The sequence below is a fragment of the Variovorax sp. FW305-3-2-15-B-LB1 genome (assembly GCF_058787635.1).
In genome coordinates, this window is sequence record NZ_JBYSZY010000008.1 from 1 (window position 1) to 54,078 (window position 54,078).

Below are 54,078 nucleotides of genomic sequence, written 5' to 3' on the forward strand. Positions count from 1 at the left end.
CCCGAGCCCCCTCTGCCCCACGCCGCGCATGCGAATCCACGAACTGAAACGACGACTCCGCGAGGCCGGGGCCGGCCCCAGCCACGAGCAGCGCATTCTGCGGCTGTGGTCGCATGGGCTGCCGCGCAACAGCGGCAGGCGCCTGCCGGCCACCTTCTTCCCGTCGTCGCTGATGGAGGCCTTGCCGGCCATCGAGGCCGAGCTTGCGGGCCTGGCGCGCATCCACGCGGTTCATCCCGGTGCCGACGGCTCCGAGCGGCTGCTCGTCGCGCTGGCCGATGGCCAGACCGTCGAGAGCGTGCTGCTGCCGCGCGACGGCCTGTGCGTGTCGTCGCAGGTCGGCTGCGCCGTCGGGTGCCAGTTCTGCATGACGGGCCGCGACGGCCTGCTGCGCCAGGTCGAGAGCGCCGAGATCGTTGCGCAGGTCGCCCTCGCCCGCCTGCGCCGGCCGGTGCGCAAGGTGGTGTTCATGGGCATGGGCGAACCGGCGCACAACCTCGACAACGTGATCGAGGCGATCGAGCTGCTCGGCACGGTCGGCAACATCGGCCACAAGAACCTGGTGTTCTCCACCGTGGGCGATCCGCGCGTGTTCGAGCGACTGCTGCAGGCGCGCGTGCGGCCCGCGCTGGCGCTCTCGCTGCACACGACCAATGCCGAGCTGCGAAAGAAGCTCCTTCCGCGCGCGCCGAACCTGACACCCGAAGCCCTCATCGACGCGGGCGAGCGCTATGCCCGCGCCACCGGCTACCCCATCCAGTACCAGTGGACGCTGCTCGAAGGCGTGAACGACGGGCCCGAGGAAGTCGAGGGCATCGTGCGGCTGCTCTCGGGCAAGTACGGCGTGCTGAACATGATCCCGTTCAACACGGTGGACGGCGTGGCCTTCGGCCGCCCGTCGCGCGCGCGCTGCGAGCAGATGGCCCGCACACTGCACGAACGCGGCATCCTCACGAAGCTGCGCTACTCGGCCGGCCAGGACGTCGACGGCGGCTGCGGCCAGCTGCGGGCACGCGCGGCCGAGGTGCGGGTGACGGTGCCGATCCGCCGCGCCGACGACCGGCTCAGCTGAGCGAGGCCACCCAGTCCCACACCGCGCCAGGTGCCTCGACCATCACGTTGTGGCCGTGCGGACCCAGGTCGCGGGCGTCGGGGTCGAGGGAGCGGGTCTGTTCCATCGTTACCAGCGCATCGTGGCGGCCCTGACCGAGATGAACCGGGCAGCGCGCCAGGCCGACGAGTTCGGACAGCGGCGGCTTGCCCACGGCATTGGCGCGCGGGTCCATCGCGAGGCGCCAACCCTCGTCCTCTTGCGTCACGCCGCGCGCCACGACAGGCGCCGTCGCGTCGGCGATCGCGGCCAGGCCGGAGACCTTCAGGTAGCGGTCTTGCGCCTCTTCTTCCGTCGCGAAACGCTTGGCGGGCTGCGTCGCCAGGGTCTCCATGCGGCGGACCTCTTCATCGCTCCATGCGACCTTGATGCCCGCTGCGAACACCGCGTGCGGCGCGACGCCGAACCATCCCGTCGCGAGAGCCAGGCCGATCACCCCGCCCAGCGAATGGCCGAGCACCACGAGCCGGCCTTCGGGCTGCAGATGCGGCAGCACTGCACGCGCCACGGAGGCGGCGTGCTGGCCGATGACATAGGAAGCCTGCCGGTCCGACGCGCCGTGCCCGGGCAGGTCGAGCGCAAGCCAACGGCCGCGCCATCGCGCATCGGCCTGCGCGCACAGCGGCGACCACACCGCGCCTGTCGCGCCCATGCCGTGCAGCAGCACCAGCAGGTCCGGGCCTTCGCCGCCTTGTTCCGTGTACATGTCCGTTGTCTCCTGGCACTTTCGATGGCGCGAGAATACCCGGCGACGCCCCGGAAAGGGCCCGATCGGCACCCGCTGCCGCAAGACAGCGCGGGGCCTTGTCCGGCCCCGTTTGCGCGGAATGGCTGACGCGCCGTACCCTGTGGTCCGGGGCATGCTTGGCGTTGTTTTTCCCCGTCTCCCCGACGCTTCTCTTTTCCCTTTTCCTCCAAAGGCTTTCGCCGCCCCTCAAGAACCCATGCTTGATCGCCGATCCTTCCTCGCCGCCGGCAGTGCCGCCGCCGCACTCGCCGCCCTGGGACTGCCCGAAGAGGCGCTGGCCGCCAACGGCCTGCAACTGAGCCAGCCGGCGCCCTTCTCCTTCGATGCGCTCGTCGCACAGGCCAAGCGCCTCGCGACCCGCCCCTACACCGCCGCCGCGCCGCTGGCGCCGCAGGTGCTGGAGCGCATCGACTACGACGCGCACGGCAAGATCCGCTTCGACCCCGCCAACGCCCTCTTCCGCGACGGGCCCGGCGCGTTTCCCGTCACGTTCTTCCACCTCGGCCGCTTCTTCCAGACCCCGGTGCGCATGCACGTGCTGGAGACCGCCGGCGGCGACAGCTTTGCGCGCGAGGTGCTCTACAGCCCCACGTACTTCTCGATGCCCCCCGACAGCCCCGCGCGCGCGCTGCCCGAGGGCGCCGGGTTCGCAGGCTTCCGCCTGCAGGAAAGCCGCTTGGGCGATCAAAGCAAGCTCGACTGGCAGAAGAACGACTGGGTCGCCTTTCTTGGCGCCTCGTACTTCCGCGCCATCGGCGAGCTCTACCAATACGGCCTGTCGGCGCGCGGCATCGCGCTCGACGTCGCGGTGCCCGACAAGCCCGAGGAGTTTCCGAACTTCACGCGCTTCTATTTCGAGACACCCGCTGCGGGCAACACCACCTCGATGACCGTCTACGCGCTGCTCGAGGGGCCGAGCGTCACGGGCGTGTTCAAGTTCGTCATGCAGCGCGGCAAGGCCGTGATCATGGACATCGACGCGCGCGTGTTTCTGCGCCGCGACGTGTCGCGCCTGGGCCTGGTGCCGCTCACGTCGATGTACTGGTACTCGGAAACCATCAAGCCCACCGCCATCGACTGGCGCCCCGAGGTGCACGACTCCGACGGCCTCGCGATCTGGAACGGCGCGGGCGAGCGCATCTGGCGACCGCTCAACAACCCCACGCAGACCCGCGCCTCCGCCTTCGCCGACACCCGGCCGCGCGGCTTCGGCCTGCTGCAGCGCGACCGCAACTTCGACCACTACCAGGACGGCGTCAACTACGAGAAGCGCCCCAGCCTGTGGATCGAACCGCTGGGCGACTGGGGCGAAGGCTCGGTCCAGCTCATCGAGATCCCGACCGACGACGAGATCCACGACAACACCGTCGCCTTCTGGGTGCCCAAGGCCGATGCAAAAGCCGGCGCGAGCTACAGCCTGCAATACCGGCTGCACTGGACCGACCAGGAGCCCTTTCCGTCACCGCTCGCGCGCTGCGTCGCCACCCGCATCGGCCGCGGCGGCCAACCGGGCCAGCCGCGCCCGCAGGGCGTGCGCAAGTTCATGGTGGAGTTCATCGGGCAACCGCTCACCACGGTGCCCTTCGGCGTCAAGCCCGAACTGGTGCTCACCGCGCCGCGCGGCAAGTTCTCCTACGTCTTCGCCGAAGCCGTGCCGAATGGAGTACCGGGCCACTGGCGCGCGCAGTTCGACTTCACGCCCGAGGGCACGGAGCCAGTAGACATGCGGCTGTATCTGAAAAACGGGGACCAGACGTTGACGGAGACCTGGCTGTACCAGTACCAGCCGGGGTGAGCGAGAGCGGCTGCATCTTGCAGCCTCAGTTGATTCGTGCGTTGGTCAGTTCCATGTCTTCAAACTGACTGCCTGTGAAGTCAACCTGCTCGCCCTGCAGGTTGGTCGCACTCACCTGCGTGCCTCGGCATTCGAGCAACTTCAAACGCAACCACTGGCTCGCATCGAAATTGAGTGCGGTCCAGTTGCACCGGGTGAAGGTGCAGTCGCTGAGCGTGCTGGCTTTCAACTTTGAGGCGCTGAAAGTGCAGTCGACGAAGGTGCATCCGCTGATCGCGAGCCGTGCCATGTCGCATTGGCTGAAGGAGCAACCGCTGAACTGGCATGCGGTCCAGACGGCATCTTGAAAAGTGATCGATGTGAAGCTGCTGCCACTGAAGGCGCTGGACGAGAAGGTGATCAGGTTGAGGTCCAGGCCGGCGTAGGCCTTGCCATCGCTCTGGCCGGAAAGACCCGCCGGCGCACCGCCTGCGCCTTTTCGCCACTTGTCGTGGTCCTCGATGATTTGTTTGGCGCTCATGGTGCTCTCAACCTATCCGACCGCACATGACGAAACACACGAACGCCCAATAGAGCCCGCAAAGCACGACGAGGAGCGCAAGAACCACCCACAGGATGGTTCCAGCCACCGATCCTGGCTTTTTCTTTTCCTGCTTAGCCATGTTGGGCAACTCCCTGCGCATCGCGGCCGAGATCGGCAGCCTCGCTCGCGCCCGGGTTGAGTGCGTCGGGGCTCATGAGCAGCAGCTCGTACTCGAACAGGCGGTTGACGCCTTCGCGCCCATACAAACGAACCGGCTCGAGCGCCGGACGCCCCAGAAACACCGGAATGGCGGTGCTGTTGATGTCGAGCGTGCGCGTTGGCGCAGCACGGAGTGCGGACATGTGTTCCTCCCTGAAGCCGCTCCTGTGGATCAGGAGTCAGGCCGCGGATTGTGGGAGGCCCATGCGCACAAAAACGAGAGGAAAGAATCGGGCAACTATTGCGAAGCGAGCAGCGTGACGGACTGCACGCACCGCTCATTGCCCAGACCGGTCCTGACCGGCCCCGGCCGCTATCGCTTCGTGACCGACACCAGCTCGACTTCGAAATTCAGCGTCGCATTCGGCGGAATCAGGCCGTTGCCCGCACCGCGCGCACCGTAAGCAATCGACGCGGGGCAGGTCAGCTTGGCCTTGCCGCCCGGCTTCATCTTCTGCACGCCTTCGGTCCAGCACGGGATCACGCCGTTGAGCGGGAACTCGGTGGGTTCGCCGCGCTTGTACGAGCTGTCGAACTCCTTGCCGCTATCAGGGAAGGTGCCGCGGTAGTGCACCTTGACCACGTCGGTGGCGGCGGGCGATGCGCCGGTGCCTTCCTTGAGCGACTGGTAGATCAGGCCGCTGGGCGTGGTGACCGCCGCGGACTGCGCAAAGGCTGCGGGAATGGCAAAGACGGACACGAGCGCGGCACAGAAAAATGACTTCACGAAACACCTCGGTGGTTGAAAAGCTGCCGATTATGGACAGCCCCCGTGAAGCCGCATGTACGCCGATGTATCCGATGGAACGGCCCTTGCTTTGGGAGGGGTGCACTGTCACCATCCGCCCAGAGAGGAAGCCCCCATGCGCGCCAACGACGCTCCGCCGGCCCCGGTCGCCGGCACCGGTCATCTCAAGAAAGTCCTCGGTCCCGTCCAGTTGTGGGGCATCGCGGTCGGCCTCGTCATCTCAGGTGAGTACTTTGGTTGGAGCTACGGCTGGAACACGGCCGGCACCCTCGGCTTCCTGGTCGCCACGGTGCTGGTGGCGACGATGTACACGACCTTCATTTTCAGCTTCACCGAGCTCTCGACCGCCATCCCGCACGCGGGCGGCCCCTTCGCCTATGCGCGGCGCGCCTTCGGGCCGCGCGGCGGTTTCGTGGCGGGCTTCGCGACGCTGATCGAATTCGTCTTCGCGCCGCCGGCCATCGCGCTGGCGATCGGCGCCTACCTCAACGTGCAGTTCCCGGGCATCAATCCGAAGTGGTTCGCGGTCGGGGCCTACGTGGTCTTCATCGGGCTGAACTGGATCGGCATCGGCATCGCGGCGGCGTTCGAGCTGTTCGTCACCGTGCTCGCGATCTTCGAACTGCTGGTGTTCATGGGCGTGGTCGCACCGGGCTGGTCGATGGCGAACTTCGTGGCCCACGGATGGGCCGGCGGCAACGTGCTGAACGGCGCGGCGGTGTCGGGCATCTTCGCCTCGATCCCGTTCGCGATCTGGTTCTTCCTGGCCATCGAGGGCGCGGCCATGGCGGCCGAAGAGGCGCGCGATCCGCACCGCACGATTCCGCTGGCCTACACCACCGGCATCGTCACGCTGGTGCTGCTGGCCTTCGGCGTGATGATCTTCGCGGGCGGCGTGGGCGACTGGCGCCAGCTCGCGAACATCAACGACCCGCTGCCGCAGGCCATGAAAGCGGTGGTGGGCGCCAACAGCGGCTGGCTGCACATGCTGGTGTGGATCGGCCTGTTCGGACTCATTGCCTCGTTCCACGGCATCCTCATGGGCTACTCGCGCCAGATCTTCGCGCTTGCCCGCGCCGGCTACCTGCCGAGCTACTTCGCCGGCCTGAGCCCGCGCTTCGACACGCCGCACCGCGCATTGCTGGCCGGGGGCGTGATCGGCATCGCCGCCATCTTCAGCGACGAGTGGGTGCAGTTCGGCGGACAGACGCTCACGGCCAACATCGTCACCATGGCCGTGTTGGGCGCGATCGTGATGTACCTGATCTCGATGGCCGCGCTGTTCAAGCTGCGGCGCACCGAGCCCGACCTGCTGCGCACCTACCGCGCGCCCTTCTACCCCGTGTTCCCGGCCGTCGCACTCGGCCTGGGCCTGGTGTGCCTGGGCGCGATGGTCTGGTTCAACCCGATGCTCACGGTGCTGTTCCTGGTGCTGATGGCGGCCGCCTACGGCTACTTCCTGCTCACCTCGGCGCAGCGCGATGCCGCCGCGCCGGACGCGATGCTGTCTTCCACGCCGTGATAAAAAAGATGCGCTACCGCACCACCATTGCCGGCCAGGGCTTCGCCTTCGACGATCTGCGGCAGGTGCTCGCCTGCGCCAGCCCCGCGCGCTCGGGCGACTACCTCGCGGGCCTCGGCGCGGCGACCGCGCAGCAGCGCATGGCGGCGCGCCACGTGCTGGCCGACACGCCGCTCAAGCAGTTCCTCACCGAGGCGCTGATTCCCTACGAGCAGGACAACATCACACGGCTCATCATCGACACGCACGACGTGCAGGCCTTCGCGCCGGTCGCGCACCTCACGGTCGGAGACTTCCGCAACTGGCTGCTGTCGGAACAGGCCACCACAGAGGCACTCGCCGCACTGGCACCGGGCCTCACGCCCGAGATGGTCGCGGCCGTGTCCAAGCTCATGCGCAACCAGGACCTGGTCGCGGTCGCGAAGAAGTGCCACGTCGTCACGCGCTTTCGCGACACCATCGGCCTGCCCGGCCACCTGGCCGTGCGCCTGCAGCCCAACCACCCCACCGACGACCTGCGCGGCGTGGCCGCGTCCACGCTCGACGGCCTGCTCTACGGCGCGGGCGACGCGGTGATCGGCATCAACCCCGTGTCCGACAGCCTGCCGGTGCTCGGGCGCCTGCTGCACATGCTGAACGAGGTGATCCAGCGCTTCGAGATTCCCACGCAGAGCTGCGTGCTCACGCACGTGACCAACACGCTGAAGCTCGCCGAGGCCGGCGCACCGGTGGACCTCGTGTTCCAGTCGATCGCCGGCACCGAGAAAGCGAACCTCTCGTTCGGCGTGACACCCGCTTTGCTCGACGAGGCCCACGCCGCGGCGCAATCGCTCGCGCGCGGCACCGTCGGCAACAACCTCATGTACTTCGAGACCGGCCAGGGCAGCGCGCTCTCGGCCAACGCCCATTTCGGCGTCGACCAGCAGACCTGCGAGGTGCGCGCCTATGCGCTGGCGCGGCGCTACCAGCCGCTGCTCATCAACACCGTGGTCGGTTTCATCGGCCCCGAGTACCTGTACGACGGCAAGCAGATCATCCGCGCCGGCCTCGAAGACCATTTCAGCGGCAAGCTGATGGGCCTGCCGATCGGCTGCGACATCTGCTACACCAACCACGCCGAAGCCGACCAGGACGACATGGACACGCTGCTCGTGCTGCTGGGCACGGCGGGCATCAACTTCATCATGGGCATCCCGGGCGCGGACGACGTGATGCTCAACTACCAGAGCACCTCGTTCCACGACGCCCTCTTCCTGCGCGAGACGCTGGGCCTGAAGCGCGCGCCCGAGTTCGAGGCCTGGCTGCAGCGCATGCAGATCACCGACACCGCCGGGCGGCTCGCACCGCCCACGGCCAACCGGCTGCTGAGCGACATGGGCGGGCTGTCCGCGCTGGCGCCATGAGCGAGTCACCGGTCACCCCCAACCCCTGGGCGCAATGGCGCACCGCCACGCCCGCGCGGCTCGCACTCGGCCGCGCCGGTGCCGGCATGCCCACCGACGAAACGCTGCGCTTCGGCTGGGCCCACGCGATGGCGCGCGACGCGATCCATGCAGCGCTCGATGTCGACGCACTCGATGTCGCACTGCGCGCGGACCAGTGGGACGTGAATCGCGTGCGCAGCCGCGCGCCCGACCGCACCACCTACCTGCGCCGCCCCGACCTCGGCCGCCAGCTCGACGCGGAAGATGCCGCGCACCTGCGCGACGATCGACCCGTGGGCGGCTGCGACCTCTGCCTGGTGATCGGCGACGGCCTCTCCTCACTCGCCGTCGCCCGCCACGCCGTGCCACTGCTCGCGGCGCTGCGTCCGCAATTGCCGCCCGGCACGCGCCTGTCGCCCGTCTTCATCGCCACGCAGGCGCGCGTGGCACTCGCCGACGAACTGGGTGAAGCGGTCGGCGCGGCGCTGTCGGTCATGCTGATCGGCGAGCGCCCGGGCCTGAGCTCTCCCGACAGCCTCGGCATCTACCTGACCCATTCGCCACGCCGCGGCCGGCACGACGCTGAACGCAACTGCATCTCGAACGTGCGGCCCGAGGGGCTGTCGTACGCGCAGGCCGCCTTCAAGCTCGCGTGGCTGGTGCGCGAGTCGCTGCGCCGGGGGTTGAGCGGGGTGGAGCTCAAGGACGAGAGCGACCTGGCGGTGCTGGCTGCAAGCCCGGACGCCGTTGCCTATGATCCCGGGACCGATCCCCAGGAGACAAGCAGATGAACGCCCCCCGCTACCCCCTCGCCGAACTGAAAGACCTGCCCGACGACATCCGCACCGCGATCCTTGCGGTGCAGGAAAAGGCCGGCTTCGTACCCAACGTGTTCCTCGGCCTTGCGCGCCGCCCCGCCGAGTGGCGGGCCTTCTTCGCGTACCACGACGCGCTGATGCTCAAGGAAGAAGGCTCGCTCACCAAGGGCGACCGCGAGATGATCGTCACCGCCACCAGCGCGGTCAATCAATGCCTGTACTGCGTGGTGGCGCACGGCGCGCTGCTGCGCATCTACGAGAAGAAACCGCTGGTGGCCGACCAGGTGGCGGTGAACTACCGCAAGGCCGACATCACGCAGCGCCAGCGCGCGATGCTCGACTTTGCGATGAAGGTCTGCGAACGCTCGCACGAGATCGACGACCGCGACTTCGGGCCGCTGCACGCGCACGGCTTCGACGACGAGGACATCTGGGACATCGCGGCCATCACCGCCTTCTTCGGCCTGAGCAACCGCCTGGCCAGCTTCAGCGGCATGCAGCCGAACCCGGAGTTCTTCCTGATGGGCCGGTTGCCGCGCGAAAAGAAGTAAGAAGCCGAAGCTGCGGGCGCGCTCAGGCCTTGCCGCGGCAGGAGGCCAGCGCGTCGAGCGCGGGCTTGTAGGTGGGCGTGGTCACGTCCATGAGGCCCAGCACCGTGTGATAGAGGTTGTCGTGCGTGAGCGGCGCGTCCAGGCCCGCCTCCATGCACGAACGCGAGAGCTTGCGGCGCTCGCTCATGCCGTCGCCGAACCACGTGACCATGGGCACGTGCTTTTGCGCATCGGGCGCGAAACTGTAGGGCACGCCGTGCAGGAACAGGCCGTACTCGCCCAGCGACTCGCCGTGGTCACTCATGTACAGCAGCGCCGTGTCGTACTGCTTCGATTGGGTCTGGAGCCAGTCGATGGTCTGGCCGAGGAAGTGGTCGGTCTGCGCAATCGAGTTGTCGTAGACGTTCATCAGCTCGGCATGCGCGCACTCGGCCAGCGCGTTGGTCTTGCACTCGGGCGTGAAGCGCTTCAGCTCGGGCGCCGAGCGCTTGTAGTAGGCCGGGCCGTGGCTGCCCATCTGGTGCATGACGAGCACGACGCCCTTGGCACGCCGCTCGGCGGGCAGCGCGGCGATGCGTTCATCGAGGCCCTTGAGCATCACGTTGTCGAGGCATTCCTCGCCGTCGCACAGGGCCTTCTTGGTGGCCGCGTCGAGCCCGTCGAAGGCCGAGGCGTTGGGGATGCGCGCGCACACGCCCTTGCAGCCGGCCTGGTTATCGAGCCAGAACACGGCCAGGCCCGAGGCCTGCAGCAAGTCCATGAGGTTCTCGTACTCGTCCTTGCGCGACTCGTAGCCGCTCTTGCCCAGGGGCGAGAACATGCAGGGCACCGAGGCCAGCGTGTTGGTGCCGCACGAGCGCACCTCGCGGTAGCTCAGCACATTGCGCTTGGCGAGCTCGGGCGTGGTGTCGCGGGCGTAGCCGTTCAGGCCGAAGTGGTCGGACCGCGCGGTCTCGCCCACCACCACGACGAACAGCGGCGGCCGCTTCTGCGCCGCATAGCTCGCGCCCAGCGCCGTGCCTGCAGTGATCGGGATCAGCTTGCTGCTGCGCTTGAACATCGGCTTGAGCACCACGGCGCCAGCCGAGTACAGGCTGGCGATCGGGTTCATCATGTAGCGCAGGTGCACGTTGTTGCGCATCAGCGGCGCGAGTTGCCGGTTCATGGCCACGGCCGTGACCACCGCCACGACGGCGGCCAGCACCAGCAGCAGCGCGTTGCGCCAGACGTGCGACAGCAGCCTCATCGGCACGATGCGCACGCGCCAGATCGCCCAGGCCGCGGGCAGCACGACCACGAGCACGTTGAAGGCCATGCGCCCGCTCAGCAGGTCGCGCGCTTCGTTGGGGTCGGTCTGGAACGCGTTGGCGATCATGCTCGGGTCCATCACCACGCGGTACTGGAGCATGTAATGCTGCGCCACCGCGGCGATCACGACCACGAGCAGCCACAACGGCTTCATCCAGCGCGACCAGGCCGTGAGCGACAGCATCGCGACGGTGCCGCAGAAGGTGAGCATGCCCAGCGCGGCGATGGTCGGCATGTAGGTGCTGGGCGCGCCGCCCAGGCGGGCCAGGTCGTTCAGCAGCGGCCAGTTGGCGGTGAGGCCGAGGTACAGGCTGAGCCAGACGATCACCTGCCGCGTCGAGCGGGGCTGCGAGATCCAGCGGTCGATGCGTTGCCAGAAAGTACCGGCGGCGCCCGCATCCGACAGCGGCGCGGGGCGGGATTCAGATCGGCTGGGAGCACGCGCCAGCAGCGCGGAGTCGAGACGCGAAACAGACATGCCGCCAATGTAGGCAGCGTGCCTGAAGAGAGCCTGAACAGTTCATTCAGAGCGCATTCAGGCTCGGCCGATGCGCGCGCGGCGCAGCAGACGCAGGCGTGGGCTGCGCGACACCGCACGGCCGGCGGGGCGGCTGATGCCGCGCTCCACCACGATCGAGACCAGCGCCGCCAGGATCGCGGCGGCCGTCACGTCGGTCGGGAAATGCAGGCCCAGGTACAGCCGGCTCCAGGCCACCACCACCGCCGCCACCAGGGCCAGTCGCATCGGCGTGCGCCACGGCAGGCACCACAGCGAGAAGGCGGCGGCAAACGTGCCGGCCGCATGCAGGCTGGGGAAGCCCGGGCGCGCACCCTGCGGCACCCACTGGATGCCCAGGCCGTAGAACGCGGGCCGCGGGAACGGCAGCACCGAGCGGAACACGTTCACCACCAGCCACACGACGAGCACGCTGACCAGTGCGGTGAAGAAGGCGTGGCGCCAGCGGCGATCGAAGGCCGCGGCGGCCGCGATGGACAGCGCCAGCAGGGTCGGCAGCACGTCGGACGCGAACATCGCGAAGCGCAGGCTCCACGCCGGCGCGGAGGCCGAGGCGTTGATCCAGCTGAACAGGGCGAAATCAAGGGCTTGCATGCAGGGGCGCGGTGCGCTCGATGGGAGGGGACGTGCGGCGGCGCGTCGCCACCAGCTCGATGAGGAAGCCGACCGTCCAGCAGACCCAGGCGGTCCACAGCGTGTGGCTCATGTAGTGCGCGCCGCGCATCTGCTGCGCCACGCCGAGCACGAAGCCGGCGACCAGCGCCACGCACAGCCACACGATGGCGCCACGCGGCGCCACATGCCGCAGCACGAAATACCCGCCGAGGTAGGCAAAGGCGGCCGAGGCATGGCCGGCCGGGAAACAGCCGCCCGGCCCGCCGTCGTCCTGGCCCCAGGCCCAATGCGACACATAGCGCGCCACGCCGCCGAACTCCTTCAGGTCCCAGGGGCAGCTGGTGTCGCTCAGGTGTTTGATCAGGCTCACGGCCAGCACCGAAGCCAGCACCGTCAGCGCCAGCTGCACGCGGGCGTCCATGCCCAGGCGCCGCAGCACGCCCACGGGCCAGCGGATGGCGGCGAACAGGCCGATCACCAGCAGCCAGCTGAGGTTTCTCGCGCCCTCGTGCATCACATGCACCAGGAAGGGGTTCTCGCGCCAGGGAAAGCCCATCGGCGTGCCGGCCAGGCGGGCCAGCGGCAGGTCGCCGCCAAGGGCGTCCCAGATCATCAGCAGGGCCAGGGCAAGCAAGGTCAGGGCTCCGAGACGGAGATGCGGGGTACGACGGGTCATGAAGAAAAACAGGCCTCGGAACAGACTGGCGCGAGCCTACGCACGCGGGATGAACCCAGTCTGAAGCGACCTGAACGATTCCTGACGCGATCGCCAGAGGGGCGGCGCTAGACTTCGAGTTTTTGTAAGGGCCACCGCGTGCGAATCTTGCTGGTCGAAGATGACAGTTCGTTGGCAGACGCGGTCTGCAGCTACCTCGTCGCCAAGGCGTTCGTCGTCGACGTGGCCCCCAGCCTGGCCGAGGCGCGCGGCGCCCTGCTCTCGGTGCAGTACGCAGCGGTGCTGCTCGACCTGCACCTGGGCGACGGCGACGGCCTCTCTTTGCTGCCGCAGGTGCGTGCGCTGCGCGAGCCGCCCATCGTCATCGTGCTCACGGCGCGCGACCAGGTCACCGACCGCATCCGCGGCCTCGATGCCGGCGCCGACGACTACCTCATCAAGCCCTACGACCCGGCCGAGCTGCTCGCGCGGCTGCGCGCCGTGGAACGCCGGCGCAGCGCCAACACCTCGCCGGTGCTGCAGCTGGGCACGCTGGAGATCGACCTGGCCCACGACCGCGTGCGCAAGGACGGCGTGCCCGTCGTGCTCACGCAGAAGGAATGGGCCCTGCTGCGCGTGATGGCCACGCGGCCCGAGCGCATCCACACGCGCGACAACCTGGCCGACGCGCTGTACGGCTTCGGCGACGAGGCCGACAGCAACACACTCGAGGTGTTCATCAGCCGGCTGCGGCGCAAGCTCGGGCGCAGCCACATCCAGACGCTGCGCGGGCTGGGCTACCGGCTGTCGTTCTCGGCGGACGACGAGGAATGACCAGCGCCCTGCTGCGCGACCGCCGCGATTCGCTGGCCGGGCGCCTCACGCGCACGCTGATCCTGTGGGTCGGCGGCGTGTGGCTGCTGTGCGTGCTCGCCGTGGTCTGGTACGTGGACCGCGAGATCAACCACAACTTCGACAACGAGCTGGTGGAGGTGTCGCACCGCATGTTCGACATGGCGGTGCAGGAGCTCGAGAAGCTGCGCCTGCGCCATGAAAGCGGCAAGCAGGACACGCCGCTGATCGCGCCCAAGCAGCTGTTCTCCGAAGACGCCGTGATGTACCAGGTGGTCGACGTGCACGAGCACGTGCTGCTGCGTTCGGCCGAAGCGCCCGACGACGCCTTCGACGTGCCGCTGGCCGCCGGCTTCGCCAACAACCAGACCTGGCGCATCTACACCGTGCGCCACCCGACGCTGGGCCTGTACTTCCAGGTGGCCGACCCGCTGGACGAACGCCGCCGCGCGCTGAACCGCACGCTGTTCGGGCTGATCATTCCGCTCGGCGCGGTGCTGCCGCTGCTGGCGCTGGTGCTGCGCCGCGTGGCGCGCACCGAGCTGCGCGTGCTGCAGCAGCTGGCCGGCGAGATCGAGAAGCGCAACGGCGCGGACCTGCGCCCGATCACCCTGCCCGGCCTGCCGCAGGAGCTGCGCGCAGTGGGCGACCATGTCAACCGGCTGCTGCAGCGGCTGTCGCAGTCGCTCGACGTGGAGCGCGCGTTGGCCGCCAATGCCGCGCACGAACTGCGCACGCCGCTGGCCGCCGCGCGCCTGCGGCTGCAGACCGCGCTCGACCACGACCTGAAGCGCACCGACGTCGAAGGCGCGCTGCAGGCGCTGCAGATGCTGAGCCACCGCGCCGAAAAGCTGCTGCAGCTGTCGCGCGCCGAATCGGGCGCCTCGCTCGCGCGGGCGCGGGTCGACCTGGTGCAACTGGCGGGCACAGTGGCACAGGAGTTCTGGCAAGACCCGCAGATCAACGAGCGCCTGAAGCTCAAGGTGCCCGACAGTGCGGCACCCGTGGCCTTCGGCGACGTCGATGCATTGGCGATCGCGCTGCGCAACCTGGTGGAGAACGCCCTGCGCTACAGCGGCGACGGCCGCGTGACGATCGAGGTGGCCGCGCCCTGCGTGCTGGTGGTACGCGATGCCGGCCCGGGTGTCAGCCCCGAACAGCTGCAGTCGCTGCACCAGCGCCATGTGCGCCACGGCTCGGACCGCGCCGGCTACGGCCTGGGCATGTCGATCGTGGGCACCATCGTCGAGAAGCACAACGCGACGCTGGAGCTGGCCTCGCCGCCGCCCGGCATGGCGCGCGGCTTCGAGGCGCGCATCGTGCTGCGGCTGGCCTGAACTTTTTTCGTCAGCGCGTCTTCAGTCGCTGACGATCTCGCGCAGCCAGTCGGGCAGCGCCAGCGCCTTCTGCTTCGGAAAGTCGACCCAGATGGTGGTGGCGCCGCCGGCCGCGCAGAGCACGTCGGGTGCGTCTTCGCGGACCATCGTGGCCCAGCTCTCGAAGGTGGTGCGCCCCGGGTCGCTCACGTACATCTGGATCCGCACGTTGCCCGGGTACTCGATCTGGCGGTAGAAGTTGCAGAAGGCGTTGACGATCACCATGCCCTCGCCGCCCGGCGTGGGCTCCACGCCGAGCGAGCGGATCCAGTCGATGCGCGCCGTCTCGAGGTAGCGGAAGTAGGTGCCGTTGTTCAGGTGGCCCATGGCGTCCATGTCGCCCCAGCGGATCGGGATCGACATCTCGTACACGAGCTTCTTCTTTTCGGGGATTTCGATTCTCATCGGTGGGCCTTGATGGATGCGAGGATGCCCAGGACGAACAGCGCCGCCGCCACCCATTCGGTGGCCTGTGGCCAGCGGCCGTCCCAGAGGAAGGAATAGAGCAAGGCGAACAGCGTCTCGCTCACGATGAGCTGGCCGCACAGGCTGGCCGAGAGGCGCTGGCTCGCGACGTTCCAGAGAATGGTCGCGAGCCACGACGAGCCGAAGCCGCTCGCCAGCGCGATCCAGATGAACAGCATGCCGTCGGGCTGCGACTGCAGCGTGGCGACATCGCTGCCCGCCACCGCCCACAGCAGCAAGGCCCCGAGGCCGGTGGCGATGCCCAGCCAGTTGGCCCAGTCGGCCGCATGCACCTCGCGGTGCCGTTGGAGCCAGGCGGCGTTGAGCAGGCCGTAGACCGTCCAGCTCACCATCGAACACAGCGCCAGCGCGATGCCCCAACCGAAGCGCGCGCCGCCTCCACCACCACCCGCGCCGTGCTGCGCCGACCACGCGCCCCAGATCATCAGCGCGATGCCCGCGCCCGTGAGCAGCAGGCCGGGCAGCAAGGCCCGCATGTGCAGGCCCGCGGGCCGGCCCAGCAACATCATCCAGACGGGAATGGTGCCGATGATGAGGCTGGGCACCTCGGTGCCCGCCGCCGCGATGCCGAAGGCCAGCAGCAGGTAGTAGCCGCTGAAGCCCAGCACGCTCAGGCCGAGCGCCGCCAGCGCCTGCCGGCCCGTGGGCCAGCGCACGGCCGCGGGCCGTGCGAACACCGCCAGCGCCGACACCGCGCCGAACACCGCGAAGCGCGCCGCCGTGATGTCGACCATGCCGAAGTGGCCGACCATGCGCGGCGCCACGAACACCAGGCCCCAGAGCGCGCCCGCGCCCAGGCCGGCGGCAATGCCGATCCAGGCCCGGGGGCTCAGAGGGCGAACCCGTCGTCGGCCGCGATGACAGCGCCGTTCACGAAATGGCTCTCGCCGCTGGCCAGCAGCACGATCAGGCCGTCGAGGTCTTCGGGCTTGCCCACGCGCTTGCGCGGCAGCATGCTGACCAGCTTGGCACCACCTTCTGTGCTCCAGTGCTCCTCGTTGAGCTCGGTCGTGATGTAGCCCGGGCACAGCGCGTTCACGTTGATGCCGAAGCGGCCCCATTCGAGCGCCATGGCCTTGGTCATCTGCACCACGGTGGCCTTGCTCATGCAGTAGGTGCCGATCTGCGGCATGACCTTCAGCGCCGCTGACGACGCGATGTTGATGATGCGTCCGCCGATGTAGGTGCCCGGCGCCTTGCCCTGGGCGCGCGCCAGCATGCGCTTGCCGACCTCCTGCGCGACGAAGAAGGAGCCCTTCACGTTGGTGTCGAAGATGTAGTCGTAGTCCTCGGGCGTGACGTCCTGCAGGCGCTGCGTCGCGCTCACGCCCGAGTTGTTGACCAGGATGTCGATGGGCCCCACCTCGGTCTCAGCGCGCGCGACGGCGGCCTTGATGCTGCCGATGTCGGTCACGTCGAGCTCGACCACGTGGGCGTCATGGCCCTCGCCTTCGATGCGCGCGCGCAGCTCCTTGAGCTTCTCGACGCGGCGGCTGGCCAGCACCACGGCGGCGCCGGCACGGGCCAGTGTCTTGGCAAACTGGGCGCCCAGTCCGCTGGAGGCGCCGGTGACGAAAGCCACGCGGCCGGAGAGATCGATGCTGTAAGCCATGAGCTGAATCCTGTGGAGTCGCGCAGGTGACGCAGGGTGCCTCGCCTGCGGGCGACAAGGCCACCGCCGGACGCCGCATAAAATGCCCGGCGAACCGGGACGCCCCCGCGCCTCTAAAAATCATTATCGACCCAACCCACATGACGCACGACGAAATCCTCGCCCAGTTCGGCCCTCGCGAAGCCATGGAATACGACGTGGTCGTGGTCGGCGGCGGCCCCGCCGGCCTCTCGACCGCGATCCGCCTCAAGCAGCTCGCCGCCCAGCAGGAGAAGGAAATCTCCGTCGTGGTGCTCGAGAAGGGTTCCGAGCCCGGCGCGCACATCCTGTCGGGGGCCATCATGGACCCGCGCGCGCTCAACGAATTGCTGCCCGACTGGGAGGAACTCGGCGCCCCGCTGAACCAGCCGGTGACCGACGACGCCATGGTGTTCCTGAGCGAAAAGTCGGGCCTGCGCACGCCCAACGCCTTCCTGCCGGCCTGCTTCCAGAACCACGGCAACTACATCATCAGCCTGGGCGCCTTCACCAAGTGGCTGGCGCAGCAGGCCGAGAACCTGGGCGTGGAAATCTTCCCCGGCTTCCCGGCCGCCGAAGTGCTCTACAACGAGAACGGCTCGGTGCGCGGCGTGGCCACCGGCAACATGGGCGTGGGCAAGGACGGCGAACCCACCGAGAACTTCCAGCTCGGCATGGAACTGCTGGGCAAGTACACGGTGTTCGCCGAAGGCGCGCGCGGCCACCTGGGCCGCCAGCTCATTGCCAAGTTCAAGCTCGACGAAGGCCGCGACCCGCAGACCTACGGCCTGGGCGTCAAGGAAGTCTGGGAAATCGATCCCAAGCGCCACCAGCCCGGCTTCGTGCTGCACACGGCCGGCTGGCCGATGGACAACAACACCTACGGCGGCGCGTTCCTCTATCACATGGAGGACAACAAGGTCACGATGGGCTTCATCACGGGCCTGGACTACAGCAACCCGTACCTGAGCCCGTTCGAGGAAATGCAGCGCTGGAAGCTGCACCCCAACATCCGCTGGTACCTCGAGGGCGACGAAGCCAAGGGCATCAAGCCCGCCAAGCGCATCGGCTACGGCGCGCGCGCCATCACGGCCGGCGGCCTGATGTCGCTGCCCAAGACGGTGTTCCCGGGCGGCGCGCTGGTCGGCTGCGAGGCCGGCTACCTGAACGTGAGCCGCATCAAGGGCAGCCACGCCGCCATCAAGACCGGCATGCTGTGCGCCGAGGCCGCGTTCGACGCGGTCATGGCCGGCCGCCAGCACGACGAACTCACGGCCTACCCGGCGGCGTTCGAGAAGAGCTGGCTCTACACCGAGCTGAACAAGGCGCGCAACTTCAAGGCCTGGTTCAAGAAGGGCCTGGGCATCGCGACGGTCATGAACGGCGTCGAGCAGTGGCTGCTCAAGGGCCACATCCCATGGACGCTGCGCCGCAACAAGCCCGACCACCAGTACCTGAAGCCGGCCGCCGAGTGCAAGCCCATCGTCTATCCGAAGCCGGACGGCAAGCTCACCTTCGACCGCCTCTCCAGCGTGTTCATCAGCAACACGAACCATGAAGAGCAGCAACCCGCCCACCTGACGCTGAAGGACGCGTCGGTGCCGGTCAACGTCAACCTCGCCAAGTTCGCCGGCCCCGAAAGCCGCTACTGCCCGGCCGGCGTGTACGAGTTCGTGCCCGACGAAGCCAGCGCCGGCAAGGAACGCCTGCAGATCAACGCGCAGAACTGCGTGCACTGCAAGACCTGCGACATCAAGGACCCGACGCAGAACATCGTCTGGGTCACGCCCGAAGGCGGCGGCGGCCCGAACTACGTGGGCATGTAAGCCCCGCAGCGTCGATGCATGAAAGCCCTCTTCGGAGGGCTTTTTTCATGGCGCTTCAGGCGAGGTACGCGGCGACCTCGTCGGGCGTGAGGAAGTGCACCAGCGACACCTGCGGGTGCTGCTCGGCGTGCAGCACGTGGGTGAACCCGTTCCAGCTGCGCCCGGGCTTGTCGTCCGTCTCCAGCGCGACGAGCACCAGCCGCCCCTGCCGTCGCGCGTTCTCGCGCAGCGTGCCTTCGCCCCAGGACCACGCCATGCGGTCCACCAGCTCGCCCTGGGCGAAGGCTGTCGCCTGCAACCAGAGGAAGGCGGCGGCATCGCTGTCCTCGTCGCGGCGTGTGCGCGGCGGCTGCCGGATGCCCAGCGTCTGGGCGTGCGTTTCCATCAGGTCCTGCAGCAGCGAGAAGGCGTGGAAGTTGTTGTTGATGCCCTGGACGCGAACGACCATGCCCGCGCGCGACGTCGGCAGCAGAACCACCAGCTCGTCCTCGTACGACAGCTGGGCCGCGGCGCGCAGGAAGTGCAAGGCCTCGAAGGGCAGCGAGTCGTTGGCGTACATCGCCTCGATGTGCGCGAGCAGGCCTGCGTCCGCCACCAGCGACTGGTGGTTGCGCACATCGCGCACCACCATGGTCATGAGCGGCAGCACCAGCAGGTCGACCGCGCGCTGCAGCGCATCGATCTCGAAACGCGCCTGCGGCGACAGTGCCGCGAGCGCCGCTTCGGCGGCCTGCCAAGCGGCGAGTTCTGCCTCGTCCTGTGGTTCCTCGTCCTCCTCGTCGGGTTCGTACGGCTGCGCCGCGCAGTAAGGAGCGAGCGACGCCAGCAGGCGCCCCGCCAGCTGGCGCACGGCATCGAACATGAGCTGCGGATCGGCGCCGTTCTCGACCAGCGCGCCGCAGAACACCGCCAGCAACGCGGCCCGGTGCGGATGCACGTCGCCGAGCTGCGCGACGGCGGCCCGCAGCACCTCGTCCTTCGCCGAGCCCTCCACCACCTCGAAGTAGAGCCCACGGACCTCCGGCCGCTTGAAGAAGGAAGCCTGGGTGTCGAGGTCGGCGTCCTGCAGCACAGGCAAACGCAGGGTGGCGAGGAGATCGGGGGGCAGCATGGGCATGCGCAAATTGTGCGATACCACCGACGCTATCCTCGCGACACAAGGACACAAGGAGACAGGACCCCATGCACATCGTCATCACCGGCGGCGCCGGCTTTCTCGGCGCGCGCCTGGCACGCACCCTCCTGGCCCTGGGCCAGCTCTCGCTCGCCGGCGCGCCCGCCCGCGACATCGCACGCATCACGCTGGTCGACCGCGCGCCGCCGCCGCCCGACCTCGCGGCCAACCCGCGCATCGCAGCCGCCACCGGCGACCTCAACGCCCAGCTGGCCGACGACGGCGCCACCTTCTGGCGCGAGGCCGACGCGGTGTTCCACCTCGCAGCGGCCGTCAGCGGCGAATGCGAAGCCGACTTCGACCTGGGCATGCGCAGCAACTTCGCCGCCACGCACGGCCTGCTCGAGAAGCTGCGCGCGCTCGGCACGCGCCCGGTGCTGGTGTTCTCCAGCTCGCTCGCCGTGTTCGGCGATTCGCCCGAACAGCCGCTGCCCGCGCTCATCGACGACCACACGCTGCCCACGCCGCAGACCAGCTACGGCATCCAGAAATTCATCGGCGAGCAGCTGGTAGCCGACTACACGCGCAAGGGCTTCGTGCAGGGGCGCAGCGTGCGCCTCATGACGGTGAGCGTGCGCCCCGGCCTGCCCAACGGCGCGGCCTCGGGCTTCTTCAGCGGCATGATCCGCGAGCCGCTCGCCGGCCTGCGCGCGGCCTGCCCGGTGCCCGACGAGACGCCCGTGGCCATCGCCTCGCCGGCTCGGACCATCGAAGGCATCGTGCGCGCCGCCGAAGCCAGCGACGCCGACTGGGGCCCGCGCACCGCGCTCAACCTGCCCTCGCTGGCCACCACCGTGGGCGAAATGGCCGCCGCGCTCGAACGCGTGGCCGGCCGCGCCGCCACCGACCTGCTCGACCGCACACCCGACGCCGCCATCCGCCGCATCGTGAAAACCTGGCCCGGGCGCTTCGACACGCCGCGCGCCAGGGCCCTCGGGCTCACGGCCGACGAGAGCTTCGACGCGGTGATCCGCGCCTACGTCCGTGAAAGTCCCGACGCGGTCAAACTGGTTATTGGTGCATAGTCATTTCCTGACCTGCGCCTGACGCGCTTTCGACCCCCAAACTCCCCGGAGACACCATGAAATTCGGCCACATCGCCGCCGCCTGCCTTTCGCTCGCCCTGGGCACCGCCGCCTTCGCGCAGCAACCCACCGTTCTCAAGATCGGCTATGCGACGTCCAAGGAATCGCATTACGGCGTGGGCTCCACCGTGTTCTGCGAAGAGGTCGAAAAGAACACCCAGAACCGCTTCAAGTGCCAGCACTTCGCCAACTCGGCGCTGGGCGGCGAACGCGAGCAGATCGAAGCGATCCAGCTCGGCACGCAAGACCTGCTGAACACCTCGACCGGCCCCGTGGGCAACTTCGTGCCCGAGGTCAAGATCGTCGACATCCCCTTCCTGTTCCGCGACTACGACCACGCCCGCAAGGTCATGGACGGCCCCATCGGCCAGGACATCCTGACCAAGTTCCCGAGCAAAGGCATCATCGCGCTGGCCTGGACGGAAAACGGCTTTCGCCACATGACGAACAGCAAGCGCGACATCGTCAAGCCCACCGACGCGGCCGGCCTGAAGATGCGCACCATGGAAAACAAGGTGCACATGGACGGCTACCGCACCTTCGGCATCCTGCCCACGCCGATGGCCTTCCCCGAACTCTTCGGCGCGCTGCAGCAAGGCACGGTCGACGGCCAGGAAAACCCGATTCCGGTGATCCTGTCCTCGAAGTTCTCGCAGGTGCAAAAGCACCTGTCGCTCACGGGCCACGTCTACTCGCCGGCGCTGCTGCTGCTGTCGCCCAAGGTGTGGAACAAGCTCTCGGACGCCGACAAGAAGGTGTTCACCGAAGCGGCGAAGAAGGCCTCGATCGCACAGCGCAAGAAGGTCAACGACGACGAGAACAACGGCATCGCCCAGCTTGAGAAAGACGGCATGAAGGTCACGCGCACCGTCGACGGCGCGGCCTTCCGCGAAGCCCTGAAGCCGGCCTACGTGGGCTACGCCAAGGAATTCGGCGCCGACAACATCAAGAAGATCACGGACGTCAAGTAAGACCGCTCCGCCCCGACCGCGCCCGGCCCGCCTCAGTGTGCCGGGCGCTTCGCATTTCCGACACCACAGAGAACCACAACGTGCAAGCCTTCGAGCGCTACTTTCTCGCCGCCAACCGGTGGGCGCTGATCCTCCTGCTGGCGGCCATGTCCGTCATCATCTTCACCAACGTCGTGCTGCGCTACACCACGAACCAGTCGATCGAGTGGGCCGAAGAGGTGTCGCGCCACATGATGATCTGGCTCACCTTCCTGGGCGCCGGACCGGTGCTGCGCTACGGCGGCCACATCGCCGTCGAGAACCTGCAGGACGCCCTGCCCCGGCCGGCGGCCGTGGCGGTGCGCATCGTGGTGGCCGGGCTGCTGTTCGCCTTCTTCGGCTTCATGGTCTGGTACGGCTGGCTCTACATGGAACGCACGATGTTCCAGCTCACCGCCGTGACGCAAATTCCGTTCGCCTACATCTACAGCGCGATGCTGATCGGCGGCGTGCTGCTGATCGTGCACTGGCTGCTGGTGGTGCGCGGCTACGTGCTGAACCGCGAGTTCGCGTCGGACGCGCATTTCGACGCCAACGCGTCGGCCTCGCTGTAAGGAGAAGACCATGGATGCCAGCATTGTCCTGATCGTCTCCGCCTGCGTGTTCCTGGCCATCGGCGTGCCCGTGGCCTTCGCGCTCGGCCTGGCCACGGCCGCCACCCTGATCCTCGCGGAAAGCTACCCGCTGATGGTGCTGCTGAAGGAAACCTTCACCGGCATCGACAGCTTTCCGCTGATGGCCGTGCCCTTCTTCATCCTGGCCGCCGAGCTCATGAGCGGCGGCTCGCTCACCGAGGTGCTGCTGCGCTTCGCGGGCCAGTTCGTCGGCCACCGCCGCGGCGGGCTGGGCTACACCAACGTGGTGTCGCTGACCTTCTTCTCGGGCATCTCGGGCTCGGCGCTGGCCGACGCGGCCGGCCCCGGCTCGATGCTCATCAAGATGATGGACAAGGCCGGCTACGACCGCTCGTACGCGGCGGCGCTGACGGCCTCCACGGCCATCGTGGGGCCGATCATTCCGCCTTCGATCATCATGATCATCTACGCGCTGCAGGACGAAACGGTGTCGGTCGGCCAGCTGTTCGTGGCCGGCATCGTGCCGGGCATCCTGATCGCGGTGGCGATGTGCGTGGTGAACTTCTACGTCTCGAAGAAACGCAACTACAAGGGCGACGGCCAGACGCCGCCGCTGCGCGAGATTCTCATCACGACCTGGAAGGCGATTCCCGCCATCCTGCTGCCGGTGGTGATCCTGGGCGGCATGCGCGCCGGCTGGTTCACGCCCACCGAAGCGTCGGTGGTGGCGGTGTTCTACGCGCTGGTGTGCGGCAAGTTCATCTACCGCACGCTCGAGTGGAAGATGCTGCCCGACATCCTGTCGCGCTCGGCCCTGCTGTCGGCGTCGGTGCTGATCATCATCGGGCTGTCGGCCTCGTTCGCGTGGGTGCTGACCATCGAGGGCATTCCGCAGCAGATGGCCGAATGGCTCATCAGCATGAACCTCTCGCCGTGGATGTTCCTGATCATCGTCAACGTGTTCCTGCTCTTGTTCGGCATCTTCATCGAGCCACTGCCGGGCGTGATGGTGCTGGCGCCGATCCTGGCGCCGGTGGCGATCAAGCTGGGCGTCGACCCGGTGCACTTCGCGATGATCGTGATCTTCAACCTCACGCTGGGCATGATCACGCCGCCGGTGGGCGGGCTGCTGTTCGTGACCTGCAACGTGTCGAAGGTGCCGATGTCGGCGCTGGTGAAGGAACTGGTGCCCTTCCTGTGGGCGCACGGCGCGGTGCTGATGCTGCTGACCTTCGTGCCGATGCTGAGCACCTGGCTGCCGCGCGCGCTCGGGTTCAAGTAGCGGCGCAGGCCGCTCCCGCCCCCGCCTTCACCCGCCTCAGGCCGGCGGGTGCAGGTACTGGCTCGGCGGCACGCCGAGCGTGCGGCGGAACATCGCGGTGAAGGCGCTCGGGCTCTCGTAGCCGTGCGCCAGCGCCACCTCCAGGATCGACGCGCCCGCGGCCAGCCGCGGCAGGCTCAGCAGCAGCCGCGCCTGGCGGCACCACGCGCCGAAGGTCATGCCGGTCTCGCGTTCGAACAGCCGGGCCAGCGTGCGCGCGTTCATGTGCAGCCGCGCGGCCCAGCCGTCGAGCGTGGCGGGCTGCGCGGGGTCGCGGATGAACGCCTCGCACAGCGCGGCCAGGCGTGCGTGGCGCGGCATCGGCACATGCAGCGACAACGCGGGCGCGGCCTCGATCTCGTCGAGGATCAGCTCCATCACGCGCTCGTCGCGCCCGCCCGGCGGGTAGTCCAGCGGCAGCGACACGGCCGCCACGATCAGCTCGCGCAACAGCGCCCCCACGTGGATCACGCGGCACTCGGCCCCCAGGTCGGCGCGCGTGCCGGGCTCGACGAAGACGGTGCGCATCTTCACCTCGCCCGCCATGCGTATCTGGTGCGTCATGCCCGGCGGCACCCAGACGCCGCGCCCCGGCGGCACCACCCAGCTGCCGGCCGCCGCGCCGACCATCATCACGCCCGAGATCGCGTGGATGAGCTGCCCGCGCCGGTGCACATGCGGCGGAATGAAGGCGTCGCCCGCCGGATCGGTGGCCAGCACGGCCACGGCGCGCGGGGTCGACTCGCCCTCGTCGGGGCGCAGATTCAGTTTGTCCATTTCGCGATGATGTTTGCACATTCGTAGCGAGAACATCTTCCCATGGCTTCCTACGATGGCTTTTCTCCCTCTTTTTCTCCAACCGGACATCCAGGAAAGAAGCCATCGCATGAACACGCGCCGACTCGGGCTGCTCACCGGCACCCATGCCGTCAACGACCTCTACCAGGGCCTCGTGCCCGCGCTGCTGCCCTTCATGGTGCTGGAGCGCGGCTACAGCTACACGGCCGTGAGCGGCCTGATGCTGGCGGCCACCGGGCTGTCGAGCGTGGTGCAGCCGCTGTTCGGCCTGTACGCCGACCGCCACCCGCGCGCCTGGCTGGTGCCCGTGGGCTTCCTGGTGGCGGCGCTGGGCGTGGTGCTGGCGGGCCTGAGCCAGAGCTACCTGCTCACCTGGATCGCGGTCGCGCTGTGCGGGCTGGGCATCGCGGCCTACCACCCGCCCGCCACCGTGGCCGCGCGCGCGGCCGGCGGCGCCTCGCAGAAGGCGATGAGCGTGTTCTCGGTGGGCGGCACCATCGGCGCCTCGTTCGCGCCCGTGCTGGCGGCCACGGTGGTCGGCGGCGGCAGCCTGTCGCGCAGCTACCTGCTGGGCATTCCTGCGGTGGCGATGGGCGTGGTGTGGGTCGCAGCGAACGCGCGGCGCAGCGCCGTCGCCAACAACGCGGCAGCCGCAGCGGCGCGCGCCGCGCAGGCCCGCGCCCAGGTGCTGAAGCCGCACAACGACTGGCGCGCCTTCAGCCTGCTGGTGGCGACCATCGTGGGCTGGTCGATCCCGTACGTCACGGTGCTGTCGATGCTTTCGCTGCGCATCACGCGCGACCTGCACGGCAGCACCTTCCAGGGCGCCGCGGCGCTCACCGCCTTCACCGCCGCAGGGGCCGTGGGCACGCTGGCCGGCGGCTGGCTCGGCGACCGCATCGGGCGCATGGGCACGATCCGCTGCGGCTACCTGCTCGCGCTGCCGGCCATGGCGGGCCTCGTGCTCGCCTCCACGCCCGCCGCGGCGCTGGCCTGCACCGCATGGCTCGGCATGAGCATGTTCCTGCCCTTCGCCGCGCAGGTGACGCTCGCGCAGGACTACCTGCCGCGCAACCCGGCCACCGCCAGCGGCATCACGCTCGGCCTCGCGCTCTCGGTCGGCGGGCTGGTGTCGCCGTTGTTCGGCCTGCTGTCGGATGCACGCGGGCTCGGCGTGACGCTCACGGTGGTGCTGTGCGTGCTGTGCGTGGCGACCGTGCTGGCCTTGCGGCTGCGCAATCGCACGGTGCAGGTGATGGCGGGCGAGGCTGCGGCGGCCTGAGCCCACCCCCGCGCCCACCGTGCACAGGGCACTGGGTGCTTCCCGCAGCGAAATCAAGGAGGAGCCGAAGGCGGGGGACATTCGCGGAGGGAAGTACCCGGTGTCCTGTGCACACGCCCTGATCCACGAACCACCGAAATCCGTGGGCGATTCCACGCCGCACGCCTGCTCTTTCACTGCCAGAATCGACGCAAGCTTCGACGTCGAGCCTGACAGACAAGAAGAAGGAAAGAGAAGGACGCCATGCACCGAATCGTCGCCCAGGGCAGCAGCCTTGTCGCTGCCGGCTTGCTGGCCACCGCCGGTATCGCGGCCACGCCGGCCACCGCACCCGTTGCGCCCGTTGCAGCCGTTGCACCAGCAGCCGCCCCCGCCAACCCCACCAATCCCGTCACCCACCTCGCCGAAGTGGAAAGCGCCGTGCGCACCTGGGCCGCCGCCTGGTCCGCGCGCGACGTGGAGCGCTACCTCGCGGCCTACGCGGCCGACTTCACCCCCGCGCGCGGCCAGACCCGCGAGCGCTGGGAGGCCGACAGGCGCGCCCGCATCACGGGCAAGTCGCGCATCAGCGTGGGCATCGAGGGGCTGGTGATCAGCGTCCAGGGCACGTCGGCCAGCGCGCAGTTCCGGCAGGTCTACAGCGCCGACGCGCTCACCGAGACCGACCGCAAGACGCTCGAGCTGCAGCGCGTGGGCCCGCGCTGGCTGATCCGCAAGGAGAGCGCGGGCAACTGACGCGCCCCCCTTGTCCCTGTAAGGCAAATGGTTCACGAAGATGTCACCACTTGCAACGATGCTGCAGCCTTCGACCTCCGAAAGCTGTGGCCTCCATGTTCCCCACCAAGACCGAGAAGGCACGCGACGAACTCCAGGCCGGGCAGCGCACGCTCAGCCAGCGTGAGCGCGCCCTGCTGCTCATGGCCGACGGCCGGCGCTCGCTGACCGACTTCAGCCCGCTGTTCCCCAGCCGCGTCGAGGCCGAGCAGGCGATCCAGGGGCTGATGCAGCGCGGCTACCTGCAGGTCGCGCGACCGGTCGCGCCGCCTCCTGCACCGGCCCCCACGCCCGTCCCCGCCGCCGAGCCGATCCAGGTCGCCACCTCGGCCGACAGCTTCGACGGAAAGCGCTCGCTGGCCACCACGCGCATGTTCCTGTTCGACATCTGCGAGCGCATGTTCGTGCGCCGCGACCCGCGCTTCGCCAACCAGATGCGCGACGCCCTGCGCGAGGCCCGCGACCGCGAGGCCATGCTGACCATCGCCGCGCTGATGCTCTCCGAGATCGAGAAGGCCGCCGGCCCCGAGCGCGCCGACTCGCTGCGCGAGCGCATCGACAAGCTGCTGCCGCCGGCAGAAACCGTGCACTGAGCCGCCAGCCCCGGCCCCGCGATCCACTACACTCGCCGGGTCAGGAGAGAGCCCCGCGCGACGGGGCCGCCGAAGGCGCAGGGGTTCCCCGAACGCTCAGGCAAAAGGACTGACAAGACGCCGGCAACCACCGGCGTTTCCTTGCTGGAGAGAGGCCGTGGCATTGCACACGGCCCACCGAAGGAGCAAACCCCGATCGTGGGGCGAATCTCTCAGGTAAAGCGGACAGCAGGGGTGGCCCGTGGCGTTGCAGCCATGGATTTCGACTGCCCCTTTGGAGTGCCCCGTGGCCGCTTCCTCCGCTTCCGACGCCCAACTTCTCAAGACCCCGCTGTACGACCTCCACGTGGAGCTCGGCGCCCGCATGGTGCCTTTCGCCGGCTATTCCATGCCCGTGCAGTACCCCGCCGGCCTCATGGCCGAGCACAAGCACACGCGCGATGCGGCCGGCCTGTTCGACATCTCGCACATGGGCCAGCTGCGCCTGGTCGGCCCCGATGCCGCCGCCGCCTTCGAAACCCTGATGCCCGTCGACGTGGTCGATCTGCCCGCCGGCAAGCAGCGCTACGGCCTGCTGCTGAACGACGAGGGCGGCATCCTCGACGACCTGATGTTCTTCAACGAAGGCAATGGCTCGCTCTTCGTGATCGTGAACGGCGCCTGCAAGGTGGCCGACATCGCCCACATCCAGGCCAGGATCGGCGCGCGCTGCCAGGTGCAGCCCCTGCCCGACCACGCGCTGCTGGCACTGCAAGGCCCGCAGGCCGCGGCCACGCTGGCGCGCCTGTCGCCCGGCATCGAGCGCTTCGTGTTCATGACCGGCGGCGCGGTACAGATCGGCGGCATCGCCGCCTTCGTCACCCGCAGCGGCTACACCGGCGAAGACGGCTTCGAGATCTCGGTGGCCGCAAAAGACGCCGACGCCCTCGCCCGCCTGCTGCTGGCGCAGCCCGAAGTGAAGCCCGTCGGCCTGGGCGCGCGCAACTCGCTGCGGCTCGAAGCCGGCCTGTGCCTGTACGGCAACGACATCGACACCACCACCACCCCGGTCGAAGCCTCGCTCAACTGGGCGATCCAGAAGGTGCGTCGCACCGGCGGTGCGCGCGAAGGTGGCTTCCCGGGCGCGGCAAAGGTGCTGGCCCAGCTGACCGCCGTCGCCTCGGGCGCGGCCGGGCACACCGACCACAAGACGCTCACGCGCAAGCGCGTCGGCCTCGTGGCGCTCGAACGCATTCCGGTGCGCGACGGCACGCTGCTGCAGTCGCTCGAAGGCCACGACATCGGCGCCGTCACCAGCGGCCTGCTCGGCCCCACGGCCGACCGCTGCGTGGCCATGGGCTACGTAGCCGCCGCCTTCGCCGAGCCCGGCACGCGCGTGCAGGCCATCGTGCGCGGCAAGCCGGTGCCGATGGAGGTGTCAACGATGCCTTTCGTGCCGACGCGCTACTACCGCGGCTGACCGACACTGAACCCCGCAGACCCGGCTAGGCTCTGCATCCCGATTCCATTTTTTCCACGAGGAGTTTTTTCATGAGCATCAAATACACCAAGGACCACGAATGGGTGGCGGCCGAAGGCGGCGCCGCCACCGTCGGCATCACCGTGCATGCGCAGGACGCGCTGGGCGACGTGGTGTTCGTCGACCTGCCTGAAGTGGGCAAGACCTTCGCGCAGGGCGAGGTCGCCGGTGTGGTCGAGTCGGTGAAGGCCGCCGCCGATGTGTTCATGCCCGTGTCGGGCGAGATCACCGAAGTCAACGAAGCGCTGCGCGCCGACCCGTCGCTGGCCAACAGCGACCCGCTGGCCGCCGGCTGGTTCTTCAAGGTCAAGCTGAGCGAGCCCGCGCAGCTCGACGCCCTGCTCGACGCCGCCAGCTACGACAAGTTCGCCGCCGAATCCTGATCCGCTGAACAGCAGCTTCCTCGCACCTTCGTTCCTTCTCCCCGAGCCTTCACCGCCATGCCGATTCCCGCCCTTCCCTCTTTGCAAGAACTAGAGAACGCCGAAGAATTCCTCGCCCGCCACATCGGCATCGATGCGGCGGACGAGGCGCGCATGCTGCCGGTGATCGGCTCCGAAACGCGCGCGGAACTCATCGACGGCATCGTGCCGGCGGCCATCCGACGCGCCCGGCCGATGCGCCTGCCCGCGCCTGTCACCGAGGCCGACGCGCTGGCCGAGCTGAAGACGCTGGCGTCGAAGAACAAGGTGTTCAGGAGCTTCATCGGCCAGGGCTACTACGGCACGCACACGCCGGGCGTGATCCTGCGCAACATCCTGGAGAACCCCGCCTGGTACACCGCCTACACGCCCTACCAGGCCGAGATCTCGCAGGGCCGGATGGAAGCCCTGCTCAACTTCCAGACGATGGTGTGCGACCTCACGGGCATGGCCATCGCCAACGCCTCGATGCTCGACGAGGCCACGGCCGCCGCCGAGGCCATGACGCTCGCCAAGCGCAGCGTGAAGAGCAAGAGCAACGTGTTCCTCGTGTCGGGCGACTGCCACCCGCAGACCATCGAGGTCATCAAGACCCGCGCCGCGCCGCTGGGCATCGAAGTCAAGGTGAGCACGGTGTCGGAAACGCTGCCGCACCTGATGGTGAGCGGCGAGTTCTTCGGCGTGCTCGCGCAGTACCCGGCCACCACCGGCCACGTGCACGACCTGCGCCCGCTCGCCGGCCACGCGCACCAGTGCGACGCCGCCTTCATCGTCGCGGCCGACCTGCTGGCGCTGACGCTGCTGGTCGCTCCCGGCGAGTTCGATGCCGACATCGTCTGCGGCACCACGCAGCGCTTCGGCATGCCGCTGTGCAACGGCGGCCCGCACGCCGCCTACCTGGCCTGCCGCGATTCGTTCAAGCGCTCGCTGCCCGGCCGCCTCGTCGGCGTGAGCGTCGACACACATGGCCAGCCGGCCTACCGCCTCGCGCTGCAGACGCGCGAACAGCACATCCGCCGCGAGAAGGCCACCTCGAACATCTGCACCGCGCAGGTGCTGCCGGCCGTGGTCGCCAGCATGTACGCCGTGTACCACGGCCCCGACGGCCTCACGCGCATCGCACAGCGCGTGGCCGTGCTCACCGCCATCCTCGCCAAGGGCCTGTCGCAGATGGGCCGCGAGCCGGTGAACACCACCGCCTTCGATTCGCTCACGATCCGCACCGGCGACGACACGGCCGCGATCATCGAGCGCGCGCAAGCCGGCGGCGTCAACCTGCGCCAGCGCCTGCAGCAGCACCTGGGCATCTCACTGGACGAGACCACCACGCGCGCCGACATCGAAACCCTGTGGGCCCTGTTCGTGCCCGCCGGCACCGCGATGCCGCGCTTCGACGAGCTGGCCGCCAACACCACGCCGCTGATTCCCGAGGACCTGCGCCGCACCAGCGCCTTCCTCACGCACCCGGTGTTCAACACCCACAAGAGCGAAACGGCGATGCTGCGCTACATCCGCAGCCTGTCGGACAAGGACCTCGCGCTCGACCGCAGCATGATCCCGCTGGGCAGCTGCACCATGAAGCTCAACGCGACCAGCGAGATGATCCCCATCACCTGGCCCGAGTTCGCCAACATCCACCCCTTCGCGCCCGCCGACCAGCTGCAGGGCTACGCCCAGCTCGACGCGCAGCTGCGCGCCTGGCTGTGCGAAGCGACCGGCTACGCGGGCATCAGCCTGCAGCCCAACGCGGGTTCTCAGGGCGAGTACGCGGGCCTGCTGGCCATCAAGTCCTTCCATGAAGCCAAGGGCCAGGGCCACCGCAACATCTGCCTGATTCCCTCGTCGGCGCACGGCACCAACCCGGCCAGCGCCCAGATGGTGGGCCTGCAGGTGGTGGTGACGGCCTGCGACGCACAGGGCAACGTCGACATGGACGACCTCAAGCGCGCCTGCGAAAAGCACAGCGCCCACCTGGCCGCCGTGATGATCACCTACCCCAGCACGCACGGTGTGTTCGAGACCCGCGTGAAGGAACTGTGCGAACTCGTGCATGAACATGGCGGCCGCGTGTACGTCGACGGCGCCAACATGAACGCGCTGGTCGGCGTGGCCGCGCCGGGCGAGTTCGGCGGCGACGTGAGCCACCTGAACCTGCACAAGACCTTCTGCATTCCGCACGGCGGCGGCGGCCCGGGCGTCGGCCCGGTCTGCGTGGTCGAAGACCTCGTGCCCTACCTGCCGGGCCATGCCACGGCCGGCGTGCCCTCGAACGGCGTGGGCGCCGTGTCGGCCGCGCCGCTGGGCAATGCGGCCGTGCTGCCGATCAGCTGGATGTACTGCCGCATGATGGGCGCCAAGGGCCTGCAGGCCGCGACCGAAACGGCCATCCTGAGCGCCAACTACATCAGCGCCCGCCTGAAGGACCACTACCCCACGCTGTACGCGAGCCCCAACGGCCACGTCGCGCACGAGTGCATCCTGGACCTGCGCCCGCTCAAGGACACCAGCGGCGTCACCGCCGAAGACGTGGCCAAGCGCCTCATCGACTACGGCTTCCACGCGCCCACGCTGAGCTTCCCCGTGCCCGGCACGCTGATGGTGGAGCCCACCGAAAGCGAACCGCTGGCCGAGCTCGACCGCTTCGTCGACGCGATGATCGCCATCCGCGGCGAGATCCGCCGCGTGGAAGAAGGCGTCTGGTCGAAGGACGACAACCCGCTCAAGCATGCGCCGCACACCGCCGCCAGCCTGCTCGGCACGGAGTGGAGCCACCCGTACTCGCGCGAACTCGGCGCGTTCCCGCTGGCCGAACTCAAGCAGACCAAGTACTGGCCGCCGATCGGGCGCGTCGACAACGTCTACGGCGACCGCAACCTGTTCTGCAGCTGCGTGCCGGTGGGCGAGTACCAGGAAACCGAAGAGGCCTGACGAAGGCGCGGCGGCGCAGGCCGCCCACCGTTCAGCCTTCGCGGCGGTACATCGCCCACTTCACGGTGAGCAGGTCCGCGGCGATCTTCGCGGCGTTCACGCCCGCGTAGGTTTCGGACGGATCGAAGGCGAAGGCCGCCTGGTAGCGCTTGATGTGCGCGTAGTCCCGATCGAAGGTCATCGGGCCCATGAGTTCGGTCGGGTCGGTGCCGGCGGGAAGCGCCAGGAATTTCCCGGGGTCGGTGGTGCTCTGGTAAAGATCGACGCTCATCAGGTTCATGGCTTGCCCTCGAAGTCGTAGGCGCAAATCATCTCGACCCTTCGCGCCGCATGCAATCGGCCCGCGCCTACAGGGCGTGCAGGCGGGGCGCTGTCAGTGCATCGCGCCTCAGGGCTGCTTCTTCTTCGCGATCTCGCCGGTGGCGATCTGCGCGCGCAGCCCGCGCAGGCTGGCCTTCATCTTGCGCTCGTTCTCGGGCCCCATGCGCACCAGGATCTTCTGGCCGGCCGAGAGCGATTCGAGCTTCGGGTCGGCGTATTCGTAGCGCACCCACGGCCGCTGCGAGGGAATGTCGCCCTTCACCTCGACCAGCTTCACCTGCACGGGCCCCGTGGGCTCGGGCGCCTGCAGCAGGTGGTCGATCACGGCGATGAAGCGGTCGTTGAAGTAGCGCCCCGGATAGCCCAGCTCTTCGTACGCCTGCTGGAACAGCGGGTACAGCCGCGCATACACCGCCGCCGCCTTGGCCGGATCGACAGCCCCGGCCAGCATCACGATGCCGTTGTAGCGCGCGGCGTTGTTCGCCGCGATGGTCTGCACGCCGCCCTGCTGTGGCCCCTCGGTGATGAAGCGCTGCGGCGCGGGCTGCACCGGCCACTTGCTGGCGGGCGCCTGCTCGCGCGGCAGGTTGTCGACCGTGGCCACGAAGCGCCGCACGACGCCGTCGGACTGCAGGTAGGCCGCCACGGCCTTGCCGCCCAGCAGCTCGGTGAGCGCCTTCATCACGCGCGCATCGGAACTGGCCAGCGCGGGCAGCGCGGCATCGGGCGGGGCCAGCGCCTCGACCGGGTTCTGCGGGCCCTTCGGCTCTTCAACCTTGGGCGGCTCAGGGGGCGCGTCGTTCGGGGCGACGGCCACGGGCGCGGTCGGCAGCGGCGCCAGTTGCTGCTGCTGGTACCAGCGCCAGCCGAAATAAGCCGCCACCAGCACGACCAGCGCAAGGCCGACGATGGTGCCCATCGGCGCTTCCTTGCGGGGTCGGAATTCAGGGGTGTCGCGGGGGGAGTCGGCGTCGGACATGGGCGGTTTCCTTTTGCGGGATGGCAGTGGGGAGACGAAAGGCAATGGTGCACCAGGATGGCCTGCACGACCCGCACGATCGCCACGTTCTCGTAACCCCCTGTGACGCCCCACCCGCGCCGAAGTTCAGTCGCTCACGCTGTCACTCGCCGCCGATGCGCACCACGTGCGCCTCGCGCGGATCGACACGGCCCGCGTGCAGGTCGGCGATCACGGCCTGCGCATGCGCGAAGCCACTGCCTTGCGCGAGCGTCATCCAGCGGTTGCCCGGGCGGCTCAGCTCGGCGATGAAGCGGCCCTGCGCGTCGTTGAAGCGGCGATTGACCTCCTGCGGGCCCCAGTCGGCATTGCGCTTGCGGATCTGCACGGGCGCGAAGTAGAGCTTCGGCGTGGGGCCGGGCAGCGCACTGGTGTCGCCGAGGAATTCAGTCTTCTGCGCCGAGCCCGCATAGCAGTCGTACACCAGCGATTCGCCGAAGTGGTGGTGCACGGTGGCGCGCAGGTCGTCGTGGCCCGCGAAGTCGACGTACAGCGTGGGCACGTCGGCCGCGAGCGTGGCGATCTCGCCGTAGGCCACCGTGCGGTCGTAGCAGCCCAGCGCCTCGACGAAGGCGCGGTTGCCTTCCGACGTGGCCGCGATCAGCTGCAGGCCCTCGCGGCGGCCGAGGCAGAAGGCCGTGCCGAACGCGGTCTTGCTCGATGCGCTCGACACCACCACCTGCGTCGCACCGAAGAAGCCGTTGTCTTCGAGAAAGTCGGCCAGCATGAACGAGGTGATGAACAGCGGGCGCACCAGCATCTGGTAGTCCTCCAGCGCGGCGACGTAGCCCGCGTCGTGGCTGCAGCGCATGTACTGGTTGTAGGCCGACACCAGCTCGCTGCGGTGTGGCGCGCCGTCGTAGAAGCCGCGCGGCGTCACGCGCACCGGCTGCATGCGCAGGTGGCTCGCAATGGGAAAGTAGCCGTAGAAGCGCTCGCCCACGGCCACGCCTTCGACATTCGATGCCACCACGTCGGCAAAGCCCCAGGCCGGCATGTGGCCCCAGTCGGCATCGCCGGTGGGGAAGAACTGCCAGTACTTCATCACGGCATCGCCGAAGGCCGCGTAGGTGATGTTGTTGGTGGTGAGCGAGAAGCGCTCGATCTGCATCAGCACCTCGCCCGGCTGCAGAGTGCCGGCGTCTTCCGAAGTGACGATGCGGGTGGTTCCGAGTGCGTTCTTGCGCGTTTCGAGGCGGGTTAAAGTGAATGCGTTGTTCATTCGCAAACTGTAGGACGGCCCGCTTCGCCGCGGGTTCGGAAACCTGGTCCATGCCCGCCGCACCCCGCTCCAAGCCCCTGAAACGCCCCACCCAGGCGCGCGGCAAGTTCACCGTGCAGGCCATCTACGACGCCTTTGTTCGGATTTGGCGCGCGCAGGGCTGGGAGGGCGTGACCACGCGCGCCGTGGCGCTCGAAACCGGCATCGCCGTCGGCACCTTCTACGACTACTTTCCCGACAAGGAAGCCCTGCTCTCGGGCTATGTGCGCCACTGCGTCGAGGCGCTGCTCACGCGGCTCGACGCGGACGTGATCGCGCCTTCAGGCATCGACTGGCGCGAACGTACGCAGCGCCTCGTGCGCCTCACCTGCGACACGCACCTCGACGGCTTGCCCGCCTTCGACCACGAGATGCTGATGCTCGAGCACCGCGTGGCCGAACCCAAGCACCACCGCCGCGTGTACGACGAGCTGCTCGCACACTGGACGCAGGCCTTCGCCGCCTGCCGCGACCTGCAGCCGCCGCCCTCGCCCGCCACCGTGCAGGCGCTGCTGACCGCCGCCTGGGGCGGGCGTCGCTACCGGCTGCTGGTGCAGCCCGACGACGCGACGGGTGACGCCTGGGTCGCCGAAATGGAGGCGATGGTCATGGCGCGGCTGTTGGCGCGCTGAGCGCCTGCAGCCACGCCAGCGTGCCCTGCAGCTCGGCCGGGCGGATCTCGTGCGCGCCCGGGAAGTCCGAGCCCGACAGCGCCAGCGGCAGCCCGCGCGCCAGCTCGCGCGTGGCCTGTGCGGCGCTCGGCGGAATCACGTTGTCGGCGCTGCCGTGACTCACCCACAGCGCCTTGCCCGCGAAGGCCTCGGGCGGCGCAATGTGCGGCACCACCTCGGGCAGCAGCCGGCTGTGCCACACCAGCGCGGCGCGCAGCTTCTCGGGCTGCGTGAGCAGCAGCGAGAGCGACATGATCCCGCCCTGGCTGAAGCCGCCGACCACCACGCGCTCGGGCGGGATGCCCAGCTGCTGCGACGCCGACGTGACCATCTCGCCGATGAGGAAGCGGCTTTCGCGCTCCTGTTCTTCGTCGATGCGGCGCCCGCCGTCGGCCAGCACCTGGAACTCGAACCACGCGTAGGAACCGGGCGACAGCACATACGGCGCGCGCAGGCTCAGCACGTGGAACTGCGGCGGCATCATGCGCGCCAGCCCGAACAGGTCTTGCTCGTTGCTGCCCACGCCGTGCATCAGCACGAGCAGCCAGGGTTCAGGGCCGCCCGAGGGTGCGGGATGGTGCAGGAACTGCAGGGGCAGATGGAGCGATGTCATGGGTCGGAAGGGTCTGGAAAAAAATGACGGACGGCGCGGCTCAGCGAAAGCCCTTGGCCAGCGCCCGCGTGACCTCGGCCGAGGACACCTCGCGGCAGCCGGTGGCGTTCTGCCCCGACCACAGCGGAGAAAAATCGCCGCTGCCCTGCGCCTCGGCCTTCGCGCGCAGCGGCGCGATGCCCGAGGTGGCGAGCGGAAATTCCGGCGCCGGGCCGATGGGCCCCAGCTCGCGCATCACGCGGTTGACGATGCCGCGCGCGGGTCGGCCGGTGAACAGGTTGGTGAGCGCCGTGTGGCGCGCGGCCTCGCTCTTCAGCGCCGCGCGGTGCAGTGCGCTGGTCATGGCCTCGGGCGTCAGCAGATAGGCCGTGCCGACCTGCACGCCGGCCGCGCCCAGCGCCATGGCCGCAGCCACGCCGTCGGCATCCGCGATGCCGCCGGCCGCGATCACCGGCACCTTCAATGCGCGCACCAGCTGCGGCAGCAGCGCGAAGGTGCCGAGCTGCTTGGTGAGGTCGTGCGACAGGAAATGGCCACGGTGCCCGCCGGCCTCCAGCCCCTGCGCGATGACCGCGTCGACGCCCTTCGCCTCGAGCCACAGCGCCTCGTCGACGGTGGTGGCCGAAACCAGCACCTTCGCGCCCCAGCCGCGCACCTTGGCCAGCAGCGGCTCGGGCGGCAGCCCGAAATGGAAGCTCACCACCGGCGGCTTGAACTCGGCCAGCAGGTCGGCCACCTCGGCGCTGAAGGGGTTGCGCCCGGGGCCGGTCGGGATGCCCGCGGGGTCGATGCCGAACTCGGCGTAGTACGGCCCCAGCGCGGCGCGCCAGGCGGCCTCGCGTGCCTCGTCCGGCGTGGGCGGGGTGTGGGCAAAGAAGTTGACGTTGAAGGGCTTGTCGGTGCCCGCGCGGATCGCCGCGAGTTCGCTGCGCATCGCGTCGGGGCCGAGCATCGCGCACGGCAGCGACCCCAGCGCGCCTTCGTTGCACACCGCGATCGCCATCGCGCTGGCCTGCGCGCCGGCCATCGGCGCCTGGATCAATGGAAGTTCGGTGCCGAGGATCTGTTGCAACGTCGTCATTCGGGGTGCGCTCCTGTGTCCGTGTGTCGAATGCACGGCATTGTCCGGCCAAGCCGTTGAGCGCGGCGCCCGCGGGGTCATCGGGCAGCGGGACAGGTCAGCAGCAGCGCGCAGCCTGCCGCAGGCTCACTCCTCGCTGGTCCACTCCACCTGCACGCCCAGGCTGCGCAGGTTTTCCACGAAGCGCGGATGCGCGCGCCGGATCGGCGTGGCGTTGCGGATCTCGGACTTGCCCTCGATGCTCGCGGCCACCATGAACAGCGCGATCGCCACGCGGATGATGTAGGGACTCTCGACCACCGCCGGCGTGAGCGCGTGGCCGCCGAAGGTGATGAGCCGGTGCGGGTCGGACGAGAACACGTGCGCGCCGAACTTCGACAGCTCGCCGGTCCAGCCCAGCGCGCCGTCGTACACCTTGTTCCAGAACATCGCGTTGCCCTGCGCGCGCACGCCCAGCGCAATGAAGATCGGCAGCAGGTCGACCGGGAAGTACGGCCACGGCGCGGCCTCCACCTTGGTGAGCACGTTGCTGGTGAACGGCGTCTGCACCTTCAGCGGGCCGCTGCGGATGGCGCGCGACCAGCCGTCGGCATGCTCGATCTGCACGCCGAACTTGGCAAAGGTGCGGTCGATGAGCGGAAAGTTGCCCGGCGCGCTGTTGCGCACCACGACGTCGCCGCCGGTGATCGCGCCCAGCGCCAGGAAGGTGGTGATCTCGTGGAAGTCTTCGTCGAAGCGGAACTCGCCGCCGCCCAGCGCGCCCCCGCCATGCACCGTGAGCCGCGAGGTGCCCATGCCCTCGATGCGCACGCCGATCATGGCCATGAAGCGGCAGAACTCCTGCACATGCGGCTCCGAGGCCGCGTTGGTGAGCGTCGAGGTGCCGCCCGCGGCGGCCGCGCACAGCACGAAGTTCTCGGTGGTCGTCACCGAGGCGTAGTCGAGCCAGTGGTCGGTGGGCGTGAGCCGGCCGGGCGCATACACCAGCAGCGAGCCCTCGGTGCGCTCCACCTGGCCGCCGAAGCGCTGGAACACCTCGACGTGCGGATCGATCTCGCGCACGCCCAGCGTGCAGCCCTTGACGTTGTCTTCCAGCCGCGCCACGCCGAAGCGCGCCAGGAGCGGCGGCACCAGCATGATCGACGAGCGCATTTCCTCGGGCAGGCGGTGGAGCGCCGCATCGAAGGTGGTGGCGCGGTGGTGCAGTTCGAGCGTGCCGCTCTCGTGGTCCATGCGGACCTCGCTGCCCAGCGTGCGGAAGATGTCGAGGATCTTGCGCACGTCGGTGATGTCGGGCACCCCGTGCAGCCGCAGCGGCTCGCCGGTGAGCAAGGTGGCGCACAGCACCGGCAGCACCGCGTTCTTGTTGGCGGAGGGAATGATGCGGCCGCGAAGGGGCGTACCGCCGTGCACGATGAGGTTGGACATGAAGGGGGGCGAACAGAGGGGGCGAAGGCACGAACTGTTCGCGCCGGACGGCGGAACTTTACCGTTGGAAACGACGGGTTTCCGGGGGCTCAGTTGTAAGAATTTGGAAACGCCCGCGGCGCACTGGTGCGGCCGCGGCGTTTGCCTGGGAGGCCGGTCAGGCCTTGCGCTGGAAGCCCGGCGCCTGGTCGACTTCGGTCGGCTTGTAGATCTTGTGCGCCGCCGTCGCGCTGCCCGCGTCGGCCACCACCAGCAGGCGCCACAGCGGCTCGCGCACGGCGCACAGGCTTTCCTCGGGCGTGAGCGCGAAGGTCGGCAGCGCCGGGGCGGTGCCCTTCACGACCACCTTGAGCAGCATCGCGCCCTTGGCGTTCGACACCTCGATGTCGTAGCCCAGCGCCTTGCTGGTGACGTCTTCCGCGTTGTAGCCGTAGCCCTTGAAGTGGCCCATGACGTAGGCCATGGCGGCGGCCTGCACGGCGTCCGTCGTGGTCGGGCCGGCCGGGGCCGCGTCGGCGTCGTCGGCCGCCGGCACGCCGCCGCGGGCCTTGGCGGCCGTGATGTCGGCCTCGGTCGGCACCCAGCCGCGCGCGCCGCGCACCAGCACGGCGAGCTGCTGCTCGGGTTCCCAGCTCGCGACGTGCCATTCGGCGTCGTCGCGCACGCGGGTGGACACCTTGGCGCTCTTGTTGCTCTCGAGCTCGGCAATGGCCACGCGGTTGGTCTGCAGCACGGCGCGGAAGCCCTGGCCGGCGTCGAAGGTGCGCTTGAGCAGGGCCAGGCGGTCCTTGGCGCGCTGCGCCTGCTGGGCGCTGCGCACGCCGCCGCCGGGGCGGCGCTGGGCGTCGAGCGATTCCAGGTAGAACCAGCGGCCACCGGCCGCGACGCTCACGTACTCGCCCCAGATGGTGGCGATGACGTTGTCGCCGGTGGCGAGCCAGGCGTGCTCGAACGGCTTGTCGCGTGCGTCGAACACCCCCATCTTGGCGACGATTTCGACCGGCGTGAGGCGCGGTCCGGAGAGCCGCATCTCATCGATGGCGGCGAGCACGGAGGGGTCGACTTCCTTGTCCATTCAGCGGAATTCTGGCGAGTTGGGAGGGGGTGGGAGTATGCCGCATCGGCCGTCGCTCCCCGGTGCCCGGTGCCCCGCCGCGTGTACCCTCCGTGCCTTGAAAGCCCTCGCATGCACGACCTGCTGACCTCCTATTTCTGGCACGGCGACACGCTGCGCAGCCGCAGCGTGAGCGGCATCGTGCACGCGGCCCTGCTCGACGTGCCCGAGCCCCCGGCCCGCCTCGTGGCCGACTGGCAGCGGGAGATCGCCACGAACGTGCCGCTCGAACCCGGTGATGTCGAGCCCATGCCGCTGGCCCGCGCACGCGCGCGCTGGCCCGACTACGCGCAGTGCGTGCAGGCGATGTCCGGCTGGCTGGGCACGCTCGGCCTGCCCGCCACGCTGCTGCCCGCCAGCGACGTCGCCCTGATGGCCTGCCGCGGCGCGCGCTACCACCACGACGGCGCGCAGTACGGCGGCGCGGCCTTCTGCAACCTGTTCCTCAGTGAAGACAAGGGCCTGGACGTGCATTTCCCCGTCACGGGCCATCGAATTCCGCTCACCCGGGGCACGGCCCTGCTGTTCGACACGGGCCAGCCCCACGCCGTCGTGCCGCGCGGCAGCGTCCACGGTTTCGATGCGGCCGACTTCCCGTCTTCGCTCGATCGCACGCAGCTGTTCCTGACCTGGGAGCTGTCGATCGAAGACGCGCAGGTGGCGCGCCTGCTCGGCGTCGGCTTCGATGTCGATCCGGTCACCGCGTCGCAGCTCGATGAAGAGCAGGTCCGGGTGAACGGCGAACCGGCGCAGGTCTGCGCGAACTCCGGGCGCTGGCTCAGCGGCACGTAGCGAACGAACGATCAATCGCCCTGGCGGTAGTGAGTCCCCGGCCGCGCCGCCGAATCGATGATGTCCCGCCACGACTTGCCCGCGCTGCGCAGTTGCTCGATCGACGGGCCCAGCGTGTTGCCGTAGCGGCTGTGCGACCTGGCTTCGAGGGCCTGCAACGCGTCCGAGGGCGTCAGCGCGCGGTAGTGCAGCTTGAGATCGTCCCGCTGCGCGAAGATCCAGCGCGCCACCTGTTCTTCACTCACACCATCGGCCAGCATCCGCTCGGCAGCAGGACCGAGCGCGGCCACGGCCGCTTCGTAGGTCTGGCGTACGTTGAGGTCTGCCATGCGGACTCTGGAGTGGATGTGACGGGCGATTCGGCCCATTGTGCATACGACGAGGACGCTACAGTGGCTGTCCCCACATCTCTTTTCGTGCATGCCCGGAGCCCCGACGATGCGCCACCTCTTCAATGTGTTCGGCCGTACCCTGCGCGTCGAAATGACCGATGCCCGCTGGCGCAGCCACTGGGTCGGCGCCGACGGAAAACTGGGCCTCGCCCAGCTCGCGATTCCACCGGACGTGGCGCCGGCCGACCTCGCGCAGTACCTCTACGACATCTACCACGAGAACGCGACGCCGACGAACGGCGATGTCTTCGAGATCGGGGCGAAGTGAGCTTGGCGCGACTATCGCTGTGCAGCCGCCGTCGATGAGCGACAAAACGCCAGCCAGGCCACGCCGCCGAACGCCAGCACGAACACAAGCAACGGCAACACCTCCCGGGCCCTGAAGCCCTCGCTCACGAGGTTGCCAAGCAAGGTCCACGGCACCAGCGGAAACGCAAGCAGCACCACCACCGCAGGCACATGCGCATGCAGCGGAAAAAGAACCAGCGCAACAGCCGTCGACAGCAGGCTCGCCACCAGGTACGCGAACAGAAGCTTGAACACCACTTTCATGCGGCGATTCTGACCGCCTCCTTGCCCAAGCCGGGGTGACAGATGACACGGCAATCTGCTACACCTCGCGGTACCCACCCGTCCCCCTGCGCAAGGAGATCCGACCGATGGCCCCAGCCAAGAAGCGCGTCGCCGCGAAGAAGCCCTCGCCCGCTGATACGAAAGTCCCCAGGATGCCGCACGGGGTGCTGACGCCGGCGCTGTCGTCCGGCAGCGTGCGGCTCCACGTAACCGGCCAGATCAAGCTCCTCAACAGCTGGGTCGACCTCCCGCCCGAGATGGCCGCCGCGATGGTGGCGCAGTCGGCACAGGCCGATGCACCCGCCGCGGGCCACCTGCCGGGCGAGGCCTCCCCCGCCCTCACCGCCGCGCTCGCCGGCACGGCCGATGCGCTGTGCACGCGGCTCTCCCCCGTGTCGACCTTCGGGCTCGCGCAACTGCAGCGCCTGCCGATGGACGTCGAGACCTCGATGGACCCGCGCCTCCAACTGGCGGTGATGAACCGCCGCGCGGGCAAGCAGAGCATGCCGATCTCGTCCGCCGACGGCGACTCGGTGCCGGTGGTGGCGCGCGTCACCAGCCATGCCGAGTGGGCCGACATTCCCGACGTCGATGCGGGCTCCGACATCGGGACCGCCGACGACGGCACGGTGCTCGTCACGGGCCGCATTCCGCTGGGCAAGGCCGAGGCGATCCGCCAGCATCCGGCCGTGCTCAGCATGAAGGCCTCGCAGCCCGTGCTGCCGGCGCTGAACAACACGATCGCCTCGATGGGGGTACAGGCCGACAACCCCGCGCTCGCCGGCACGGCGGGCGGCGCCGGCGTGGTGATCGGCGTGGTCGATTCGGGCGGCGACTTCGCGCACCAGAACTTCCTGAAAGCCAACGGCAAGACGCGCCTGCTGGCGCTGTGGCAGCAAGGCGCGCCGGCCAAGGCGAACAGCCCCTACGGCTACGGCCGGCTCTTCGAGGCGGCGGACATCGACAAGGCGCTGAAGAAGGCCGACCCGTACAAGGCGCTGGGCTACGACCCCGGCGCGGGCATGCCGGGCAGCCCGGGTTCGCACGGCACGCATGTGATGGACATCGCCGGCGGCAACGGCCGGGGTTCGCTGCAACCCGGCGTGGCGCCCAAGGCCGACCTGATCTTCGTCGAGATGTCGGCCCGCGACATCGCCTGGACCGGCCACAACGCCGTGTTCAGCTCCTTCGGCGATTCGGTGCAGATGCTCGAAGCGGTGAAGTTCATCTTCGACCGGGCCGGCGACAGGCCCTGCGTCGTCAACCTGAGCCTGGGCACCAACGGCGGCCCGCACGACGGCACCTCGCTGGTCGAGCAGGGTTTCGATGCGCTCGTGTCGCAAAAGCCCAACCGCGCGATCGTGCTGGCGGCGGGCAATTCGCAGGAAGACAACACGCACACGGCGGGCACGGTGACCGGCAACGGGCACCTGGATGTGTCGTGGACCCTGGTCAACGGCAAGGGCGGCGAGTTCGAGCTCTGGTACGGCGGCAGCCAGCGCCTGCGCGCCGAGCTGCTGGGCCCCGATGGCGAGGTGCTGGCCAGCGTCGCACCGGGCGAAAACTTTCCGCTCGGCGCGGGCAACGGCGAGATCGCCGCGTTCCTCAGCAGCCGCATCACCGACCCGAACAACAAGGACAACGTGATCGGCATCTGGCTCGCACCCAACTGGCCCGACGGCGAGTTCAAGGTGCGGCTGCACGCCCTGGCCGCCGACGACGTGCCGTTCCACGCCTGGATCGAGCGCCTGGACAGCGGCCAGTCGTACTTCGGCCAGCCGGTGAAGTCGCACCTGTTGGGCTCGCTGTCGACAGGAAAACTGTCGATCGTGGTCGGCGCGTACGACGCGCGCAAGACGGGCGAGCCGGCCGCCAGCTTCTCGAGCGCGGGCCCGACGCGCGACGGCCGGCCCAAGCCCGAGGTCAGTGCCCCCGGCGTGCAGGTGAAGGCCGCGCAGTCGCGCACGAAGGACGGCATGGTGAAGAAGTCGGGCACCAGCATGGCGGCGCCGGCGGTGACGGGGCTGGTCGCGCTGATGCTGGCCAAGGCCCACAAAGCGGGCAAGAAGCTGACCATCGCCGATATCCGCGCCAGGCTGAAGGCAGGCGTCAAGCCCGGCGCGGGGCCGGCCGGCTGGGACCCGCAGCGCGGCGACGGCCGCGCCGGCAGCGGCGCGATCTGACGACTCAGCCATGACCCCCACGCCCGGTGCGGTTGTGCCGAACCCGAGCGGGGGGTGTAATCTGTGTTCCCGCCCCCATCTGCCCTCTCATGCCCATCGACTTGCGCTCGCTCAAGAAGCTCGACTTTTCGGCCGCCCCCGCGCCGGTGTCGGGCGAGCGCGTCGTCGTGCTGGTCAAGCTGTGCGAGGGCGCCGAGCGCCCGGACTACATCGCCGCGCGCGCCGACATCTCGCCGGGCCTGTTCTCGGCCGAGATTCCGCTGGACAAGCTCCAGCAACTCGAAGCCGACCCGGCCGTCGAGTCGGTCGAGCTGTCGCGCCGGCTGCCCAACATCTCCTGACACGCGACCCACCCGGGTCGCTGCCTTCGCGCATGCCATGCCGGCAGGCGCCCGCACACGCGTGCCCCACAACAACCCAGCCCAAGGAACACCCATGAAAGTGCTCGACGATGCCGCGCGCGCGGCGGTCCGGTCGGTGATCGCCACCCACCAGGCGCAGCTGGCCGCTCTGCCCGGCTACGTGGCGGCGGAGCCGGGCTTTCCGCTGGTCGACGGCCGCTTCCTGCGCGAGCCCGCCGTGATCGTGCTGGTCGACCGCAAGCGCCCCGTGTCGGAGGTGCCCGTGGCCGAGCGCGCGCCCCGGCAGCTCGGCCCCTACCGCGTCTGCGTGATGCAGGCCGACCCGGCGCGGCAGCTGGCCGCCAGCACGGACTTCGAGGACACGGTGAACGCGCTCGCCGAAGCGGCCGTCAACCTCGTCTACAAGCCGCCTGCGGGCCAGCCCATCGACAAGGTCTACAACGTGAAGCAGCCCTTCCTGTGCCACGTCGGCCCCGATGCGGGGTGGCCGGTGCTGCGGCCCTTTCTCGAAGGCACGACGCGTTCGCTGTCGGTGGCGATGTACGACTTCAACGCCGACCACGTCGCCCAGGTCTTCATCGACCTCGTGCGCGACGGCGGCATCGCGGCGGCGCTGAGCTGGGACGACGGCATGACGAAAGAAGAACAGGTCATCCGCAAGAAGCTGCGCAAGCTGCAGCAGGAGGCCGACTTCACCGCCTGGCTCGTGCAGTGCGGCAAGGGCCGTCGCTTCGCCAGCGCGTACCACGAGAAAGTGGCGGTGCGCGACGGCAAGGCCTTCTGGTTGTCGAGCGGCAACTGGAGCAAGCGCAGCCAGCCCGACATCGACCCCGTGTCCACGCCCGCGCAGGCCAAGGGCATGTTCAGCAAGGGCAACCGCGAGTGGCATGTGATCTGCAACGACGCCGTGCTCTCGAAGGTCTTCGAGAAGTACATCCTGCACGACCTCAAGGCCTCCGAGAAGGAAGAAGCCGACGGCGCCGCCGACGCGGCGCTGGACGTGGCGCCCAAGCTCACGCTGCCCGACGTGTTCGTGCCGCTCGACCACCTGCTGGAGCAGGCCGTGGCCTTCGCGGGGCCCGTCGTGCCGGTCGAACCCGCGCGGCTGCCGGCGGTGAAGACCACGGTGAAAGTGCAGCCCGTGCTCACGCCGGACAACTACCTGCCGCACATCAACGCGCTCATCGACAGCGCCCAGGTCTCGCTGTACCTGCAGTTCGCCTACATCACCTGGAGCGATGCCGACAAGGACGCGGACTTTCGCGCGCTGCTGCGCAAGCTGGCGCAGCGCAGCACCGAGCCGGGCCTCGACCTGCGCATCATCCTGGGCAGCACCAGCGCGGCCGACAACATCCGCAAGCTGGTCGAGGCAGGTTGCAGCCAGGACGTGTTCCGCGTCCAGGGCAGCATCCACAACAAGGGCATCGTCGTGGACGGCCAGGCGGTGCTGGTGAGCAGCACCAACTGGTCGGGCGACGGCGTGCTGCGCAACCGCGACGCCGGGCTGATCATCCACAACGAAGAAGTGGCGCAGTACTACCAGCAGGTCTTTCTCGACGACTGGGACTCGCGCGCCAAAAGCCGCGTGGACGACGACCCGCCGGTGACGCTGGCCTCAGCCGGCACGCCCACGCCGCCGGGCATGGTGCGCATGTCGTGGAGCGACTATCACGGGTGAGGCAACGGGCCGTCCGGTGCCGCCTCGATGAAATCCACCGAGTGCAGCACCCGCCGCAGCTCCGGATCGTCCGAGGCCTGCCAGGCCGGCAGCTGCGCCAGGAAGTGCGCGATGAAGCGCGCCGCCGCGTGCGACGGCGCCTCCTGCGCGCGGCGCACGATGCCCACGACGTTGCTGTGGAAGCGCTCGCGCAGCTGCAAGGTCACGAGCGCATGGCGCAGGCTCTCGGTTTCCACCAGCGGCCAGGGGCAGAAGGTGAGCATGTCGGTCTTGCGCACGAGGCCCAGCATCATCGACGGCGAATGCGCCAGCTGGATGCGCTGCACGGGTGCGGCCAGGCCGTGCTGGCGGAACAGGTTGTCGAGAAAGCTCGCGCCCTCGCCCGGCGTGAAGTTGAGCACCCAGTCGTCCTGCAGCAGCTCGGCCATCGACTGCGCACCGGCCCGCGGATGGCCGCGGCGCGCCACCACGGTCATGTCGTAGCGGAACAGCGGCTGCGCCTGCAGCCCCTGCATGGCCTCGTCGGGGCCGATGCGGCCGATCAGCAGGTCGAGGCTGCCTTCGCGCAGCCGCGGGTAGCTGAGCGCCGACAGGCCGTCGAACATCTCGAGCTGCACGTGCGGCAGCTCTTCGCGAAACAGCGACACCACGCGCGGCAGCAGGGTCTGCGTGATCCAGGGCGTGATGGCCACGGTCAGGCGCTGTTGCGCGCCGGTGTCGCGGTGGCGTGAGAGCGTGTCTTCGGCCTGGCGCAGCTGGGCCAGCACGCGCTGCGCATGTTCGAGCAGCTCCAGCCCGGCCGGCGTGAAGGCGATGCCGCCGCCGTGGCGCGTGAACAGCGCCACCTGCGCATGCGCCTCGAGTTCGCGCAGGCCCTGCGTGACCGTGGCCTGGGTGACGCCCAGTGCCCGCGCGGCGGCGCGGATGCTGCCTTCGGAGGCGACAGCGGCGAGATAGCGGAGCTGGTGCAGCTTCATGGCGGCCGATTATCCGCAGCCGTCCGCAGCGACAGGCGCCGCCCGCCTCCGCATGGCGGCGCCTGTCTGCCCCGGCGGGCAGCGAATTCCTAGACTCGCCGCAAGACAGCAAGGAGACAGATTCCCCCATGACGACCTACACCGTCGACAACGCCGCCGCCCTCGAGAGCGTGCTGCCCGCCGTGCGCGAGATCGCGCCCGAGATGGTCGGCCTGCGCCACCGCATCCACGCGCACCCCGAACTGGCGTACGAAGAGCACGTCACCAGCGAGCTGGTGGCCACGCGCCTGGCCGAGTGGGGTTACGAAGTGCACCGCGGCCTGGCCGGCACCGGTGTGGTCGCCACGCTGACATGCGGCACGGGCACGCGGCGCCTGGGCCTGCGCGCCGACATGGACGCGCTGCCGATCCAGGAAGCCACCGGCCTGCCCTATGCCAGCCAGGTGCCCGGCAAGATGCACGCCTGCGGCCACGACGGCCACACCAGCATCCTGCTGGCCGCCGCGCGCGTCATCGCGCAGGAGCGCGGCTTCGACGGCACGTTGCACCTGATCTTCCAGCCGGCCGAGGAAGGCCTGGGCGGCGGGCGCCGCATGGTGGAAGAAGGCCTGTTCGAGCGCTTTCCCTGCGACGCCATCTTCGCGCTGCACAACATGCCCGGCTTTCCGGCGGGCAAGTTCGGCTTCAAGGAAGGCTCGTTCATGGCCTCGTCCGACTCGGTGACGATCACGGTGACGGGGCGCGGCGGACACGGCTCGGCGCCGCACCTGTCGGCCGACCCGGTGGTGGCGGCGGCGCACATCGTCGTGGCGCTGCAGACCATCGTGTCGCGCAACGTCGACCCGCGCGAGATGGCGGTGGTGTCAGTGGGCGCGATCCACGGCGGCGACGCGCCCAACGTGATTGCCGACAGCGTGCAGATGCGCCTCACGGTGCGCGCCTACCGCCCCGAGATCCGCGCCATGCTGCGCGAGCGCATCACCGAGCTGGCGCAGGCGCAGGCCGTCACGCTCGGCGTGAAGGCCGAGGTGGACTACCACTGGCGCTACCCCGCGCTGGTGAACGACGAGGAATCCACCCGCTTCGCACGGCAGGTCGCGCGCGACTGGCTGGGCGACGACGGCCTGCTGCCGCCGCTGGCGCCGCTCACGGGCAGCGAAGACTTCTCCTTCATGCTGGAGCGCTGCCCCGGCAGCTACCTGATCGTGGGCAACGGCGAAGGCGAGCACCACCGCACCGGCGGCTGCATGGTCCACAACCCCGGCTACGACTTCAACGACGCGATCCTGCCGATCGCGGCCAGCTACTGGGTGCAGCTGGTGCGGCGCTTCCTGGGCGCGCAGGCCTGAGCGGGCCTTCTCCTTTCCCACTCTTTCGTACTGGAACCGCGATGACCCGTCTTCCTTCTTCTTCCGTTTCGCGCCGCGCGGTCTTGAGCGCGCTCAGCGCCGCCGCCGTCTGTGCCGCCGCCCCCGCGTTCGCGCAGGGTACCTACCCCGCCAAGCCCATCAAGCTGCTGGTCGGCTACGCGCCGGGCGGCTCGGTCGACATGGCCGCGCGCGTGGCGGCGGACATTCTTTCGGCCAAGCTCGGTGCGACGGTGGTGGTCGAGAACGTGACCGGCGCCGCGGGCGTGGTCGCGGCGCAGCGCGCGGTGAGCAGCCCGGCCGACGGCTACACGCTGCTGGCCGGCTCCAGCAACGAAATGGCAGCCACGGTGCTGGTGAACCCCGCGCAGCGCTACGACCCGGTGAAAGACCTGACCCCGGTCAGCCTGCTCGCCTTCGCGCCCGTGCTGCTGGTGGCGAGTCCGAAGGTGGGCGTGAAGAACCTCGACGAGTTCATCGCCCTGGCCAAACGCAACCCCGGCAAGTTCAGCTACGGCAGCTCGGGCGTGGGCTCGACGCTGCACTTCGTGGGTGAGCAGATCAAGCAGCGCGCGGGCCTGTTCCTCACGCACATTCCCTACCGCGGCACCGCCCCGCTCACGAGCGACCTGGTCGGCGGCACGCTGGACTTCGCGATCGTGTCGCCCACCGCCGCGGCGCCCTTCCTGCAGGGCGGGCGGATCGTGCCGCTGGGTGTGTCGTCGGCCAAGCGCTTTCCCGGCCTGCCGCAGGTGCCGGCGCTCGGCGAGCATCCGCAGCTGAAGGGCTATGAGCTGAGCGGCTGGTTCGCGCTCGCGGGCCCGAAGGACCTGCCCGCGCCCATCGTGCAGAGCCTGCGCGCGGCGCTGCAGGCCGGCCTGGCGGACCCGGCGATCCGCCGACGGCTGGAAGAAGGCGGCTCCATTCCCGCCACGGGCAAGGAAGACCTCGGGCAGATCATGCGCGAGGACACAGCCAAGTACGCGACGCTGGTGAAGTTCGCGAACATGCGCGACTGAGGCCCGCCGGGTCGTTTCAGCGCGGGGCGTCGCCGCCCTGGCGCTCCTCCACCCACCACTTCGCCTGCGCGGCATTCATCGCGCGCGCGTTGACAATCATTTCCTCGATCTGCGCACGCGTGGCCGGTGAATCGACCATCCACGCGGTCTGCACGGCATGCGCGGGCCCGCCTTCGGCAAGCCGGTATTCCAGACAAAAACGAACCTCATTGCTCATCGGTGATCGAACCCCCTCTCTTCGCCACCGATTCTGTCTGACTCAAGTGAAACAGAACGCTTCTTCGATGCGTCGCAGCCACAGGAAGCGATGGCGTTTTGAGGCCATTCGTTCACAATGATTGCACCGTTGTTGCAGCGGAAAGGAGTGTGAAACCATGTTCGACTTCTTGTTTCGGCCCACCCACACGGCCTATTTGAAACGTGCCTCGGCGCTGCTCGAAGAGGCGCAGATGGCACGCATCGAACACCAGGCTGCCGCAGAGCATCACAGCGCCCTCGCCCGCATGTACGCGGAACGTGCCCGGCGGCTCGAGAACGAGCTGTACCGGCAACCGCGCGCCGCGGAGCACGGCACCGAGGCAGTGGCGGTCGCGGTGGAAGACCGCCCGCAGCTGTACTCGCTGGATGGCAGCCGCAAGGCGACGACGCATCCGGCCGGCAGCTGACGCCGGCCCGCGCGATCGCCTCGAGGTCGCGCCCGGCGACAAGGGTGCGGCTGTGCCGATGCGGTGATCCGGGGTGATGTAATCCGGCTCCCCGGCCTTCACCGCGAGAACCCCATGCGCTTCATTGCCTGCATCGCCGCCTGCGCGGCCCTGGCCCTGTCCCAAGCCCACGCGCAAACCGCCGCGCCTTACGACGGCCCGCTGTTCGACACCCACCTGCACTACAACCAGGAAGCCTGGGACGGCACCGCCGGCCCCTTCCCGCCCACCGAGGCGCTCGCGCGCATGCAGCGCAACCAGGTGAAGGCCATCATCGCGAACTCGCGGCCCAACGCCGGCACGCAGACCCTGGCCGCCGCGCGCGAAACCCGCGCCGCCGGCGTCACCGTGGTGCCCTTCGTGCGCCTGTACCGCAACCGCGACGACTACAACAACTGGTTCCGCGACGAGACCATCCACGAGATGGTGCTGGCCGAACTGGCGCGCGGCACGGCCAGCGGCCCCTACCGCGGGCTCGGCGAATTCCATCTGTACGAGAGCGCCAACGCCAACGGCCCGGTGGCGAAGAAGCTCATCGCGCTGGCCGAAGAGAAAAAGCTCGCCGTGCTCGCGCACGTGGACGATGTGGCCGTCGACCTGCTGATGGCGAACGCGCCGTCGAAGGGCCGTGCGCTGCGCCTCATCTGGGCCCACACCGGCATCGGCGGCACGCCGGTCGAGCGCGTGCAGGCGATGCTGGAGCGCTACCCGCTGCTGATGGGCGAACTCTCGTACCGCCCCGGCCTGACCTGCGAGGACGGGCGCCTGTGCCCCGAATGGCACGCGCTGATCCTCAAGCACCCCGATCGCTTCATGGTCGGCTCCGACACCTGGGTCAACCAGCGCTGGAGCGCCTACGACGAGATCATGCGCGGCTACCGCACCTGGCTGGGCGACCTGCCGCCCGCCGTGGCGCAGCGCATCGCCTGGGGCAACGCGGCGGCGCTGTTCGACCTGCGCTGAGGCGGACCATCTCAGGCAGCCTGATCGCGCCGCGCGGCCACCTCGCGCAGCCGCTGGTGCGCGGCGCCGTCCCACGCGACCGGCTGCTGGTTCTTCGCGCACAGGTAGTGGTGCGTGAACACGCCCAGGTAGGCGTCCAGCGTCTGCTGAGCGGCCTGCTCGCCCGCCAGGTCCATGCACATCGCCGCCACCTCGCTGGTGCAGAAGTGGTCGCTGCGGCCGGAGTTGCGCAGCTTGTACTGCGTGATCTGCTCGGGCTGCAGGCTCAGCACCGGCAGCCGGTCGAGGTAGGGGCTGCGGCGAAACATCTTGCGCGCCTCGGCCCAGGTCGCGTCGAACAGAATGAACAGCGGGCGCTTCGCGACGCCGCCACCGGCCGCATCAGGCGATGCAGGAACGCCCAGCACCACGCGCTCGGGCGCCGCGTACTGCCCCGGGAACACCACATAGGGCTGCCATTGCGGGTCGCCCAGCAGCGCCAGTAGCGCGGGATCGGTCTCGGTGCGGGCCCAGCCGAAGGCGAAGGTGTCGGCCACCACGTCGGCCACCAGCCACCCGGTGTTGGTGGGCTTGAGCGGCTCGATGTCGGCCATGAGCAAGCACACCCCCGCGCGCGTGGCCACCGGAGGGCGCACGGCGCACATGCAATGGCTGGGCACCAGCCGGCAGCCCGCACAGCGCTCGCGCTTGAAACCGCCACGGGCAAGAAAAGGCTTGGCGCTGCGCGCCAGGCGCGCGGCGCGAAGGAGGGAGACGGCGTGAGGCATGCACCGATTCTCGGTGGCGTTGCCGTCGCAAGGCGGCCCCTGCCCTCACCGACACTGACGCGATGCCTCGGGATCAGGGCGTGCGAACCGGCGTGACCTTGCGGATCAGGTTGTTGAAGGTGTCGGCCACGTACAGATTGCCAGCGGCATCCACCGTCACCCCATAAGGCTGCTTGAACGTGGCTGCCGTGCCGATGCCGTTTTGCGCGCCCAGCACACCAGGCTGGCCGGCGATCGTGGAGACCACGCCCGCCGGCGTGATCTTGCGCAGCAGGCTGTTGCCCGTGTCGGCCACGTAGATGATGCCGTCGCTGTCCACCGTCAGGCCGCTCGGCTGGTGGAAAGATGCCGAGTTGCCGGCCCCGTCGGCCGCCCCGGCCTGCCCCGAACCCGCCAGCGTCGTGACCACGCCACCGGGCGTGATCTTGCGGATGCGGTTGTTGCCGCCATCGGCAACGTAGACGGTCCCGCCCGCGTCGACCGCGATGCCATAGGCCATATTGAAAGACGCCGCGCTCCCGGTGCCGTCGGCGAAACCCAGCGCACCCGAACCGGCCAGCGTGGTGACGTCGCCAGCAGGCGTGATCTTGCGAATGACGGCGCCGAAGAGTTCGGTCACGTAGAGGTTGCCGGCGGCATCTGTAGCGACCGACGCAGGTGCATTGAACGTGGCGGAAGTGCCATGACCATCGAGCGAACTGCTGTTGCCGTTCCCGGCGAACGTGGTCACGTCAGCTGCCGGCGTGATCTTGCGGATGCGGTTGCCGTTGAATTCCGTTGCATAGGCATTGCCCGCAGCATCCAGCACAAGACCGGCCAGCCCCGCGAACGATGCGGCCGTGCCGTTGCCATCCCCCGAGCCACCACCGGCACCGCCGCCCGCAAAGATCGAGACATCGCCGGCAGGCGAGATCTTTCGCACGAGATTGGTTCCTACGTCGGACACGAGCAGGCCGCCGCTCTTGCCGACGACCACGCTGTACGGGAGGTAGAACGATGCGGCGGTCCCGTTGCCATCGACCGAGCCGGTGGTACCCGATCCGGCGAACGTGGACACCTGCGCCTGCACCGCCGAGCACGCGACCGCCACGTCACCGACGTCGGCCGCCGCCTTGCCGCTGCCCTTGCTGACGGTGCAGAACTGCCACAGCGGCTGGGTGCGTACGCTGACCTCGTAGGCCGCACCTTCGACGAGCGCGGTGGTAAAGGTGAACTTGCCATCGGCCGTGAGCTTCAGGTCGTCGCCCGCATTGTTCTGGAGCACCAGGCTGCCGGTGAGGCCAGTAACGGTGCCGCCGACCGTGTGGGTCACGACCACGGGAGGCGCCGGCTCAGGCTGCGGCTGTGCCGGCGCGACGATCGGCAGGAAACCCGCGCCACCGCCGCCTCCCCCACCACCGCCGCAGGCCGCCAGCAGCACGATCACACCGGCCATGGCGCTGCAGCGCCCGTAAAAACTCGCTCGCTTGGAAAGCATCCGACGCCTCTTTGGAGAAACCCGCTCTCCGGCTGGAGCGCCCAATTGTTTCTGAATGTCTATTTTTGTAATTGCCGTGCGCCGGGACCATCCCCGAAAACAAGTAAATGCGGCGACGCTTGTCCCTGCGGCCGCGCGGTAGCGGGAACGAACGACGCGTCCGGAAAAGATCGGGAATGAGGGTTGCCCTCGGGGCCGTCAGACCAGCCGCAGGTCCTTCGTCGCCGCACCGCCAAACACCCGCGCCACCTGCGCACTCGACAGCCCGTACATCCGCTGGAACAACCCGCCCAGCACCGCCCGGTACTCGTTGAGCACCGCGTGGTCGCGGTTCTGGAACAGCGTGGCCTGCGTCAGCGGCTGCTGTTCGCCCACGACGCGCCCGCCCGCCTGCGCGGCCAGGCCGCCGCCGAGCACCCAGTACACGGTGCCGTGCCCGTGGTCGGTGCCGCGGTTGCCGTTCTCGCGGAAGGTGCGGCCGAACTCGCTGACGACGACCACCACGGTCTGGCGCCAGGCAGGCTCGCCCATCTCCTGCGCGAAGCCCGCCACGCCGCGGCCCAGTTCTTCGAAACGGTTGGCCAGGTAGCCCTTGGCCGCGCCCTGCCCCACGTGGGTGTCCCAGCCGCCGACGTCGACAAAGCCGATGTCGAAGCGCTCGCGCATCAAGAGCGCCATGCGGCGCGCGACCTGCTCGAAGCCCTTGGGGCTCATGGCGTTGCGGCTGGCGGCGTCCATCTCGGCCTGCATGGCGCGCACCACCTCGTCGCGCACCTGGAAGCCCTCGGCCACGGGCTGCGCGAGCGCGGTGTTGCGGTACATCGACGCAATGATCTGGCTCTGCCGCGCATCGAGGGCCTGCCGCGCCACGCCCGCGAGCGCCATGTTGGCGGCCTTGGCGTCGTCGCCGCGCAGCACGATGGGCAGCTGGTCGGTGAAGGCGATGGGCGACACGTCGGCCAGCGGTCCGGCGCCGAGCACGCCGGCCAGCCGGTTGAGAAAGCCCGAGCGGTAGTCGCGCCGCGCGTTGTCGGGCGCCACGCCCAGCTCGATGGCGTCCTGCGTCTCGAAGTGGCTGCGCGTGAGGTCGTCGGTGCCGGCGAAGGCGATGA

General features: G+C 69.1%; 55 protein-coding genes and 2 riboswitches (1 of these 57 only partly in view). Of the genes, 29 read left to right on the forward strand and 26 right to left on the reverse strand.

The genetic code is table 11. The features are described 5' to 3' along the window. Positions 1-28 precede the first annotated feature (28 nt). A complete protein-coding gene (locus tag AC3WQR_RS07120) occupies positions 29-1,072 on the forward strand; it encodes an RNA methyltransferase (RefSeq protein ID WP_492741662.1) in 1,044 nt (347 codons plus the stop codon). Here the strand turns inward: AC3WQR_RS07120 and AC3WQR_RS07125 are convergent. Next, positions 1,065-1,817 carry an alpha/beta fold hydrolase gene (locus tag AC3WQR_RS07125; RefSeq protein WP_492741564.1) on the reverse strand — a complete coding sequence of 251 codons (753 nt, stop codon included), beginning with the start codon at positions 1,815-1,817 and terminating at the stop codon, positions 1,065-1,067. The genes AC3WQR_RS07120 and AC3WQR_RS07125 overlap by 8 nt on opposite strands. 238 nt (positions 1,818-2,055) lie before the next feature. Here AC3WQR_RS07125 and AC3WQR_RS07130 point away from each other — a divergent pair, with 238 nt between their 5' ends. After that, positions 2,056-3,654: an OpgD/OpgG family glucan biosynthesis protein gene (locus AC3WQR_RS07130; RefSeq protein ID WP_492741566.1), complete on the forward strand. Its 1,599-nt coding sequence runs from the start codon at positions 2,056-2,058 to the stop codon at positions 3,652-3,654. 25 nt (positions 3,655-3,679) lie between these two features. Here the strand turns inward: AC3WQR_RS07130 and AC3WQR_RS07135 are convergent, their stop codons facing one another. The 3 genes from AC3WQR_RS07135 to AC3WQR_RS07145 form a co-directional block, all read right to left on the reverse strand. Continuing rightward, a complete protein-coding gene (locus AC3WQR_RS07135) occupies positions 3,680-4,174 on the reverse strand; it encodes a pentapeptide repeat-containing protein (RefSeq protein WP_492741567.1) in 495 nt (164 codons plus the stop codon). A gap of 134 nt (positions 4,175-4,308) precedes the next feature. Then, a complete protein-coding gene (locus AC3WQR_RS07140; RefSeq protein WP_492741568.1) occupies positions 4,309-4,539 on the reverse strand; it encodes a hypothetical protein in 231 nt (76 codons plus the stop codon). A 170-nt stretch (positions 4,540-4,709) separates the two neighbouring features. Beyond that, positions 4,710-5,123 (reverse strand): FKBP-type peptidyl-prolyl cis-trans isomerase, encoded by a 414-nt coding sequence (locus tag AC3WQR_RS07145; RefSeq protein ID WP_070059363.1) that lies wholly within the window; start codon positions 5,121-5,123, stop codon positions 4,710-4,712. Between the two features lie 136 nt (positions 5,124-5,259). Here AC3WQR_RS07145 and eat point away from each other — a divergent pair, with 136 nt between their 5' ends. Genes eat through AC3WQR_RS07165 form a run of 4 tightly spaced genes read left to right on the forward strand, consistent with a single transcriptional unit; the run spans position 5,260 to position 9,459 of the window. After that, positions 5,260-6,666 (forward strand): ethanolamine permease, encoded by a 1,407-nt coding sequence (gene eat / locus AC3WQR_RS07150; protein ID WP_492741570.1) that lies wholly within the window; start codon positions 5,260-5,262, stop codon positions 6,664-6,666. Positions 6,667-6,674: 8 nt separating this feature from the next. Then, the gene (locus tag AC3WQR_RS07155; protein ID WP_492741572.1) at positions 6,675-8,069 is read left to right on the forward strand and encodes an ethanolamine ammonia-lyase subunit EutB; all 1,395 of its coding nucleotides are present in this window, start codon (positions 6,675-6,677) and stop codon (positions 8,067-8,069) included. Beyond that, positions 8,066-8,881, forward strand: a complete 816-nt coding sequence (eutC, locus tag AC3WQR_RS07160; protein WP_492741573.1) for an ethanolamine ammonia-lyase subunit EutC — start codon at positions 8,066-8,068, stop codon at positions 8,879-8,881. Before AC3WQR_RS07155 ends, eutC begins: the two co-directional genes overlap by 4 nt. Further along, positions 8,878-9,459, forward strand: a complete 582-nt coding sequence (locus AC3WQR_RS07165) for a peroxidase-related enzyme (RefSeq protein ID WP_062474448.1) — start codon at positions 8,878-8,880, stop codon at positions 9,457-9,459. Before eutC ends, AC3WQR_RS07165 begins: the two co-directional genes overlap by 4 nt. Positions 9,460-9,481: 22 nt before the next feature. On the opposite strand, the gene AC3WQR_RS07170 is transcribed toward AC3WQR_RS07165, so the two are convergent. From AC3WQR_RS07170 to AC3WQR_RS07180, 3 genes are read right to left on the reverse strand one after another with little or no spacing between them, the layout of a single operon-like run. Beyond that, entirely contained in the window at positions 9,482-11,245 is a 1,764-nt protein-coding gene (locus AC3WQR_RS07170; protein ID WP_492741574.1) for a phosphoethanolamine transferase, read from the reverse strand. Positions 11,246-11,302: 57 nt separating this feature from the next. Continuing rightward, positions 11,303-11,878, reverse strand: a complete 576-nt coding sequence (locus AC3WQR_RS07175; protein ID WP_070059370.1) for a phosphatase PAP2 family protein — start codon at positions 11,876-11,878, stop codon at positions 11,303-11,305. Beyond that, positions 11,865-12,575: a phosphatase PAP2 family protein gene (locus AC3WQR_RS07180; protein ID WP_492741575.1), complete on the reverse strand. Its 711-nt coding sequence runs from the start codon at positions 12,573-12,575 to the stop codon at positions 11,865-11,867. The genes AC3WQR_RS07175 and AC3WQR_RS07180 overlap by 14 nt, the downstream gene beginning before the upstream one ends. 138 nt (positions 12,576-12,713) lie before the next feature. On the opposite strand from AC3WQR_RS07180, the gene AC3WQR_RS07185 reads away from it, so the two are divergent. Continuing rightward, entirely contained in the window at positions 12,714-13,388 is a 675-nt protein-coding gene (locus AC3WQR_RS07185) for a response regulator (protein ID WP_062474437.1), read from the forward strand. Then, positions 13,385-14,743, forward strand: coding sequence for a sensor histidine kinase (locus tag AC3WQR_RS07190; RefSeq protein ID WP_492741576.1), 1,359 nt, complete (start codon positions 13,385-13,387; stop codon positions 14,741-14,743). The genes AC3WQR_RS07185 and AC3WQR_RS07190 overlap by 4 nt, the downstream gene beginning before the upstream one ends. A gap of 21 nt (positions 14,744-14,764) precedes the next feature. Here AC3WQR_RS07190 and AC3WQR_RS07195 read toward each other — a convergent pair whose 3' ends face one another. The 3 genes from AC3WQR_RS07195 to AC3WQR_RS07205 all read right to left on the reverse strand — a co-directional run bounded on the left by AC3WQR_RS07195 (position 14,765) and on the right by AC3WQR_RS07205 (position 16,880). Continuing rightward, positions 14,765-15,187, reverse strand: coding sequence for an acyl-CoA thioesterase (locus tag AC3WQR_RS07195; protein WP_307694017.1), 423 nt, complete (start codon positions 15,185-15,187; stop codon positions 14,765-14,767). Continuing rightward, positions 15,184-16,020: a DMT family transporter gene (locus tag AC3WQR_RS07200; RefSeq protein ID WP_492678263.1), complete on the reverse strand. Its 837-nt coding sequence runs from the start codon at positions 16,018-16,020 to the stop codon at positions 15,184-15,186. Before AC3WQR_RS07200 ends, AC3WQR_RS07195 begins: the two co-directional genes overlap by 4 nt. 77 nt (positions 16,021-16,097) lie before the next feature. Further along, entirely contained in the window at positions 16,098-16,880 is a 783-nt protein-coding gene (locus tag AC3WQR_RS07205; protein WP_307636959.1) for an SDR family oxidoreductase, read from the reverse strand. Positions 16,881-17,020: 140 nt separating this feature from the next. On the opposite strand from AC3WQR_RS07205, the gene AC3WQR_RS07210 reads away from it, so the two are divergent. After that, on the forward strand, positions 17,021-18,724 hold the full coding sequence (locus AC3WQR_RS07210) for an electron transfer flavoprotein-ubiquinone oxidoreductase (protein WP_062474428.1): 1,704 nt from the start codon (positions 17,021-17,023) through the stop codon (positions 18,722-18,724). Positions 18,725-18,779: 55 nt separating this feature from the next. Here AC3WQR_RS07210 and AC3WQR_RS07215 read toward each other — a convergent pair whose 3' ends face one another. Next, positions 18,780-19,841: a hypothetical protein gene (locus AC3WQR_RS07215; protein ID WP_492741577.1), complete on the reverse strand. Its 1,062-nt coding sequence runs from the start codon at positions 19,839-19,841 to the stop codon at positions 18,780-18,782. A gap of 65 nt (positions 19,842-19,906) precedes the next feature. Between AC3WQR_RS07215 and denD the strand changes: the two genes are divergently transcribed. From denD to AC3WQR_RS07235, 4 genes are all read left to right on the forward strand, one after another. Beyond that, positions 19,907-20,923, forward strand: coding sequence for a D-erythronate dehydrogenase (denD, locus tag AC3WQR_RS07220; protein ID WP_070059377.1), 1,017 nt, complete (start codon positions 19,907-19,909; stop codon positions 20,921-20,923). A gap of 56 nt (positions 20,924-20,979) precedes the next feature. Next, positions 20,980-21,954 carry a TRAP transporter substrate-binding protein gene (locus AC3WQR_RS07225; RefSeq protein ID WP_062474422.1) on the forward strand — a complete coding sequence of 325 codons (975 nt, stop codon included), beginning with the start codon at positions 20,980-20,982 and terminating at the stop codon, positions 21,952-21,954. Between the two features lie 80 nt (positions 21,955-22,034). Further along, positions 22,035-22,547, forward strand: coding sequence for a TRAP transporter small permease (locus AC3WQR_RS07230; RefSeq protein ID WP_062474469.1), 513 nt, complete (start codon positions 22,035-22,037; stop codon positions 22,545-22,547). A 10-nt stretch (positions 22,548-22,557) separates the two neighbouring features. Then, positions 22,558-23,850, forward strand: coding sequence for a TRAP transporter large permease (locus AC3WQR_RS07235; RefSeq protein ID WP_062474420.1), 1,293 nt, complete (start codon positions 22,558-22,560; stop codon positions 23,848-23,850). A gap of 36 nt (positions 23,851-23,886) precedes the next feature. Here the strand turns inward: AC3WQR_RS07235 and AC3WQR_RS07240 are convergent, their stop codons facing one another. Next, positions 23,887-24,666: an AraC family transcriptional regulator gene (locus AC3WQR_RS07240; RefSeq protein WP_492741579.1), complete on the reverse strand. Its 780-nt coding sequence runs from the start codon at positions 24,664-24,666 to the stop codon at positions 23,887-23,889. Positions 24,667-24,775: 109 nt separating this feature from the next. Here AC3WQR_RS07240 and AC3WQR_RS07245 point away from each other — a divergent pair, with 109 nt between their 5' ends. From AC3WQR_RS07245 to gcvP, 6 genes are all read left to right on the forward strand, one after another. Beyond that, the gene (locus AC3WQR_RS07245; RefSeq protein ID WP_492741580.1) at positions 24,776-25,969 is read left to right on the forward strand and encodes an MFS transporter; all 1,194 of its coding nucleotides are present in this window, start codon (positions 24,776-24,778) and stop codon (positions 25,967-25,969) included. A gap of 456 nt (positions 25,970-26,425) precedes the next feature. Next, positions 26,426-26,704, forward strand: coding sequence for a L,D-transpeptidase Cds6 family protein (locus AC3WQR_RS07250; protein ID WP_492741663.1), 279 nt, complete (start codon positions 26,426-26,428; stop codon positions 26,702-26,704). A 95-nt stretch (positions 26,705-26,799) separates the two neighbouring features. Next, positions 26,800-27,336: a hypothetical protein gene (locus tag AC3WQR_RS07255; protein WP_062474467.1), complete on the forward strand. Its 537-nt coding sequence runs from the start codon at positions 26,800-26,802 to the stop codon at positions 27,334-27,336. A 31-nt stretch (positions 27,337-27,367) separates the two neighbouring features. After that, a riboswitch (glycine riboswitch) is annotated at positions 27,368-27,458 on the forward strand. A 12-nt stretch (positions 27,459-27,470) separates the two neighbouring features. Continuing rightward, positions 27,471-27,575: riboswitch (glycine riboswitch) on the forward strand. 47 nt (positions 27,576-27,622) lie between these two features. Continuing rightward, positions 27,623-28,795 carry a glycine cleavage system aminomethyltransferase GcvT gene (gcvT, locus tag AC3WQR_RS07260; protein ID WP_492741581.1) on the forward strand — a complete coding sequence of 391 codons (1,173 nt, stop codon included), beginning with the start codon at positions 27,623-27,625 and terminating at the stop codon, positions 28,793-28,795. Positions 28,796-28,866: 71 nt separating this feature from the next. Continuing rightward, positions 28,867-29,238 carry a glycine cleavage system protein GcvH gene (gene gcvH / locus AC3WQR_RS07265; RefSeq protein ID WP_062474411.1) on the forward strand — a complete coding sequence of 124 codons (372 nt, stop codon included), beginning with the start codon at positions 28,867-28,869 and terminating at the stop codon, positions 29,236-29,238. Between the two features lie 57 nt (positions 29,239-29,295). After that, positions 29,296-32,205 (forward strand): aminomethyl-transferring glycine dehydrogenase, encoded by a 2,910-nt coding sequence (gcvP, locus tag AC3WQR_RS07270; protein ID WP_492741582.1) that lies wholly within the window; start codon positions 29,296-29,298, stop codon positions 32,203-32,205. 31 nt (positions 32,206-32,236) lie between these two features. On the opposite strand, the gene AC3WQR_RS07275 is transcribed toward gcvP, so the two are convergent. The 3 genes from AC3WQR_RS07275 to AC3WQR_RS07285 all read right to left on the reverse strand — a co-directional run bounded on the left by AC3WQR_RS07275 (position 32,237) and on the right by AC3WQR_RS07285 (position 34,766). After that, positions 32,237-32,485 (reverse strand): hypothetical protein, encoded by a 249-nt coding sequence (locus tag AC3WQR_RS07275; RefSeq protein ID WP_062474407.1) that lies wholly within the window; start codon positions 32,483-32,485, stop codon positions 32,237-32,239. 108 nt (positions 32,486-32,593) lie between these two features. Next, entirely contained in the window at positions 32,594-33,505 is a 912-nt protein-coding gene (locus AC3WQR_RS07280) for a DUF3014 domain-containing protein (RefSeq protein WP_492741583.1), read from the reverse strand. A gap of 142 nt (positions 33,506-33,647) precedes the next feature. Further along, a complete protein-coding gene (locus AC3WQR_RS07285) occupies positions 33,648-34,766 on the reverse strand; it encodes a DUF2855 family protein (RefSeq protein WP_492741584.1) in 1,119 nt (372 codons plus the stop codon). A 50-nt stretch (positions 34,767-34,816) separates the two neighbouring features. On the opposite strand from AC3WQR_RS07285, the gene AC3WQR_RS07290 reads away from it, so the two are divergent. Then, on the forward strand, positions 34,817-35,437 hold the full coding sequence (locus AC3WQR_RS07290; RefSeq protein WP_492741585.1) for a TetR/AcrR family transcriptional regulator: 621 nt from the start codon (positions 34,817-34,819) through the stop codon (positions 35,435-35,437). On the opposite strand, the gene AC3WQR_RS07295 is transcribed toward AC3WQR_RS07290, so the two are convergent. From AC3WQR_RS07295 to AC3WQR_RS07310, 4 genes are all read right to left on the reverse strand, one after another. Continuing rightward, positions 35,412-36,089 (reverse strand): alpha/beta hydrolase, encoded by a 678-nt coding sequence (locus AC3WQR_RS07295; protein WP_070059384.1) that lies wholly within the window; start codon positions 36,087-36,089, stop codon positions 35,412-35,414. The two genes, AC3WQR_RS07290 and AC3WQR_RS07295, sit on opposite strands and share 26 nt — an antisense overlap. A 40-nt stretch (positions 36,090-36,129) precedes the next feature. Next, entirely contained in the window at positions 36,130-37,170 is a 1,041-nt protein-coding gene (locus AC3WQR_RS07300) for an NAD(P)H-dependent flavin oxidoreductase (protein WP_492685322.1), read from the reverse strand. Between the two features lie 126 nt (positions 37,171-37,296). Further along, positions 37,297-38,598 carry a UDP-N-acetylglucosamine 1-carboxyvinyltransferase gene (locus AC3WQR_RS07305; RefSeq protein ID WP_062474398.1) on the reverse strand — a complete coding sequence of 434 codons (1,302 nt, stop codon included), beginning with the start codon at positions 38,596-38,598 and terminating at the stop codon, positions 37,297-37,299. 157 nt (positions 38,599-38,755) lie between these two features. After that, the gene (locus AC3WQR_RS07310; RefSeq protein WP_095947426.1) at positions 38,756-39,673 is read right to left on the reverse strand and encodes a protein NO VEIN domain-containing protein; all 918 of its coding nucleotides are present in this window, start codon (positions 39,671-39,673) and stop codon (positions 38,756-38,758) included. Between the two features lie 111 nt (positions 39,674-39,784). On the opposite strand from AC3WQR_RS07310, the gene AC3WQR_RS07315 reads away from it, so the two are divergent. Then, positions 39,785-40,504, forward strand: a complete 720-nt coding sequence (locus AC3WQR_RS07315) for a hypothetical protein (protein ID WP_492741586.1) — start codon at positions 39,785-39,787, stop codon at positions 40,502-40,504. 11 nt (positions 40,505-40,515) lie between these two features. On the opposite strand, the gene AC3WQR_RS07320 is transcribed toward AC3WQR_RS07315, so the two are convergent. After that, the gene (locus AC3WQR_RS07320) at positions 40,516-40,833 is read right to left on the reverse strand and encodes a hemagglutinin (protein ID WP_492741587.1); all 318 of its coding nucleotides are present in this window, start codon (positions 40,831-40,833) and stop codon (positions 40,516-40,518) included. Between the two features lie 109 nt (positions 40,834-40,942). Between AC3WQR_RS07320 and AC3WQR_RS07325 the strand changes: the two genes are divergently transcribed. Continuing rightward, positions 40,943-41,164 (forward strand): DUF7661 family protein, encoded by a 222-nt coding sequence (locus AC3WQR_RS07325; RefSeq protein ID WP_143599026.1) that lies wholly within the window; start codon positions 40,943-40,945, stop codon positions 41,162-41,164. An 11-nt stretch (positions 41,165-41,175) separates the two neighbouring features. Here AC3WQR_RS07325 and AC3WQR_RS07330 read toward each other — a convergent pair whose 3' ends face one another. Continuing rightward, complete coding sequence (locus AC3WQR_RS07330) at positions 41,176-41,448, reverse strand: hypothetical protein (RefSeq protein WP_492741588.1); 273 nt, start codon at positions 41,446-41,448, stop codon at positions 41,176-41,178. Positions 41,449-41,555: 107 nt separating this feature from the next. Here AC3WQR_RS07330 and AC3WQR_RS07335 point away from each other — a divergent pair, with 107 nt between their 5' ends. From AC3WQR_RS07335 to AC3WQR_RS07345, 3 genes are all read left to right on the forward strand, one after another. Then, complete coding sequence (locus AC3WQR_RS07335) at positions 41,556-43,652, forward strand: S8 family serine peptidase (RefSeq protein ID WP_159272271.1); 2,097 nt, start codon at positions 41,556-41,558, stop codon at positions 43,650-43,652. An 89-nt stretch (positions 43,653-43,741) separates the two neighbouring features. After that, a complete protein-coding gene (locus AC3WQR_RS07340; protein WP_070095020.1) occupies positions 43,742-43,993 on the forward strand; it encodes a cell division protein FtsQ/DivIB in 252 nt (83 codons plus the stop codon). Positions 43,994-44,087: 94 nt separating this feature from the next. Then, the gene (locus AC3WQR_RS07345) at positions 44,088-45,692 is read left to right on the forward strand and encodes a phospholipase D-like domain-containing protein (protein WP_492741590.1); all 1,605 of its coding nucleotides are present in this window, start codon (positions 44,088-44,090) and stop codon (positions 45,690-45,692) included. Here the strand turns inward: AC3WQR_RS07345 and AC3WQR_RS07350 are convergent. After that, entirely contained in the window at positions 45,683-46,669 is a 987-nt protein-coding gene (locus tag AC3WQR_RS07350) for a LysR family transcriptional regulator (protein ID WP_492741591.1), read from the reverse strand. The two genes, AC3WQR_RS07345 and AC3WQR_RS07350, sit on opposite strands and share 10 nt — an antisense overlap. A 128-nt stretch (positions 46,670-46,797) precedes the next feature. Here AC3WQR_RS07350 and AC3WQR_RS07355 point away from each other — a divergent pair, with 128 nt between their 5' ends. Continuing rightward, positions 46,798-48,018 (forward strand): M20 aminoacylase family protein, encoded by a 1,221-nt coding sequence (locus tag AC3WQR_RS07355; protein ID WP_492741592.1) that lies wholly within the window; start codon positions 46,798-46,800, stop codon positions 48,016-48,018. A gap of 41 nt (positions 48,019-48,059) precedes the next feature. After that, positions 48,060-49,055: a Bug family tripartite tricarboxylate transporter substrate binding protein gene (locus tag AC3WQR_RS07360; protein ID WP_492741593.1), complete on the forward strand. Its 996-nt coding sequence runs from the start codon at positions 48,060-48,062 to the stop codon at positions 49,053-49,055. Between the two features lie 16 nt (positions 49,056-49,071). Here the strand turns inward: AC3WQR_RS07360 and AC3WQR_RS07365 are convergent, their stop codons facing one another. Further along, complete coding sequence (locus AC3WQR_RS07365; protein ID WP_062474379.1) at positions 49,072-49,272, reverse strand: hypothetical protein; 201 nt, start codon at positions 49,270-49,272, stop codon at positions 49,072-49,074. A gap of 157 nt (positions 49,273-49,429) precedes the next feature. Here AC3WQR_RS07365 and AC3WQR_RS07370 point away from each other — a divergent pair, with 157 nt between their 5' ends. Both AC3WQR_RS07370 and AC3WQR_RS07375 read left to right on the forward strand, forming a co-directional pair. Then, positions 49,430-49,720, forward strand: coding sequence for a hypothetical protein (locus tag AC3WQR_RS07370; RefSeq protein WP_062474377.1), 291 nt, complete (start codon positions 49,430-49,432; stop codon positions 49,718-49,720). Between the two features lie 114 nt (positions 49,721-49,834). Beyond that, positions 49,835-50,722, forward strand: a complete 888-nt coding sequence (locus tag AC3WQR_RS07375) for an amidohydrolase family protein (RefSeq protein ID WP_492741595.1) — start codon at positions 49,835-49,837, stop codon at positions 50,720-50,722. 11 nt (positions 50,723-50,733) lie between these two features. Here AC3WQR_RS07375 and AC3WQR_RS07380 read toward each other — a convergent pair whose 3' ends face one another. The 3 genes from AC3WQR_RS07380 to AC3WQR_RS07390 form a co-directional block, all read right to left on the reverse strand. After that, complete coding sequence (locus AC3WQR_RS07380) at positions 50,734-51,489, reverse strand: tRNA-uridine aminocarboxypropyltransferase (protein ID WP_492741597.1); 756 nt, start codon at positions 51,487-51,489, stop codon at positions 50,734-50,736. Positions 51,490-51,562: 73 nt separating this feature from the next. Beyond that, a complete protein-coding gene (locus AC3WQR_RS07385) occupies positions 51,563-52,966 on the reverse strand; it encodes an NHL repeat-containing protein (RefSeq protein WP_492741599.1) in 1,404 nt (467 codons plus the stop codon). Positions 52,967-53,164: 198 nt separating this feature from the next. Next, positions 53,165-54,078: the 3' portion of a DUF1501 domain-containing protein gene (locus AC3WQR_RS07390; protein ID WP_492741601.1), read on the reverse strand. It continues 310 nt past the right edge of the window; the window shows 914 of its 1,224 coding nt (coding positions 311-1,224); its start codon lies beyond the right edge, outside the window — the gene reads right to left on this strand; the stop codon is at positions 53,165-53,167.

Excerpts from the sequence above, each read along its gene's own strand:
- AC3WQR_RS07385 (WP_492741599.1), bottom strand. The coding sequence starts at position 52,966 with ATGCTTTCCAAGCGAGCGAGTTTTTACGGGCGCTGCAGCGCCATGGCC.
- AC3WQR_RS07125 (WP_492741564.1), bottom strand. The coding sequence starts at position 1,817 with ATGTACACGGAACAAGGCGGCGAAGGCCCGGACCTGCTGGTGCTGCTG.
- AC3WQR_RS07210 (WP_062474428.1), top strand. The coding sequence starts at position 17,021 with ATGACGCACGACGAAATCCTCGCCCAGTTCGGCCCTCGCGAAGCCATG.
- AC3WQR_RS07315 (WP_492741586.1), top strand. The coding sequence starts at position 39,785 with ATGCACGACCTGCTGACCTCCTATTTCTGGCACGGCGACACGCTGCGC.
- AC3WQR_RS07130 (WP_492741566.1), top strand. The coding sequence starts at position 2,056 with ATGCTTGATCGCCGATCCTTCCTCGCCGCCGGCAGTGCCGCCGCCGCA.
- AC3WQR_RS07205 (WP_307636959.1), bottom strand. The coding sequence starts at position 16,880 with ATGGCTTACAGCATCGATCTCTCCGGCCGCGTGGCTTTCGTCACCGGC.
- AC3WQR_RS07190 (WP_492741576.1), top strand. The coding sequence starts at position 13,385 with ATGACCAGCGCCCTGCTGCGCGACCGCCGCGATTCGCTGGCCGGGCGC.
- AC3WQR_RS07370 (WP_062474377.1), top strand. The coding sequence starts at position 49,430 with ATGTTCGACTTCTTGTTTCGGCCCACCCACACGGCCTATTTGAAACGT.
- AC3WQR_RS07180 (WP_492741575.1), bottom strand. The coding sequence starts at position 12,575 with ATGACCCGTCGTACCCCGCATCTCCGTCTCGGAGCCCTGACCTTGCTT.
- AC3WQR_RS07280 (WP_492741583.1), bottom strand. The coding sequence starts at position 33,505 with ATGTCCGACGCCGACTCCCCCCGCGACACCCCTGAATTCCGACCCCGC.
- eat (WP_492741570.1), top strand. The coding sequence starts at position 5,260 with ATGCGCGCCAACGACGCTCCGCCGGCCCCGGTCGCCGGCACCGGTCAT.
- AC3WQR_RS07380 (WP_492741597.1), bottom strand. The coding sequence starts at position 51,489 with ATGCCTCACGCCGTCTCCCTCCTTCGCGCCGCGCGCCTGGCGCGCAGC.
- AC3WQR_RS07375 (WP_492741595.1), top strand. The coding sequence starts at position 49,835 with ATGCGCTTCATTGCCTGCATCGCCGCCTGCGCGGCCCTGGCCCTGTCC.
- AC3WQR_RS07345 (WP_492741590.1), top strand. The coding sequence starts at position 44,088 with ATGAAAGTGCTCGACGATGCCGCGCGCGCGGCGGTCCGGTCGGTGATC.
- AC3WQR_RS07320 (WP_492741587.1), bottom strand. The coding sequence starts at position 40,833 with ATGGCAGACCTCAACGTACGCCAGACCTACGAAGCGGCCGTGGCCGCG.
- AC3WQR_RS07310 (WP_095947426.1), bottom strand. The coding sequence starts at position 39,673 with ATGGACAAGGAAGTCGACCCCTCCGTGCTCGCCGCCATCGATGAGATG.
- AC3WQR_RS07245 (WP_492741580.1), top strand. The coding sequence starts at position 24,776 with ATGAACACGCGCCGACTCGGGCTGCTCACCGGCACCCATGCCGTCAAC.
- AC3WQR_RS07235 (WP_062474420.1), top strand. The coding sequence starts at position 22,558 with ATGGATGCCAGCATTGTCCTGATCGTCTCCGCCTGCGTGTTCCTGGCC.
- AC3WQR_RS07325 (WP_143599026.1), top strand. The coding sequence starts at position 40,943 with ATGCGCCACCTCTTCAATGTGTTCGGCCGTACCCTGCGCGTCGAAATG.
- AC3WQR_RS07170 (WP_492741574.1), bottom strand. The coding sequence starts at position 11,245 with ATGTCTGTTTCGCGTCTCGACTCCGCGCTGCTGGCGCGTGCTCCCAGC.
- AC3WQR_RS07255 (WP_062474467.1), top strand. The coding sequence starts at position 26,800 with ATGTTCCCCACCAAGACCGAGAAGGCACGCGACGAACTCCAGGCCGGG.
- AC3WQR_RS07215 (WP_492741577.1), bottom strand. The coding sequence starts at position 19,841 with ATGCCCATGCTGCCCCCCGATCTCCTCGCCACCCTGCGTTTGCCTGTG.
- gcvH (WP_062474411.1), top strand. The coding sequence starts at position 28,867 with ATGAGCATCAAATACACCAAGGACCACGAATGGGTGGCGGCCGAAGGC.
- AC3WQR_RS07360 (WP_492741593.1), top strand. The coding sequence starts at position 48,060 with ATGACCCGTCTTCCTTCTTCTTCCGTTTCGCGCCGCGCGGTCTTGAGC.
- gcvP (WP_492741582.1), top strand. The coding sequence starts at position 29,296 with ATGCCGATTCCCGCCCTTCCCTCTTTGCAAGAACTAGAGAACGCCGAA.
- AC3WQR_RS07365 (WP_062474379.1), bottom strand. The coding sequence starts at position 49,272 with ATGAGCAATGAGGTTCGTTTTTGTCTGGAATACCGGCTTGCCGAAGGC.
- AC3WQR_RS07350 (WP_492741591.1), bottom strand. The coding sequence starts at position 46,669 with ATGAAGCTGCACCAGCTCCGCTATCTCGCCGCTGTCGCCTCCGAAGGC.
- AC3WQR_RS07335 (WP_159272271.1), top strand. The coding sequence starts at position 41,556 with ATGGCCCCAGCCAAGAAGCGCGTCGCCGCGAAGAAGCCCTCGCCCGCT.
- AC3WQR_RS07295 (WP_070059384.1), bottom strand. The coding sequence starts at position 36,089 with ATGACATCGCTCCATCTGCCCCTGCAGTTCCTGCACCATCCCGCACCC.
- AC3WQR_RS07240 (WP_492741579.1), bottom strand. The coding sequence starts at position 24,666 with ATGGACAAACTGAATCTGCGCCCCGACGAGGGCGAGTCGACCCCGCGC.
- AC3WQR_RS07355 (WP_492741592.1), top strand. The coding sequence starts at position 46,798 with ATGACGACCTACACCGTCGACAACGCCGCCGCCCTCGAGAGCGTGCTG.
- AC3WQR_RS07175 (WP_070059370.1), bottom strand. The coding sequence starts at position 11,878 with ATGCAAGCCCTTGATTTCGCCCTGTTCAGCTGGATCAACGCCTCGGCC.
- AC3WQR_RS07285 (WP_492741584.1), bottom strand. The coding sequence starts at position 34,766 with ATGAACAACGCATTCACTTTAACCCGCCTCGAAACGCGCAAGAACGCA.
- denD (WP_070059377.1), top strand. The coding sequence starts at position 19,907 with ATGCACATCGTCATCACCGGCGGCGCCGGCTTTCTCGGCGCGCGCCTG.
- AC3WQR_RS07165 (WP_062474448.1), top strand. The coding sequence starts at position 8,878 with ATGAACGCCCCCCGCTACCCCCTCGCCGAACTGAAAGACCTGCCCGAC.
- AC3WQR_RS07305 (WP_062474398.1), bottom strand. The coding sequence starts at position 38,598 with ATGTCCAACCTCATCGTGCACGGCGGTACGCCCCTTCGCGGCCGCATC.
- AC3WQR_RS07290 (WP_492741585.1), top strand. The coding sequence starts at position 34,817 with ATGCCCGCCGCACCCCGCTCCAAGCCCCTGAAACGCCCCACCCAGGCG.
- AC3WQR_RS07200 (WP_492678263.1), bottom strand. The coding sequence starts at position 16,020 with ATGGTCGGCCACTTCGGCATGGTCGACATCACGGCGGCGCGCTTCGCG.
- AC3WQR_RS07140 (WP_492741568.1), bottom strand. The coding sequence starts at position 4,539 with ATGTCCGCACTCCGTGCTGCGCCAACGCGCACGCTCGACATCAACAGC.
- AC3WQR_RS07120 (WP_492741662.1), top strand. The coding sequence starts at position 29 with ATGCGAATCCACGAACTGAAACGACGACTCCGCGAGGCCGGGGCCGGC.
- eutC (WP_492741573.1), top strand. The coding sequence starts at position 8,066 with ATGAGCGAGTCACCGGTCACCCCCAACCCCTGGGCGCAATGGCGCACC.
- AC3WQR_RS07330 (WP_492741588.1), bottom strand. The coding sequence starts at position 41,448 with ATGAAAGTGGTGTTCAAGCTTCTGTTCGCGTACCTGGTGGCGAGCCTG.
- AC3WQR_RS07300 (WP_492685322.1), bottom strand. The coding sequence starts at position 37,170 with ATGACGACGTTGCAACAGATCCTCGGCACCGAACTTCCATTGATCCAG.
- AC3WQR_RS07340 (WP_070095020.1), top strand. The coding sequence starts at position 43,742 with ATGCCCATCGACTTGCGCTCGCTCAAGAAGCTCGACTTTTCGGCCGCC.
- AC3WQR_RS07155 (WP_492741572.1), top strand. The coding sequence starts at position 6,675 with ATGCGCTACCGCACCACCATTGCCGGCCAGGGCTTCGCCTTCGACGAT.
- AC3WQR_RS07275 (WP_062474407.1), bottom strand. The coding sequence starts at position 32,485 with ATGAACCTGATGAGCGTCGATCTTTACCAGAGCACCACCGACCCCGGG.
- AC3WQR_RS07225 (WP_062474422.1), top strand. The coding sequence starts at position 20,980 with ATGAAATTCGGCCACATCGCCGCCGCCTGCCTTTCGCTCGCCCTGGGC.
- AC3WQR_RS07135 (WP_492741567.1), bottom strand. The coding sequence starts at position 4,174 with ATGAGCGCCAAACAAATCATCGAGGACCACGACAAGTGGCGAAAAGGC.
- AC3WQR_RS07195 (WP_307694017.1), bottom strand. The coding sequence starts at position 15,187 with ATGAGAATCGAAATCCCCGAAAAGAAGAAGCTCGTGTACGAGATGTCG.